Source organism: Saccharopolyspora terrae, from assembly GCF_004348435.1.
GTDB lineage: Bacteria > Actinomycetota > Actinomycetes > Mycobacteriales > Pseudonocardiaceae > Saccharopolyspora > Saccharopolyspora endophytica.
The window spans coordinates 1-57,671 of sequence record NZ_SMKS01000012.1 but is presented as its reverse complement, the minus strand read 5'-3'; the positions used below and the strand labels follow the sequence as shown (position 1 = coordinate 57,671).

Genomic DNA, 57,671 nt, shown 5'->3' with positions numbered 1-57,671 from the left:
GATGCCGTTCTACACCTCCCCCGAGCAGTTGATGCGGGAGCGTTCCGAGCTGGCCCGCAAGGGCATCGCCCGGGGCCGCAGCGTGGTGGTGCTCAAGTACGCCGGTGGGGTGCTGTTCGTCGCCGAGAACCCGTCTCCGACCTTGCACAAGGTCTCCGAGATCTACGACCGCATCGGATTCGCCGCGGTGGGCCGCTACAGCGAGTTCGAGGCGCTGCGGGTCGCCGGCGTGCGCATCGCCGACGTGCGCGGTTACTCCTACGACCGGCGTGACGTGACCGGGCGGTCGCTGGCCAACACCTACGCCCAGCACCTGGGCGCGATCTTCACCGAGCAGATCAAGCCGTTCGAGGTCGAGATCTGCGTGGCGGAGGTCGGCGCGACCGCCGAATCCGACCAGCTGTACCGGCTCACCTACGACGGGTCCATCGTGGACGAGCCGCAGTACGTGGTGATGGGCGGTCAGGCGGACACCATCACCAGCTCGCTGAAGGATTCCTTCAGCGATGGAATGGAATTGGGCGACGCCATCCGGGTCGCCGTCAAGGGACTTTCGTCCAGTGGGGACTCCGCGCGGGAACTGGGCACCAAGGCCCTGGAGGTCGCGGTCCTCGACCGCGCCCGTCCCAACCGGACGTTCCGCCGCATCCAGGGCGCCGCGCTGACGGCCCTGCTGCCGGCGTCGACTGAGGACTCCGACAAGTCCGAGGACGGCGAGGAAACCCCGCCCGGCAAGTGACCCGCCGAGAGCTCATCGCTCCCGCACCCGCCTCGGGTGCGGGAGCGATGTCGTTCGCGGTGGGACGAGCGGCCCACATCCCGGGAAATCGTACGGCTGTACGGCGATTCCGGCTGCTCCGTGCGGGTGCGTGCGCACCGGGGTGAGTGACGGCCTGCTACCAAAATCAGCCGAACTCATTTCGACAGTTGCCCGAACGGCGGACCGCCGCGAGGGCGGTTTTGCGCCTAGTGTGGAGACATGCAGAGGCGGATCTTCGGCATCGAAACCGAGTTCGGGGTCACCTGCACGTTCCACGGGCAGCGCAGACTGTCCCCGGACGAGGTGGCCAGGTACCTGTTCCGGCGGGTCGTGTCGTGGGGAAGGTCGTCGAACGTCTTCCTGCGCAACGGTGCCCGCCTCTACCTCGACGTGGGTTCCCACCCCGAGTACGCCACGGCCGAGTGCGACGACCTCACGCAGCTGGTCACGCACGACAAGGCCGGCGAGCGCATCCTCGAAGACCTGCTCATCGATGCCGAACGCCGGCTCTCCGACGAGGGCATCGGCGGGGACATCTTCCTGTTCAAGAACAACACCGACTCAGCGGGCAACTCCTACGGCTGCCACGAGAACTACCTGGTCGGACGTTCCGGCGAGTTCTCCCGCATCGCCGACGTGCTGTTGCCGTTCCTGGTGACGCGCCAGCTCATCTGCGGTGCCGGGAAGGTCCTGCAGACCCCGCGCGGAGCCGTGTACTGCCTGTCCCAGCGCGCCGAGCACATCTGGGAGGGCGTCTCCAGCGCCACCACCCGGTCCCGGCCGATCATCAACACCCGCGACGAGCCGCACGCCGACGCCGAGCGCTACCGGCGGCTGCACGTCATCGTCGGCGATTCCAACATGTCCGAGGTGACCACCCTGCTCAAGGTCGGGGCGGCCAACCTGGTGCTGGAGATGGTCGAGCAGGGCGTGCAGTTCCGGGACTTCAGCCTGGACAACCCGATCCGGGCGATCCGCGAGATCAGCCACGACCTCACCGGGCGCCGCACGGTGCGGCTGGCGGGCGGCCGGGAGGCCTCGGCGCTGGACATCCAGCGCGAGTACCACAGCCGGGCCGTCGACCACGTCGCGCGGCGCGGCTCGGACCCGATGTCCGAGCGCATCCTGGAGCTGTGGGGCCGCACCCTCGACGCCGTCGAGCAGGAGGACTACTCGCTGATCGACCGCGAGGTCGACTGGGCGATCAAGCTCCGCCTGCTGGAGCGCTACCGCAACAAGCACGGTCTGGAGCTGTCCAGCCCGCGCATCGCGCAGCTCGACCTCGCCTACCACGACATCCGGCGCGGGCGCGGGCTGTTCGACATGCTGCAGCGCAAGGACCTGGTGGATCGGGCGACCGAGGACGGCGAGATCGAGGCCGCCAAGGACACCCCGCCGCAGAGCACCCGCGCCAAGCTGCGCGGTGACTTCATCGCCGCTGCTCAGGCCGCGGGGCGGGACTTCACCGTCGACTGGGTGCACCTCAAGCTCAACGATCAGGCCCAGCGGACCGTGCTGTGCAAGGACCCGTTCCGGGCGGTCGACGAGCGGGTCGAGCGGCTGATCAACTCGCTGTAGGGCCGTTCGACCCCCGGACGAGCCGGGCGGCGCTGTGGCCGGGGCTGTGCCCGCCGCAGCGCCGCTCCCGGCTTCAGCTGTGGGGCGCTTGGCCGGTCGGGCGGATCGTCAGCTCGTTGACGTCAACCGTTGCCGGCTGCGCCAGGGCGTAGAGGATGCCCCGGGCGATGTCCTCCGGGACCAGCTTCGGGATGTCCGTCCGGTCCGCGGTCATGTCCGTTTCGACCATGCCCGGTTGCACGAGGGTGACCCTGACCCCGGTGCCCACGCACTCCGCCCGGATGTTCTGCGCCATGCCGGTGACCGCCCACTTGGTGGCCGAGTAGAGGTTGCCCGGGCGGATCCCGCGACCGGCGTTGGAGCCGGTGAGCACGAGGTGGCCCCTGCTGCGCACCAGCGCGGGCAGGGCGGCGCGGGCGGTGATCGCCGCGCCATAGACGTTGGTGAGCACCATGTCGCGCCACTGCTCGGGTTCGGCGCCGTCGTTGCCGAGGAACGAGGTCGGCACGCTCATCCCGGCGTTGGCCAGCACGGCGTCCACACCGCCGTAGCGCTGCTCGGTCGTGGCGACGGCGTCGGTCAGGCTGGTGTGGTCGGTGACGTCGCAGGGCAGCGCCACGGCGGTGTCCGAACCCAGTTCCTCGACCAGGTCGGACAGGGCGTCGGTGTCGCGTGCCAGCAGGGCCAGCCGGTAGCCCTGGGCGGCGGCGAGGCGGGCGGTGGCGGCGCCGATGCCGCGCGAGGCACCGGTGATCATCAGAGCAGGCATGGCCTCAGGGTAGGAACGCGAACGCATCGTGAACGGCTTTCGCATCAACGATGAGTTCAGTGCCGGTCGAAACCGATCGTCGATCGAATGGGTGTTCTGCGAAGACACGCCGATACCCGAACTCATGATCGAATACTTTGGCGCTAGAGTTTCGGAGTGGCCACTGTGCGTGCTGAACGCTTGGTGAACTTGGTGCTCTGCCTGCTGTCGACCCGTCAGTACCTCACCGCAGAGCGGATCCGTCATATCGTCGCGGGGTATGCCGACGCACCCTCCGACGAGGCGTTCTTCCGGACCTTCGAGCGGGACAAGGCCGAGCTGCGAGACCTGGGGATCCCGCTGGAAACCGGCCGCAACTCGGCCTTCGACAGCGCCGACGGGTACCGCATCGCCCGGCGCGACTACGAGCTCGGCGACATCGACCTCGAACCCGACGAAGCCGCCGCCGTCGCGCTGGCCGTCCGGCTGTGGGACTCCCCGGAGTTCACCTCCGCCGCTCAGGGCGCGCTGCTCAAGCTCCGCGCCGCCGGCGTCGACGTCGACGAACGCGCCTCGGCCGCGGTCGAACCGAAGGTGCGCACCAGCGAACCCGCATTCGGCACGCTGCACTCGGCGGTGCAGTCCGGCCGCGTCGTGGAGTTCGACTACCGGCGCCCCAGCAGCGCCGAGGTCCGGCACCGCACCGTCGAGCCGTGGGGCGTGGTGTCCTGGCGCGGACGCTGGTACGTCGTCGGCCACGACCGCGACCGGCAGGCGCCGCGCTGCTTCCGGCTCTCCCGCATCCAGGGACCGGTCAGCGCCGTCGGCAAGAGCGGGGTCGTGCAGCGGCCGCAGGAGGTCGACCTGCTGCGGATGGTCGCGGGCGAGCAGCGGGAGCCACCGCCGCCGACGCCGTCCCGCGTGTGGGTCGCCGACGGCCGCGCGCACGGCGTGCGGCGCATCGGCAAGGTCGTCGAGCGCAGGGAGCTCGACGGCGACCCCGGCGAGGTGCTGGAGCTGGACGTGAAGTACCCGGAGTCCGCGGCGAGCTGGCTCGCCGGGTACGGGCCCGACGTCGCCGTCCTGCAGCCGGACACCCTGCGCAAAGCGGTCAACGAGATCCACCTGGACGCGGCGGGGGAGGGACGGCGATGACCAGCGCGACGCAACGCCTGCCCAGGCTGCTGGCCCTGGTTCCCTACCTGCTCAGCCGCCCCGGCATCCCCATCGCCGACGCCGCCACCGACTTCGGCGTCACCCCGCAGCAGCTGCGCAAGGACCTGGAGCTGCTGTGGATGTGCGGGCTGCCCGGCTACGGGCCCGGCGATCTGATCGACCTGTCCTTCGACAGCGACTCGATCACCGTCACCTACGACGCCGGCATGCGGCGACCGCTGCGGCTGACCGCCTCCGAGGCGACGTCGCTGCTGGTGGCGCTGCGGGCGCTCGCCGACACCCCGGGCGTTCCCGACTCCGACGCGGTGCAGCGCACGTTGGCGAAGGTGGAGAACGCGGTCGGTCAAGCCCGCCCCTCCGGGGTGGTGATCGGCCTCGGCGCGGAGGAGTCGGTCGACTCGGAGGTGCGCCGAACGGTCCAATCCGCCGTCACCGGCGGCAAAGCGTTGCGCATCCGTTACTACACGGCATCGCGCGACGAGATCAGCGAGCGAACGGTCGACCCGATGCGGTTGCTGCTGGTCGACGGCCGCAGCTACCTGGAGGCCTGGTGCCGCAGCGCGCACGGCGTCCGGATGTTCCGGCTGGACCGCATCGATGCGGCTCAGCGGCTCGACGAGCCCGCCGAGCCGCCGTCCGAAGCCGAGCCGACGGATGTTTCCGCAGGTCTGTTCCAGCCCGCGCCCGACCAGCGGGTGGCCGAGATCGAACTGGAGCCGGACGCCCGGTGGGTCGCCGAGTACTACCAGGTCGACGAGGTCGAAGAGCTCCCCGGCGGCCGGGCCCGGGTGCGGATGCGCTACGCCGACAGCGCGTGGATGACCAGGCTGCTGCTCGGCCTCGGCGGCCAGGTGACGGTGCTCAGCCCCGAGGAGCTGGGGGGTGACGTGCGTCAACGAGCCCATGCCGCGTTGAGGCGGACCCGTCACCTTCCGTCCACCTGAGCCCGATACGGTGAACAGCGTGCCGTTCGTGTGGACTCTCGTGCTGCTGGCCGTAGGCCTCGTCCTGCTGGTGTTCCTGCTGGTCAGGACCTTGATGGAGGTGCGTCGCTTTCGGCGCGTGCAGCGGGGGGCGGCCCACGATCTCGCCGACCGCAGCGGAATGGTCAAAGCGCGTGCGGCGGGCCTCAAGGTGGCGCTCTCGCAGCGCCGCCGCGGTTGACGAGAAGCAGAAACGGCCCTATTTGCCGACCCCTGCCCCGCGTACCATTGGCGCCTAGCAGGGACATCACGAAAGGTTGTGTACGGATGGGTTTGCCAGGTGGCTGGGAGCTGGTCCTCATCGTCTTGGTTCTGGTGCTGCTCTTCGGCGCCACCAAGCTCCCGCAGATGGCCCGTTCTCTGGGGCAGTCCGCTCGGGTGTTCAAGGCTGAGGCGCGAGGCATGAAGGCCGACGAAGAGGCTGCGAAGAAGGCTCAGTCGGAGAAGGAGCAGAAGCCGGAGCTGACGGCCGGTGAGCCGAGCACTCCGCCGGCGACCTCGCCGGTCGAGGACAAGCAGCAGAACGAACAGAAGAACTGACTGAGGACGGGGCTAGCGAAGTGGGTGACAGTCCACTGCGTCGCCTGAACCCGTTCCGCAATGATCGCCGTCGGTGGGGACGCAGGCACAACCCCGACGGCACCATGACGATCATCGATCACCTCTTCGAGCTGCGTTACCGGCTCGGGGTGGCGATGACGGCAGTGGTCATCGGAGCCATCCTCGGGTTCATCTGGTTTTCCACCGCGCCGTTCGGCTGGCCGACGCTCGGTGACATCTTGCTCGGGCCGTACTGCGCGCTCCCCATGGAGCAGCGGCTCAGCCCGAACGGGACCTGCCAGCTGTTGCAGACCGAGCCCTTCGAGATCTTCATGCTGCGCATGAAGGTGGGTCTGTCGGTCGGCGCGATCCTGTTCAGCCCGGTGTGGCTGTACCAGCTGTGGGCGTTCATCACGCCTGGTCTCTACACCAAGGAGCGCAAGTTCGCCCGGACCTTCGTGTTCTTCGCGACGATCCTGTTCGTCGCGGGCGCGGTCCTGGCGTACTTCATCGTTCCCGAGGCGCTGAGCTTCATGGCGGGCTTCGGCGGCGAGGCGTTCTTCACCGCGCTCACCGGTGGCAAGTACATCAACTTCATGCTGCTGCTGCTGGTGATCTTCGGCGTGAGCTTCGAGCTCCCGCTGATCCTGGTGATGCTCAACCGCGCCGGTGTCGTCACCTACGAGAAGCTGCGCAGGTGGTGGCGGGGGCTGGTGTTCGCGCTGTTCGTGTTCGCCGCGATCGCCACGCCCGGGCAGGACCCCTTCTCGATGCTGGCGCTGTCGGCGGCGCTGTCGCTGCTGTTCTTGTTCGCTGCGCTGATCTGCCGTTCGCACGACCGGCGCAAGGCCAAGAAGATGGAGGCCGAGGGCCTGACCGGTGTTGGCCTCGACGAGGCGTCCGAGGTCGATCCGTTCGCGTCCAAGCTGGACACGACACCGTCGGCACCGCAGAAGCACGACGACATCACCTGACGGTCACAACCCGTCGAACCCTGGCCAACGGGGACGCAAGTGGGATTAGATGCATCCTCATGCGTTGCGTCCTGGTGATCAACCCCGCGGCCGGTGGTGGTCTTTCCGCGAAGGTGGTCGGTGAACTCACCGACCACCTTCGTGCTGTGTGCGAGGTGCGGACGGTCATCGCCACCGGCACGTCCGGCACCGAATCCGCCGTGCGGCGCGCGGTGGAGGACCAGGCCGACGTGCTGACCGTGGTCGGCGGTGACGGCATCGCGCACCTGGCCGTGCAGGCGTGCGCCGAGTCGTCGACCTCGCTGGCGATCATCCCCGCGGGCACCGGCAACGACCTCGCCCGGAGCCTGGGCATCCCGCGCGAGCCGGTGGCGGCCGCGCGCGCCGCGGCCAAGGCCATCTCCGCTGGTGCGCGGCGGCGCATCGACCTCGGCAAGATCGCGGGAACCGGGTGGTTCGCGACGGTGCTGTGCGCCGGGTTCGACGCGAAGGTCAACGCCAGGGCGAACCGGATGCGCTGGCCGCGCGGTCAACGCCGCTACGACTTCGCGCTGCTGCGGGAGCTGCTGGGGCTGCGGGCCAGGCCGGTGCGGTTGGAGACCGAGCGCGGAGTCCTCGACGTCGAGGCCACGCTTATCGCGGTGGGCAACACCGGGTGGTACGGCGGCGGCATCCCGATCTGCCCCGACGCGCTGGACGACGACGGTCTGTTCGACGTGACCGTGGTCGGCCGGGTACCGCGCCGGGAGCTGGTGCGGATCCTGCCGAGGCTGCGCACCGGACGCCACGTCGACCACCCGGCGGTGACGACGCTGCGGGCGAAGTCGGTCCGCCTGGGCGGGGAGAACGGCTGGCTGGCCTACGCCGACGGCGAACCCCAGGCCCGGTTGCCCCTGACGATCCGCTGCACGCCAGGTGCGCTCAGCGTGGCGTGTGGCGCAAAGCACCTGTGAACATCCGGCTCACCGCGCCTTGCCCGGCGGTGCTGGTGAGAGGCCTCCTGGAGGCCGCGCGCCGCGCTTCGAGCACGTCGATGGCGACGTCGCGGTGCTCTCGCCAGGCGGGATGGCGGCGCGGTGCGGGCGGCGGTGGTGTCCGGCGGCTAGCGGCATCGCGGCTCGCAGGGGACTCCGGAGCGAGCGTTGTGAGACACCGGTCGGGGTGATGTGAAAACCTTGGTACGTGGCTGCCAGCCGTTCCAACCCGACCAAGCTCCCGCCGGCCGACGCGTACGCGGCGCATTCCCGCCGCAGTGCCCATCCGAAACTGGCCGAGTTCATCGCGGAGCTGTCCTTCGAACTAGACCCCTTCCAGCTCACCGGATGTCAGGCGCTGGAGGCCGGGAGGAGCGTGCTGGTGTGCGCGCCGACCGGTGCGGGCAAGACCGTGGTGGGCGAGTTCGCCGTGCACCTGGCGCTGTCGGAGGGGCGCCGCTGCTTCTACACCACGCCGATCAAGGCGTTGTCCAACCAGAAGTTCGCCGACCTGTGCGAGCGGTACGGCAACGACGCGGTGGGTCTGCTGACCGGCGACACCTCGATCAACGGCGACGCGCAGGTGGTCGTGATGACCACCGAGGTGCTGCGCAACATGCTCTACGCCGGTTCGCGCGGGCTGGACCAGCTCGGCTACGTGGTGATGGACGAGGTCCACTACCTGGCCGACCGGTTCCGGGGTGCGGTGTGGGAGGAAGTGATCCTGCACCTGCCGGACTACGTGCAGCTCGCGAGCCTGTCCGCGACGGTCAGCAACGCCGAGGAGTTCGGCGAGTGGCTGCAGGAGGTGCGCGGGGAGACCACGGTCGTGGTGGACGAGCACCGGCCGGTGCCGCTGTGGCAGCACATGCAGGTCGGGCCGCGGATGTTCGACCTGTTCGGCGGTGAGACCGATGATCACGAGCTGACGATGAACCCGCAGCTGCTGCGGCACACCCAGCAGCTGGCGCGCACCCACATGCCCTACGGGGGCCGCCGCGGTGGTCCGCCGAACAAGCGCAAGGGGCCGCGTCCGCCCCGGTTCTCGCCGCCGTCCCGGCTGGAGATGCTGACCAGCCTCGACGCCGCGGGGCTGCTGCCGGCGATCGTGTTCATCTTCAGCCGCAACGGCTGCGATCAGGCGGTGGCGCAGTGCGTGCGGGCCGGGTTGCGCCTGACCGCCGAGTCCGAGGTCGAGGAGATCCGCGAGGTCATCGACGAGCGGACCAGGAACCTGCCCGACGCCGACCTGGGCGTCCTCGGCTTCTGGGAGTGGCGGGAGGCGTTGGAGCGGGGCGTGGCCGCGCACCACGCCGGGCTGCTGCCGGCGTTCAAGGAGACCGTCGAGGAGCTGTTCGTGCGCGGCCTGGTCAAGGCCGTGTTCGCGACCGAGACGCTGGCGCTGGGCATCAACATGCCCGCCCGCACGGTCGTGCTGGAACGCCTGGTGAAGTTCAACGGCGAGTCGCACGTGGACCTCAGCCCCGGCGAGTACACGCAGCTCACCGGCCGTGCCGGGCGGCGCGGCATCGACATCGAGGGCCACGCGGTGGTGGTCTGGCAGCCGGGCGTTGACCCCAAGCAGGTGGCGGGTCTGGCCTCGACGCGCACCTACCCGCTGCGCTCGTCGTTCCGGCCCGGCTACAACATGGCGGTCAACCTGGTGCAGCGCGTCGGCCAGGACTCGGCCCGGGACCTGCTGGAGCAGTCGTTCGCGCAGTTCCAGGCCGACCGATCGGTGGTGGGCCTCTCGCGCCGGGTCGATCGCAACGCCGAGGCCCTGACGGGCTACACCGAGGCGATGGAGTGCCACCTGGGCGACTTCGCCGAGTACTTCGACCTCCGGCGCCGGATCTCCGAACGGGAGAAGGCGCTGGCCAGGCAGAACCGGCAGTCGCGGCGCGCCGAGGCGGCCAAGTCGCTGGAGAAGCTGCGCAAGGGCGATGTGATCTCGGTGCCCGCCGGGCGCCGGTCCGGGCTGGCGGTGGTGATCGACCCCGGTCTGGAGCCGATGGGCGAGCCGCGTCCGCTGGTGGTGACCGAGGATCGCTGGTCGGGCCGCCTGTCGGTCGCCGACTTCACCTCGCCGGTGGAGGCGCTGGGCAAGCTCAAGCTGCCCAAGCACGTCGACACCCGCTCGCCGAAGTCGCGCCGGGACCTGGCGTCGTCGCTGCGCAGCACGGGGTTGAGCTCCTCGGGCGGGCGCGGCCGGAAGCGCTCGGACGCCACCGACGATGCCGAGCTGGCGAGCCTGCGGCGGGCGTTGAAGGCGCACCCGTGCCACGGCTGCGACGAGCGGGAGGCGCACGCCCGCTGGGCGGAGCGCTACGAGCGGTTGCGCGGCGAGAACGAGAACCTGCGTCGCAAGGTCAACAGCACCACGCACTCGCTGGCCCGCTCGTTCGACCGGATCGTGGCGCTGCTGACCGAGCGCGACTACCTGCCCGCCCCGGACGGCAAGCCCGGTGACGACGAGGACGAGGTGGAGACGCAGGCGGGGCAGGTCACCGAGCACGGTCGGCGGCTGTCCAGGCTCTACAGCGAGTCCGATCTGCTGGCCGCCGAGTGCCTGCGGGTGGGGACCTGGAAGGGGCTCGGCCCGGCCGAGCTGGCGGCAGTGGTGTCCTCGCTGGTCTACGAGTCGCGGCGGGAGGGGCCTGCGCCGCAGGTCCCGGCCGGGCCGATCACCGACGCGCTGACCTCGACCTGGCAGTTGTGGGCGGAACTGGAGGACGACGAGCGTCGTCACAAGCTCGACCGCACCCGCGAGCCCGACGCGGGGTTCGCCTGGCCGGTGTTCCGGTGGGCGCGCGGCGAGTCGTTGGAGAAGGTGCTCACCGCCGCCGAGTCCGCCGGTAACGAGCTTTCGGCAGGCGACTTCGTGCGCTGGTGCCGCCAGGTGATCGACCTGCTGGACCAGATCCGCGACGTGGTGGGCACCAAGGAGCAGGTCGGTGCCTCGGCGGCGAAGGCCGTGACCGCGATCCGCCGGGGCGTGGTGGCCGCCGGTGGTGTGTGACCCGGCTGTGGTTGGATCACTGGCAGTCGGCCGCGCCAGCTGAAGTCATCCGGAGGTGTAGATGTCGTCCCCCTACGGCCCGCCAGGGGGTTACCCCCAGTGGGGGCAACCGCAGGGGCCTGGGATGCAGCCGGGCCATCCGCAGCCGGGTGGCTACGCGGGTCAGCCCTACCCCGCGCAACCGGTGCAGCAGCAGCCGATCCAGCAGCCCCAGTACGCGCAGCAGCCCTACGGCTACGGGTACGGCCAGCCGCAGCCGTACTACCCGTCGCCGAGCGGATTCGGCTTCCCGCAGGTGCCGCAGAAGCAGAAGCGGTCGATGCTGCCGTGGATCCTCGGCGGCTCGGGCGTGCTCGTGGTGCTCGCCGCGGTGCTGGTGCTGGGTTTCGTCGCTCCCGGGTTCTTCGTGCGCTCGGTGTTCGACGCGGCCAGCGTGGAGAAGGGCGTCACGCAGACGCTCAAGGGCTCCTACAACATCGCCGGCGTCGGTGCGGTGACCTGCCCGGACGGTGAGCCGGTGGAGGTCCGGCACCAGTTCGACTGCCAGGTGCGGATCAACAGCGCCGACAAGGTCGTCACGGTCACGGTCAAGAACGACGAGGGCGTCTACGAGGTCGGGCACCCGAAGTAAATCGGTGGACTGCGCGGTCGGGGTCGGAGACGATCGCCGACGTGGGTGAAACCGAAGTCCGGGTGCTGTCCGAGTCCGAGTACCGCGATGCCAACGAGCTGTTCCGGCGGGCGCTGCTGTTCCCGCTGGCCGATGACGAGCAGTGGGCGTCGAGCTCGCAGCGCATGGAACCGGGCCGGGTGCTCGGCGCGTTCCTCGACGGCGAGCTGGCGGGCACGGCCCTGTCGATGGCCAGTTCCCTGACGGTTCCCGGTGGTGCCGAGCTGCCCGCGGCGGCGGTGACCGGGGTGGCGGTGCGAGCCGATTCGACCCGGCGCGGACTGCTGACCGGGATGATGCGGTTCCAGCTCGACGACGCCGCCCGGCGCGGTGAGGTCGTGGCGATGCTGCACGCCAGCGAGGCCGGGATCTACGAGCGCTTCGGCTACGGCGTCGCCAGCAGGGTCCGGAACGTGGAGGTCGACCGCTCGCGGGCGCGGATGCGCCGCTCGGTCCCGCGCGGCGGCCGGGTCCGCCTGGTCTCGCAGGAGCAGGCTGCGCAGCTGATGCCCGCCCTGTACCCGAAGTGCGCGCGGGACCGCGCGGGCTGGATTTACCGCCCCGACGGGTGGTGGCCGGGCCGGAGCGCCGTGATGAACAAGAGCCAGGCGGTCGCGGTGCACGCCGACGATTCCGGGACGGACGACGGCTTCGTCGTGTACCAGCCGCGCGGGGAGTCCTCCACTGTGGACGTGTGGGACCTGGTGGCGGCCAACGACGTCGCGGCGATCGAGTTGTGGCGCTTCCTGCTCGACATCGACCTCGTGACGACCGTCGCGGGCTTCGAACGCCCGGTGGACGAGCCGGTCGAGTGGTGGCTGACCGACCGCCGCGCCTGCCGCACCACGGGGGTGAGCGACGACCTGTGGGTCCGTCTCGTCGACGTCCGCGCCGCCCTGCGGGCCCGCACCTACGGTCGCGGGGAGCCGGTGGTCCTGGAGGTCGTCGACGAGTTCCGGCCTGCCAACACCGGCTGCTACCGCATCAGCCCGGACGGGGTCACGACCTGCGACGGCGCTCCGCAGCTGACGCTGGACGCGGCGGCCATGCCGGCGCTCTACCTGGGCGATCAGACGGCCTCGGCCCTCGCCACGGCCGGACTCGTCCAGGTCCACGATCCGCAGGCGTTGACCAACGCCGACCTGCTGTTCCCGCTGCAGCGGCCACCGTGGTGCGGCACCGGCTTCTAGTGGGTGCAACCGGGTTCGATCGGTGAGGATTCCCCACCGCGCTGGTCAAACCCCCTGTGGTGCCTACTGTTCGAGGGCGGCGATGAGGCGGTCGATGCTGGCTCCGAGGCCCCAGGTGGATTGGAGCGCGCGCAGCCGGTCGAGGTCCGGCTCGGCGGGCATGGTGTCGGACTCGCGGTCCATGACGACCGGCGCGTTCCTGACCACGTTGACCACGGCCGGGGCCGCCGCCAGGTACTCGGCGGACTCGCTGAGCTTGGTGCGGATCCGCGAGGTCAGCCGGGCGTCGCCTTCGGCGGCCGCCCGCAGCAGGTCGTCGAGGGACCCGAACTGGGTGATCAGCTTCGCCGCGGTCTTCTCGCCGATGCCCGCCACGCCGGGCAGCCCGTCGGAGGGGTCTCCGCGCAGCACCGCCATCTCCGCGTAGTCCGCACCCGCCCGCTCCTCGGACAGCGCGTACTTCTCGGCGAGTTCACGGGTGCCGAAGTCCTGGGCCTTGGCCAGGCCCGCGCCGATGTAGATCACCCGCACCTGCGGCTCGGCGCGGACCAGCTGGAACAGGTCCCGGTCGCCGGTGACGACCTCCACCGGGTCGGTGCGCTCGCGGTCGGCCAGCGCGCCGATGACGTCGTCGGCCTCGAAACCCTCCGCCTCGGCGGTGGTGATGCCCGCGGCGTCGAGGACCTCCAGGATCACCGGGATCTGCGGCGAGAGCGTGTCGGGCACCTCTTCCGCCTCCGGGTCTTCCACGGCCACCCGGTGCGTCTTGTACGACGGCAGCGCGTCGACCCGGAACTGCGGGCGCCAATCGTTGTCCAAACAGGCCACCAGCCGGGACGGCCGGCGATCGGTGATCAGCTTCGCCAGCATGTCGCAGAAGCCGCGCACCGAGTTCACCGGCGTGCCATCAGGGGCGGTCAGCGAGTCGGGCAGCGCGTAGAACGAGCGAAACCACAACCCGGCCGAATCGACGAGCATGAGAGGTCCGGTCACGCGACCAGCTTGTCATGTCCGGCCCGCACCACGCGCCCGACCTGCCGATCCGCTCAGCGGTCCAGGGCGGCCCGGGTTCGTTCGCGCGCTTCGACGCGGTCGGTCGCGGACACCGCGCGCTCGGCGACCGCGCGCCACTCCGACAGGGAACGCCGGGCCAGCTCGTCGCCCACCGCGGGCAGGGCCGCCGAGGTCATCGACAGGCTGCTGACACCCAGGCCGACCAGGACACCCGCCAGCAGCGGGTCGGCAGCCGCCTCGCCGCACACGCCCACCGGTTTGCCCTGCGACGCGGACGCGCCGCCCAGCAGGGCGATCAGCCGGAGCAGCGCGGGCTGCCACGGGTCGTTGAGGGCGGCAAGCGCGCCGGTCATGCGGTCCGCGGCGCAGGTGTACTGGGCCAGATCGTTGGTGCCGATGCTGGCGAAGTCCACTTCGGCCAGCAGCTCCTCGGCGCACAGCGCGGCGGCCGGGGTTTCCACCATGACGCCGACGCGACCGACCCCGGCGGCACGGGCGCGCTCGGCGAACCACGCCGCCTCGGCCGGGGTCGCCACCATGGGCGCCATCACCGACACCTCGGCACCGGTGTCCTCGGTGGCGGCGACGATCGCGGCGAGCTGCCGGTCCAGCACGCCCGGGCGGTCGAAGGCGACGCGGAGCCCCCGCACGCCCAGCGCGGGATTGGGTTCGGCGGCGATGTCGAGGAACGGCAGCGGTTTGTCCGCTCCCGCGTCGAGAGTGCGCACCACGACGGGCTTTCCTGCGAACGGGCGAAGAACGTCCGCGTAGGACTCGCGTTGGGCGTCCGGGGACGGTTCGCTGGTGGCGTCCAGGAAGCAGAACTCCGTGCGGAACAGCCCCGAGCCCTCCGCGCCCGCATCGATCGCATTAATGGCGTCGGCGGGGGAACCGACGTTGGCCAGCAGCTTCACCGGATGGCCGTCGGCCGTCTTTCCCGTTCCGCGCCACCGGGTTTCGGATCGGGTGGCCGCTTCGGCGGTGACGGGCTCGGTGACGAGCTCGACCGTGCCCGCCGCGCCGTCCACGCGCGCACCGGCGGCGCCCGACGCCAGCGCACCGCGGGCGGCGACCACGGCCGGGATTCCCAGCGCCCTGGCCAGGATCGCGGTGTGGCTGGTCGGGCCGCCCTCCTCGGTCACCAGGGCCAAGACCATCGAGGGATCGAGATCGGCGGTGTCGGCCGGGGCCAGGTCCCGCGAGATCAGCACGCTCGGTGCGGCGGGCTCGGGCACACCTGGCGCGGCGGTCCCGGACAGCTCGGCGACGATCCGGTCCCGCACGTCCTGGACGTCGCGGACGCGTTCGGCCAGGTAGCCGCCCGCCGCCGCCAGCGCGTCCGAGAACTGCTCGGAGGCCTCGAAGACCGCGCGCGGGGCGGGCAGCCGCCGACCGGTGACCGCCTGCTCGGCGGCCGAGAGCAGACCTGGGTCGGTGGCCATCGCGGCCGTCACCTCCAGGACGGACCGGGCTTCGCCGTCGGTGGCCGCCGCCCGCTTCTGCAGACGCCGGGCGACCGCCTGCGCGGCTGGACGGATCCGCGCGGCCTCGGCCGTCGGGTCGGCGGGTTCGGGCCCGCGATCGGGCTCGGGCAACCGGTCATGAACCAACAAGACCGGGCCGGCCGCTCTGCCCGGGCTGACGCCGACTCCCCGCAGCGTGGACATGCACCACTCCCTACCGTGCCGAGGTTTTTCCTCGTGTTCTCGAAGCCTTGACAATATGACAACAAGAGGCACAATCAGGCAACACCAAACAACAACCGGAGGACAACGGGCATGTACGGGGCGGAGCGCCAGCAGATGCTGGCGCAGCGGGCACGGCGCGACGGACGCATCGACGTCACCGCCGCAGCGGCCGAGTTCGAGGTGGCACCCGAAACGATCCGCCGCGACCTCGCCGCTCTGGAACGGCAAGGACTGCTGCGACGCGTCTACGGCGGAGCCATCGCCATCGACCGGCTCGACTTCGAACCCGAGGTCTCGCTGCGGGACCAGACCAACGCCGAGAAGAAGGAGCGCATCGCCAAGGCGGCCCTGGATCAGGTGCCCGCACGCGGAACCGTGCTGCTCGACGGCGGAACCACCACCGCCAGGCTCGCCGGGCTGCTGCCCGCCGACCGCGAGCTGACCGTGGTCACCAACTCGCTGCCCGCGGCGAACCAGCTGGCCACCAGGAACGGCTTCAACGTGCACCTGCTCGGTGGACGGGTGCGCGGCACGACCCTGGCCACCGTCGAATCCTGGGCCCTGGACGTGCTGCGGCTGCTGACCGTGGACGTCGGTTTCTTCGGCACCAACGGCTTCTCCGCGGCGCGGGGCTGCACCACGCCGGACCCCGCCGAGTCGGCGGTGAAGTCGGCGATGGTGGCCGCGAGCCGCAAGCGGGTGCTGCTGGCCGACCACAGCAAGTACGGCGACGACCAGTTCAGCCGCTTCGCCGAGCTCTCCGAGATCGACCTGATCATCACCGACGACGGGCTGGACGCCGCCGCCGTTGATGAGCTCGAGGCCACCGAGGCGGAGGTGGTGCTGGCGTGATCGTGACCGTGACCCCCAACCCCAGCCTCGACCGCACCGTTCAGGTCGATCAGGTCACGCCCGGCGCCGTGCACCGCGCCAAGCAGGTGCGCCTCGACCCCGGCGGCAAGGGCGTGAACGTCGCCCGCGCGCTGGCCGCGGCAGGAGTGCCCACCCTGGCGGTGCTGCCCTCCGGTGGTGCCGAAGGGGCTCGGCTCGCCGAACTCCTCGCGCCCGAAGCGGTCCCGGTGGTCGAGGTCCCGGTGCACGCACCCACCCGCAGCAACATCGCGGTCGTGGAAGCCGACGGGACCACCAGCAAGTTCAACGAGCCCGGCCCGCGGCTCAGCGAGTCCGAGGTGGCGGCGCTGGAGAACTCGGTGATCGAGCTCGCCGGGCGGGCCGAGTGGTTGGTGACCTGCGGCAGCCTGCCCGACGGATGCCCGCAGGACCTGCACGCCCGCATCGTCGGATCGGCCCGGGCCGCGGGCACCCGGGTCGCGGTGGACGCCTCCGGGCTCCCCCTGGAACTGGCCTGCCGGGCGGCACCCGACCTGATCAAACCCAACCTCGCCGAACTCGCCGAACTGGCGGGCGACCCGCTGCGCGACCTCGGGGACGTGCTCGACGTCGCCCACCGGTTGCGGGCCGGTGGGGTGGGCACCGTGCTGGTCAGCCTCGGCGGGCTCGGCGCGGTGCTGGTGAGCGGAACCGGTGCTTGGCACGCGACGAGCGAGGCCGCCGAGGTGCGCAGCACCGTCGGAGCCGGAGACGCGATGCTCGCCGGTTTCCTGCGCGCGAGCGCATCCGGGGCCACGGCGCTGCGCAGCGCCGTCGCCTACGGCACGGCCGCGGTCGGGCTCGCGGGAAGCCGCATGCCCGGCCTGGACGACGTCCACCCGCAGCGGGTGCGAGTGGACTCAGTGGACGCAACAGTGAGCCTCAGCGGAGTGGCTGCATGACTACCGAACTGATCACCCAGAACCTCGTCGAGCTGGAAGTGCCCGGCACCGACCGGAAAGCCGTGGTCCGCGAGCTGGCGCAGCGCCTGGTCGAGGACGGGCGGGTCACCGACCTGGACACCTTCCTGGCCGACATCGACGCCCGCGAGGCGCAGATGCCCACCGGGCTGGAAGGCGGCATCGGCATCCCGCACTGCCGCTCGGCCGCGGTGACCACGCCGTCGCTGGCCTTCGGCCGCAGCAGCGCCGGCGTCGACTTCGGGGCCGAGGACGGCCCCGCCAAGCTGATCTTCCTGATCGCCGCACCGGAGGGAGGCGGCGAGGAGCACATGACCGTGCTCGCCGCACTCGCCCGGCGACTGGTGCGCGCGGAGTTCAAGAAGACGCTGACCGAAGCCACCGATCCGGCGGAGCTGGCCGCCTACATCCGCGAGGAGGTCTCGCCGTGAAGTACGTGGCCATCACCGCCTGCCCGACCGGGATCGCGCACACCTACATGGCGGCCGAAGCGCTCGAGCAGGCCGCCAAGGACGCGGGCGACGAGCTGAAGGTCGAGACCCAGGGCTCTGCCGGGTCGACCCCGCTGTCCGCAGAGGACATCCAGGCCGCCGACGCGGTGATCTTCGCCGTGGACGTCGGCGTGCGCGACCGGGAGCGTTTCGCCGGCAAACCCGTCGTCGAGGTCCCCGTCAAGCAGGCCATCAACGACGCCTCCGCGCTGCTGGAACGAGCCGCGGACGCCGCCCGACGGCAGGTCGCCGAGCCCGGACGACCGGCCGACTCCGAACCCGCGCTGGACAGCAAGGTCACTGCGGGCGCCGGGTTCGGCAGCCGGTTGCGGCAGTGGTTGATGACCGGCGTCAGCTACATGATCCCGTTCGTCGCCGCGGGCGGTCTGCTGATCGCGCTGAGCTTCGCGCTCGGCGGGTACCAGATCACCGACGCGCCACCGGTCACCGAGCAGTTCGACGCGACCAGCCTGGTCTCCTGGGCGGCGCTGGCCAACCAGATCGGGTCCGCGGCCTTCGAGTTCCTGGTTCCGGTGCTGGCCGGGTTCATCGCCTTCGCCATCGCCGACCGGCCCGCCATCGCACCCGGATTCGTCGGCGGAGCGATCGCAGTGACCGTCGGTGCCGGATTCCTCGGCGGACTGGTCGCCGGACTGCTCGCCGGTGCCGTGATCGCCGGGCTCAAGGCGATCAAGGTCCCGCGCGGCCTCGCCGGGATCATGCCCGTCGTGGTGCTGCCGCTGGTGGGCACGCTGGTGGTCGGCGCGCTGATGTTCGTGGTCGTCGGCAAGCCGATCGCGCTGGCCATGACGGGGCTCACCGGCTGGCTCACCGGGCTCTCCGGGGCCAACGCCGCGCTGCTGGGCGCGCTGCTTGGCGCGATGATCGCCTTCGACATGGGCGGGCCCATCAACAAGGTCGCCTACACCTTCGCCGTCGGCGGTCTGAGCATCGGCGGCACGACGTCGCTGGAGATCATGGCCGCGGTGATGGCGGCCGGCATGGTTCCGCCGCTGGCGCTCGCGCTGGCCTCGGCCGTGCGCGGCAGCCTGTTCACCCCGGCGGAGCGGGCGAACGGGCGCACCGCGTGGCTGCTCGGCGCCTCGTTCATCACCGAAGGCGCGATCCCCTTCGCCGCGGCGGACCCGCTGCGGATCATCCCGTCCACCCTGATCGGCGCCGCCACCACTGGTGCGCTGTCGATGAGCTTCGGTGCCACGCTGCGCGCCCCGCACGGTGGCATCTTCGTGACGCCGCTGGTGGGCAACCCGCTGCTGTACCTCGCGGCCATCGTGGTCGGCGTCGTGGTCTCCGCCGCCGCGGTGCTGGTGGCCAAGCAGATCGACCGGCCGTCCGGCGAACCCGCCGCCGAGCCCACCACCGAGCAGGCAGCGGCAGTCGCCGCCTGAACCCGCGAAGAACACCTCACCGCACCCACTTCCGAGAGGAAATCCGCATGCAACGCCGCGTCCGCATCGCCGCCTCCGTCGGCCTGCACGCCCGCCCCGCCGCCCTGTTCGCCCAAGCCGCTGCCGCCCAGACCGAATCCGTGCGGATCGCGAAGGTCGTCGACGGCGTGGCCGGTGAACCCGTTGACGCCGCCAGCGTCCTGGGCGTGATGGGCCTCGGCGCGCACCACGGCGAAGAGGTCGAGCTGACCTGCGCCGACCAGACCTCGCTCGACGAACTCGCCGCCCTGCTGGAGCAGGACCTGGACAAGACCCCGGCCTGACCGGCCCCTCGGCCCACGGCTTTCGAAGGTCAACGGAAACTGGAGCAAAGGAGCACCAGTGCAGCCACGCCAGCACATCCGAACCGCATTGCCACGTCGCCGATTCCTCGCCGGTACCGGAGCCCTGCTGGGCTTGGGTGCGCTCGGAGGCCTGACCACGCCCGGTCGGGCCTTCGCGGAGGAGACTCCGCACTGGCGCCCGGCGGTGCGCTTCGCACCGGCCCGCAACTGGGTCAACGACCCCAACGGCCTGGTGTTCTTCGAGGGCGAGTACCACCTGTTCTGCCAGCACAACCCGCACGGCGACCAGTGGGGCAACATGTCCTGGGCGCACGCGGTGAGCCCGGACCTGGTGCGCTGGGAGGAGTTACCCGTCGCGCTCGAACCCGATGAGCTCGGCCAGATCTTCTCCGGCAGCGCCGTGGTCGACCACCACGACACCAGCGGTTTCTTCGGCGGGCAGCCAGGTCTGGTGGCGATCTACACCAGCGCGGGCGAGAGCCAGCAGCAGAGCATCGCCTACAGCACCGACCGCGGCCGCACCTGGACCAAGCACGCTGACAATCCGGTGATCCCGAACCCCGGCATCGCGGACTTCCGCGATCCCAAGGTCTTCTGGCACGAAGGGACCGGCCGCTGGGTGCTGCTGGTCGCCGCCGGCGACCGCATCCAGATCCACGGGTCGGCGAACCTCCGGGACTGGGAGCTGCTCAGCGAGTTCGGCACCGATCACGGTTCGCACGGCGGTGTGTGGGAGTGCCCCGACCTGTTCGAACTGCCCGTGGATGGCGATCCCGCCCGCACCAGGTGGGTCCTCGTCGTCAGCATCAACCCGGGCGGGCCCGCCGGTGGATCGGCGACCCAGTACTTCACCGGCGATTTCGACGGCACCCGGTTCACCGCGGACGGCTCGCCCGAGGAGGTTCGCTGGGCCGACCGGGGCGCGGACTTCTACGCCCCGCAGTCGTTCTCCGACGTGCCCGACGGCCGCCGGTTGTGGTTGGGCTGGACCAGCAACTGGAACTACGCCGACAAGATCCCCACCGACCCGTGGCGGGGGATGATGAGCACGCCGCGCCAGCTGAGCCTCGCCACCGGTGCCGACGGCGTGGTGATGCTCGTGCAGCAGCCCGTCGCGGAACTCGCGGGCGCGCGCGCCAACCCGCGGGCGTGGAGCGGCCCGCTCACCGAGAGCGGAGGCGCGGAGTTCCGGGGGAGCGCGGTCGACGTCGTCGCCCGGTTCCAGCTCGGTGCGGCCTCTGCCGTGGGCTTGGACGTCTTCGCCGGGCCCCGCGGGCGGACCCGGGTCGGCTACGACATCGCGGCCGGGGAACTCTTCGTCGACCGGACCGGTTCCGGGTCCGCGCAGGTCAGCGCCGATTTCCCGGCCCGCCACGGCACACCGCTGGCCGTCGACGGTGACGCCGTCGAGCTGCGGGTCATCGCCGACCGCAGCTGCGTCGAGGTGTTCGCCAACGGCGGTCGCGCGGTGCTGACCGACCTCGTGTTCCCCGACGCGGGTAGCGACCGGATCTCCGCCTTCGCCGAGGGCGCCGGAGCCCACGTCGAGCTGGAGGTCTTCGATCTCGCCCCGTGACGGCCGCTGGGGGAACCGCCGGGCACGGCTCGGCGGTTCCCCGCGGGCGCGGCACGCCTGGACCGTGCGGTCGGCGTCGTCTTGCTGCGGGATTAGGCTTGGACCATGGCCACTGTCTCGCTGAAGCAGGATCCCGCCGTGCTCGCGGCTCGCCTGACCCGTGCCGCGCAGACCGCAGCAGCGTCCGACCTCGACGCGCTGCTGATCACGCCCGGATCCGACCTGCAGTACCTGCTGGGCGCAGGGGGAGAGTCGCACGAGCGGCTGACCTGCCTGGTGCTGCCGGCCCAGGGCTCACCCGCGTTGGTGGTGCCCAAGCTCGAAGCGCCCGGATACGCCGACGTCCCGCTGGACGCCCTCGGCATCGAGGTCGTGACCTGGGTCGACGGGCAGGACTCGCACGGCATGGTGGCCGACCTGCTGGGCACGCCCTCGCGGGTCGCGCTGGCCGACGCGATGCCCGCGCTGCACACCCTTCCGCTGCGCGCCAAGCTGCCCGGCGCCGAGCAGGTGCTGGCCTCCCCGGTGCTGCGCGAGCTGCGGATGCGCAAGGACGCCGCCGAACTGCAGGCGCTGCGCGACGCCGGCGCGGCGATCGACCGCGTGCACGCGCGAATGGCCGAGTTCCTCAAGCCCGGCCGAACCGAAGCCGAGGTCGGCGCCGACATCGGCGAGGCCATCCTCGCCGAGGGTCACACCGAGGCCGCCTTCATCATCGTCGGTTCCGCCGCCAACGGCGCCAGCCCGCACCACTCGGTGTCGGACCGGGTCATCGAGCGCGGCGACGTGGTCGTCATCGACATCGGCGGGCCGATCGCCAGCGGCTACAACTCCGACTGCACCCGCACCTACTCCATCGGCGAGCCGGCGCAGGCGGGCGTGCGCGAGACCTACGCGGTGCTGCAGGCCGCGCAGCGCGCCGCCGTCGAAGCCGTCCGTCCCGGCGTCACCGCTGAGTCCATCGACGCCGCGGCCCGCGAGCCCATCGCTGCGGCCGGGTTCGGTGAGAACTTCGTGCACCGCACCGGTCATGGCATCGGTCTCGACGTGCACGAGGAGCCCTACATCGTCGGCGGCAACCAGCTGGTCCTGGAACCGGGAATGGCCTTCAGCGTCGAACCGGGCATCTACCAGCAGGGCCACTGGGGCGCGCGGATCGAGGACATCGTGATCGTCACCGACGACGGTGCGGAGAGCGTGAACAACCAGCCGCACGAGCTGGTGGTGCTGCCGGCGTGAGCGAGAGGACAACCGGCCCGGGCGCTCTGGAGAACACCGACCGGGCGATTCTGCGAGAGCTCGCGCGCGACGGCAGGTGCAGCTTCACCGAACTGGCCGAACGCGTCGGGCTGAGCGTCTCGGCCGTGCACCAGCGCGTTCGGCGCTTGGAGCAGCGCGGGGCGCTGCAGGGTTACACGGCCAAAGTGGACGGTGAGCAGATCGGTCTGCCGCTGACCGCGTTCATCTCGCTGACGCCCATCGATCCGGCCGCGCCGGACGACTACCCGCAGCGGTTGCAGCACCTGCCGGAGATCGAGTCCTGCTACTCGGTCGCCGGCGACGAGTCCTACATCCTCCAGGTCCGGGTGGCCTCGCCGCTGGGGCTGGAGGAGCTGCTGCGCCAGATCCGCGAAGCGGCCAAGGTCTCCACGCGCACGACGGTCGTGCTGTCGACCCCGTTCGAGAACCGGCCGCCCGCGATCTGAGCCGTCAGCGGTGGGCGTCGGACAGCGGGACGGCGGTGAGGTTTCCGCGTTCGTCCGGCAGGCAGGCGGCGCCGGGTTCGGTGGTGGCCATGAACTGGCCGAGGCAGCGGGCCAGCTGGGCGTGACCGGTCGCGTTGGCGTGGAAGGACTCCTGCATCGCGTGCGGTGCGCGCTGCTCGTCCTTCAGCGCCTCCCAGTCGACGGTGAGCCGGGTGAACCACTCGCCGTTCGCGGTCTTGGGGTCACCGGTGCACGCCTCGTGGCCCGCGCCCGCGCGGGAGAGGTCGAGGAACCGGGCGTCCGCCTCGCGAGCCACCTCGGCGAGCCCTGCGGAGAGCTGCGGCACACCGTAGTCCCGGATCCACGCGAGATCGGCGGGCTGGAACGGGCAGCCCGACAGGCCCTGCAGCTCCGGCCGCACCTCCGGTGCGACCGGCGAGGCGTAGGACTGCATGATCAGCTGGTAGCTGCTGGGCGTGTAGCCGGCGCTGTCCATCGCCGCGCGGATGTCGCGCACCGCCGCCAGCGCCTTCGGCTGCATCCGGTCGATGCGCTCCTCCCACAGGCCGTCGTCCAGCCGGGTCGAGCAACCCTCAGGGGCGCGGCGCGCCCACGCCTCCACGCACTGGTTGACGACCTCGGAGAAGCCCGGATCGTCGTTCGCGCCGATCTGCACCACCACGTCGGTGATGCGGTAGCGCTGCGCCAACTCCGCCAGCTGCGCCGACTGCGACTTCTCGACGCCCACGAACTCCGGCTCCGCCCGCAGCGACTCGGTGCGGGCGCCCGAGCAGGCCAGGTTGATCCGCGTCACGTCCGGTGGCAGCTGCAGCTGGTTCACCGGAGCGGCGGTGGAGCGGTGGCACCAGTTGTCGCCCTCGCCGTTGGTGCCCGCGACGTAGTTGCCGCCGCCCTCTCCGGACAGCGTTGAGTCACCGACCGTCACCACGGCGGCCGGTAGCTGCTTGGGCTGCATCGGCAGACCCGGGAGGTACTGATCGCTGATCAACACCACGAGTGCCACCAGGCAGCCCGCGAGCAGGAGGATGAGCGATTTCGACTTGTGCGCCCGCATCACCAGGCAGTCTACGAAGTTGTCGGCGACGGCTGATCAGCACCGCCGTGTTGAGCGCCGGTTCCCACGCTCGTGTTGCACGCCGTGCGCGCGGCGGTGGCCTTCGGACGGGGGCGGCGACGGGGTTCGCGAACCACCGGAGCCGCTGCCCGTGGCCCATTACACGGTGTTGCGGCGGTCGCCGCCGGAGCGGCCGGGCGGGATCTGAGGTTCGCCCGAAATGTTCCGATGCGGGATGGGAGAATTTTCAGCCTCCCGTTCGTTGGGCGGGGGAGAAGGCTTTACCAATGGAGGTCCTGGGTGCCGATCCTCGTGCTGCTCCTCGTCGCCGGAGTCGCCGAACTCGCCGTGCTGGTCGCGTTGGGTCAGGTGGTCGGGCTGCTGCCCACCATCGGCCTGCTGGTGCTGGCCGCGGTCCTGGGCAGCTGGTTGCTGCGCCGGGAGGGGCGTCGCACCCTGGGCGAGGTCCGCGAGGCGGCCCGGATGCGCAGGCCTGCCGACCGCGAGATCTCCGACGGCATGCTCATCGCCGCCGGGGGGATCCTGATCGTGCTGCCCGGATTCCTCAGCGACATCGCGGGTCTCCTGCTGCTCCTGCCGCCGACCAGGGCGGTGGTGCGCAAGCGCATGATGCGCGCGGCCGAGAAGCGGGCCAAGCAGATGCAGGACCAGGTGTGGCTGCACCAGCAGCGGTTCAACCGCTCCGGTGGCCGTCCGGGCGACTTCATCGACGGCGAGGTCATCGACGAGGACGACGGTTCCGCGTCCTCCGGGTCCGCCGCGGGCACGCCGATCATCCTTCCTCCGCAGTCGGTGCGCGCGGAACGCCTCGACGAGCCCCCGCAGCGCTGACGCGCTGTGAACGCGCCGATCGGCTGCGGTGAGCCTGAGCTTCGCGTTCGCGCTAAGCGCGACAGGTTCAAGGCCGGGTGTTTAGTGCGGGTAAGCTCGTCAGAACGATCGTTGCCGGGGCGGATCGGGGGCTGAGTTCGATCACGGGATCGGGCGCCTTTGAGCCGCCCGGACGAGAGCGAACTGCGCAGTTGAGCCCCCGGAACGCGGAAAGCACGAAGGACATGCCCGAGACCACGTTGTTGCTCGGCGGCCGAATCCACTCGCCCGCCGACGCCGCCGCCACCGCGATGGCCGTCACCGATGGCGTCATCTCGTGGCTCGGCGCCGACGAGGTCGGCCGTGCGCTGCACCCCGATGCCGAGGTCATCGACCTCGAAGGCGCGTTCGTCGCGCCCGCCTTCGTCGACGCCCACGTGCACGCCACCTCCACCGGACTGCTGCTGCGCGGCTTGGACCTGACCGGGTGCGCCTCGCTGACCGAGTTCCTGCACGCGCTGCGCGACCACGTGGCCGAATACCCGGGCGCGCTGGTGTGGGGTCACGGGTGGGACGAGACCTGGTGGCCCGAGCGCCGGCCTCCGACACGCGAGGAGATCGACACCGCCTCCGGTGGCGCCCCGGTCTACCTCTCGCGCATCGACGTGCACTCCGCTTTGGTGTCCAACGCGCTGGTCAACCTGGCACCGCTGGCGCGCAGCGCCGAGGGGTGGAGCGACGAAGGCCCGCTGACCCGCGTCGCCCACCACCACGTGCGACGCGCCGCCCGCGACGCGCTCGGTTCGGGGCAGCGCAAGGAAGCGCAGCTGGCCTTCCTGCAGCAGGCCGCCGCCCGAGGCGTGGCCTGCGTCCACGAATGCGCCGGCCCGGACATCTCCGGGGCGGACGATCTGGTCGAACTGCTGGCGCTGTCCGAGCAGGGCGGTGTGCCGGAGGTCGTCGGGTACTGGGGCGAGCTCGGCGCCGTCGAACGCGCCCGAGACCTCGGTGCCCGGGGTTTGGCCGGCGACCTGTTTGTCGACGGCGCGGTCGGGTCTCGCACCGCCGCGCTGCGCGAGGCCTACACCGACGATCCGAGCACCGCCGGTGTTCTCTACCTCGACGCCGATGCGGTCGCCGAGCACCTGGTGACCTGCACGCGGGCCGGCCTGCAGGCCGGGTTCCACGTCATCGGTGACGCCGGGGTCGCCGAGGTCTGCGCCGGGTTCCGCAAGGCCGCCGAGATCGTCGGCGTGCCAGCGCTGGCGAGCATGCGGCACCGGCTGGAGCACCTGGAGATGATCGACGAGGGCCAGGCCGCCGAGCTCGGTTCCTTCGGCGTGGTCGCGTCGGTGCAGCCCGGTTTCGACGCCTCCTGGGGCGGCACCGGCGACATGTACGCCCGCCGGCTCGGGCTTCCCCGGGGCACCCAGCTGAACCCGTTCTCCCAGCTGGCCGCCAACGGCGTGCTGCTGGCGCTGGGCTCGGACGCACCGGTGACCCCGGTGGACCCGTGGCGTTCGGTGCAGGCCGCGGTCAACCACCGCACCGACGGTTTCGGCATCTCGCCGCGCGCCGCGTTCACCGCGCACACCCGGGGCGGCTGGCGAGCCGCCGGTGTCGACGACGGCGTGACCGGCACGCTGGTGCCCGGTGCGCCCGCCACCTACGCGGTGTGGGACGCCGGTGAGCTCGTGGTGGCCGGGACCGATTCGCGCGTCCAGCGCTGGTCGACCGATCCGCGCTCCGGTGTCCCGCCGCTGCCGGACCTCTCGCCGCAGGCGCCGATGCCGCGCTGCCTGCGCACGGTCCTGCGCGGCAAGACGATCTTCAAGCACAACCCCGAAGACGACGAACTCGTCTGAGTCCGGGGCGTTGATGGAGTTCCCCGATCTCCCCGTCCGCCCGGTCCTGGGTGAGGTCACCTCCGCGCTGACCGAGCACGGCACCGCCGTTCTCGTCGCACCGCCAGGAACCGGCAAGACCACGCTCGTGCCGTTGGCGCTGGCCGAGGCCGGGCTGCGGGTCGTCGTCGCCGAACCGCGCAGGCTCGCCACTCGAGCCGCGGCCGGGAGGATGGCCGAACTGCTGGGCGAGCAGGTCGGTCGGCGGGTCGGCTACTCGGTGCGCGGCGACAGGCGGCGCGGCAAGGACACGGTCGTCGAGGTGGTGACCTCGGGCCTGCTGGTGCGTCGCCTGCAGGCCGACCCGGAGCTGTCCGGGGTGGACGTGGTCGTGCTCGACGAGTGCCACGAACGCCACCTGGACGCCGATCTGCTGCTCGCGCTGCTGCTGGACGCCCGTGAGGGGCTGCGCCCGGATCTGAAGGTGCTGGCCACCTCGGCGACCGTGGCCGCCGAACGCGTGGCCGATCTGCTCGACGGTGCACCCGTGCTGCACGCGCACGCCCGCACGCACCCGGTCGAGGTGACGCACCTGGCCCCGCGGCGCGGTGAGCGGACCGAGTCGGTGGCGTCCCGCGCGACCCGCGCGGCTCTGTCCGAACAGGACGGTGACGTGCTGGTCTTCCTGCCGGGCGCCGGGGAGATCCGCCGCGTAGCCGGGCAACTCGCCGATCTGTCCGATGTGGACGTGCTGCCGCTGCACGGCCGGTTGGCGCACGCCCAGCAGGACAGCGCGCTGCGGCAGGGCAGTCGGCGACGAGTCGTGCTGGCCACCGCGGTGGCCGAATCCAGCCTGACCGTGCCGGGGGTGCGCGCCGTGGTCGATTCCGGGCTCGCCCGGGTCTCCCGGATGGACACCCGGCGCGGCTTGTCCGGCCTGGCGACGGTGCGCGTGTCCGCCGCCGTCGCCGAGCAGCGCGCCGGTCGGGCCGGCAGGCAGGGCCCCGGTCTGGTGTACCGCTGCTGGCCTGAGCACGAGCACTCGACGCTTCCCGCCTACCCCGAACCGGAGATCCGCACCGCCGAGCTCACCCGACTCGCGCTGGAACTGGCCTGCTGGGGCACTCCCGACGGCTCGGCGCTGTCGTGGTGGGACACGCCCCCGAGTGGGGCTCTGGCCGCCGGTCGTGAGGTGCTGCGGGGGCTCGGGGCGCTCGACGAGGCCGGAGCCGTCACCGAACGGGGCTGGAGGATGGCCGGGTTCGGCCTGCACCCGCGGCTCGCCCGAGCTCTGCTCGACGGTGCCGACAGCGCGGGCGGCGAACTCGCGGCCGAGGTCGTCGCGCTGCTCGACAACGACGGCCTGACCGGCGAGACCGACGTGGCCAGCGCGCTGTCGAAGTTGCGCGGCGATGGGCCCGGCGCGAAGCGGTGGCGCGAGGAGGCCCGCAGGCTCGCGTCCCAGGTGCCCGGTACACCGCGTCGCGGCGGGGACGAGGCGCTGGTGGTGGCGCTGGCCCAGCCGGAGCGGCTGGCGAGGCGTCGTGGTGAGGACTCGGCCACCTACCTGATGGCCTCGGGCACGGCCGTCGAGCTTCCGGCGGGCTCCGGGCTGCGCGGTTCGGAATGGCTCGCGGTGGCCGTCGCCGAGCGCTCACCCGGGCGTTCCGCCGGAGTCATCCGGCTCGCTGCGAGCGTGGACGAGGAACTCGCCCGCCGCGCCGCACCGGCACTGCTCAGCAGCGATGACGAGATCGCCTGGGCGGACGGGGACGTGCGCGCGGTTCGCGTGGACCGGCTCGGCGCGATCGCGTTGGCCACCCGGCCGCTGCGCGACCCCGATCCGGCGCGCGTCCGCGAGGCGCTGCTCGACGGGCTGCGGGCGGAATCCCTCGGACTCCTCCGCTGGAGCGACGACGCCCACCGGTTGCGGCAGCGCCTGGCATTCCTGCACGGGGCTCTCGGCGAGCCCTGGCCGGCCACCGACGACGAGTCCCTGCTCGCCGTAGCCGAGCAGTGGCTGGAGCCGGAGCTGTCCCAGGCTCGCCGACGAGCGGACCTGCGGCTGTCCGCTGCGGAGGCGCTGCGGCGGCTGATCCCGTGGTCGCAGGCCGGCCGCTTGGACCAGCTGGCTCCTGACCGCATCGAAGTGCCCACCGGATCGCACATCCGGGTCGACTACAGCGCCGAACAGCCCGCCCTGCCCGTCAAGCTGCAGGAGGTCTTCGGCTGGCGGCAGGCGCCGCGCATCGCCGACGGCGCGGTTCCGGTGGTGCTGCACCTGCTGTCGCCCGCGGGGCGCCCGGCCGCGGTCACCGGCGACCTCGAATCGTTCTGGCAGAACGGTTATCCGCAGGTCCGGGCCGAGCTTCGCGGCCGCTACCCGAAGCACCCGTGGCCCGAAGACCCCACCGACGCGACACCGACTCGCGGCACGAACCGCCGCCGATGAGCTCGTCCCGGAGCTTCCGAGGGGCGAAAACCGTGCTTTGACCGGGCTCGAACGCCGACCTATGTTTGCTCCGCCAGGCCGTTCTTCCCGGGTGACGCCCGGGCCGAGGCCCGGAACCGCTGCGGAGGGGACGACGTGAGCGAGCACGAAGGCATCGGCAGCTGGATCACCCGTCGCGCCCTGATGACACCGGGCCGCACCGCCGTGGTGTTCGGCGAGCGTTCCCTGACCTACGCGGAGCTGGCGGACCGGGTCGCGCGGTTGGCGGACCGGTTGCGCGCTGCCGGTGTGCGTGCCGGGAGCCGGGTCGCCCACCTCGGCACCAACCACCCCTCGTTCGTCGAGACGATGTTCGCCACCCACCAGCTCGGCGCGATCTTCGTGCCCCTGAACTTCCGGCTGGCGCCACCCGAGATCGCCTACATGCTCGACGATTCCGGAGCCGAGGTGCTGGTCTACGGCCCCGGATCGCGCGAGGTCGTGCGCTCGATCGCCGATCCGCCTGGCGTGGTCGTCGCGCTGGAGGGTCCCGAACGCGGGGAGCTCGATTACGAGACGTGGCTGAACGAGGGCGACACCGCTCCTGCGGACGTGCCGGTCAGCGGCGAGGAGATCGCGCTGATCCTCTACACCTCCGGCACCACCGGGCACCCCAAGGGCGCCATGCTCAGCCACGCCAACCTGGTGTGGAACGCCTACAACCTGCTGGTGTGCGTGGACATCACCAGCGAGGAGCGAACCCTGGTCAGCGCTCCGCTGTTCCACGTGGCCGCGCTGGACCAGTGCCTGCTGCCGACGCTGCTCAAGGGCGGGTGCGCGGTGATCACGCCGAGCTGGGACGTGGACCGGGCCTTCGACCTGATCGAGCGGAGGGGGATCACGCTGCTGTTCGGCGTGACCACCATGTTCGCCGGAATGGCCGCCTCTCCCCGGTGGGCGGAGGCGGACCTGTCGTCGGTGCGGACGGTGATGACCGGTGGTGCAGCGGTGCCGGACACGCTCATCCGCACCTTCCAGGAGCGCGGACTGGTGTTCTGCCAGGGCTACGGGATGACCGAAACAGCGCCGGGCGCAACCTTCCTGGAGGCGAGCGAGAGCACGCGGAAGGTCGGATCGGCGGGCGTGCCGACCATGTTCACCAGCGTCCGCGTGGTGCGCGACGACGGCTGTGACGCGGAGCCCGGTGAGCCGGGCGAGGTGCTGATCAAGGGACCCAACGTGAGCCCGGGTTACTGGCGCAAGCCCGAGGCCACCGCGGCATCGCGCACCGATGACGGGTGGTTCCGCTCCGGGGACGTGGCGAAGCTGGACGAAGAGGGTCACCTCTACGTCGTGGACAGGGTCAAGGACATGTTCATCTCCGGTGGCGAGAACGTGTATCCCGCCGAGGTGGAGAACGCGATCTTCGCCCATCCTTCGGTGATCGAGGTGGCGGTGATCGGAGTCCCCGACCCCACGTGGGGAGAGGTCGGGTGCGCGTACGTGGTGTGCGAGTCGGGTGGTGGTCTGACGTTGGACGAACTGCGGGAGTTCTTGACCTCGCGTCTGGCGAAGTACAAGATCCCGCGGGAACTTCGCGTCGTGGACGGATTGCCGAAGACGGGTTCCGGGAAGGTGCAGAAAACACGGCTGCGTTCCTCTCGTGGTGCGTGAACGGGTGCGATGAGCGGTGACGGTCGTCGTCGCTCGTCCCCGGAGCGGTCCGGGCGTTGGTTTCCCACTGTGGAGTTATCAAGGAACAGGTTCGCTTCGAACTGGTGTACCCATTGTGCCGTGCGGTCGAACGACAATGCGACCGAAAATCGACGCACGATCAGGTGAGTTCGATCGTCACTCCGCGAAACCGCTTGATAGACAGCACCATTGAGTGACCACGATGGACGAATCCACAGGTCGCCAGGGTGTTTCGGGTCCGGTTCGCCAGACGTGGACAGTCACCCGATATTCCGAACCGGAGCGGGCCGTAGATCGTTAGCATGAGATTCGAAGGACCGGCTCAGCGATCCGCGCGCTGCGGCAGGCCGTCGGTACATCGACCACGGAGGTTCGATGGACAGCGCCCCGACACCGGCACGTCCCTGGCGCACCGCGCTCCTCGCCGGAATGGCCTCGTTCCTCGACTCCAGCGCCCTGGTGACCGCCGGGATCGTCGTCGGCACGCTCTACGCCGAGGACATGGGCCTGTCGGACGGGCAGATCGGACTGGTCCTGGGCCTGCAGACCATGGCGTTCGCGGTCGGAGCGCTGTTCGGCGGACGGCTGGGGGACCGCTTCGGCCGTCGCCGGGTGTTCACCTGGTCGATGGTGGTCTACGCGGTCGGTGCCGCGCTGTTCGCCGTGGCGGGCGGACCGACACCGCTGATCATCGGCGCCGTGGTCATCGGACTGGCGATCGGAGCCGACCTCCCGGTGTCGCTGGCGATGATCAACGAGCAGGCGCCGGAGGGGAAGAAGGCCACCCTGGTCGTGTTCTCCTCGGTGCTGTGGAACATCGGCATCGCGGTGACCATGCTGCTCAGCGCCGCGCTCTCCGGCCTCGGCGCCACGGGAGGGCGGGTGCTGTTCGGCTACCTCGTCGTGGTCGCGCTCATCGTGCTGGGGCTGCGGTTGACGATGCGCGAATCGGCCGAGTGGCAGGCCGCGCGGCGAGCGGTCGAGGTCGGTGAAGCGGTGCGGTTCCGCGACCTCGCGCAGCTGGTGCGGCCACCGCTGCTCATGGGACTGCTGGCCACCGGCCTGTACTACGCGATGTGGAACGTCGGGGCGAACACGATGGGCCAGTTCGGCTCGTTCCTCTACGTCAACGTCGGCGGCGGGGACGTGGCGACGTACTCGCTGGTGAGCACGATCGGCCTCGGCGTCGGGCTGGCCGCCGGGTTCGTGTTCATGCGCTTCGTCGACACCGCCGCGCGTCCGCACATGTTCGCCGCAGGTTCGGCGATCATCGTGCTCGCCTGGATCTTCCCGCTGGTGGCCGGGTTCAACGAGTTCTCGCTGCTGGCAACGCTTCTGCTGTCCGGGCTGGGCAGCTCCTTCGCGGGGGAGACCCTCTACAAGGTGTGGTCGCAGGAGCTGTTCCCGACCCTGCTGCGCGGAACGGCGCAAGGGTCCACCATCGCCTTCGGCCGCGTCGCGGCTTCGCTGGTCGGCTTCGGCACACCGGCGCTGGCGTCGGCCAGCCCCGCGTTGACCTTCACCGGTCTCGCACTCCTGGCGGCCTTCGCCGGTGCCATCGGCCTGCTCTGGATACCCCGGCTTCCGGGTGCGCGCCAGCTCGCGGCCGCCGGACGCTGAACACTCGTGGAGAGGAACTCGTGGAACCGCACACCCCTGACGGAACCAGCCGCTCCGCGTCCTGGATCGGCAGGTGGACCGACCCGGCCCACCGCATCCGGCGTTCGATCGACTCCGACGCGATCGCCTGGATCGGGCCGGGGGAGTGGCTGGGGCAGACCTTCACCACGCCGGGGAGCTTCACCGCGGTCTGCGCGGACCTGGTCTGCGACGGCGAACCGCGCGGCCGGTGGGAGCTGCGCGACTCCAGCGGCGAGGTCCTGGCGAGCGCGGTGATCGAGGTGGGCGGGTTCCGCTGGGACCGCTTCGCGCACCACCTCGAACTCGCCGAGCCCGCCGCACCGGGGGACTACCAGGTCACGCTGAGCCTGGAGGCCGGGCGGGTCGGCTGGCGGACGCGCACCGCGCCCGCGCCGGCGTTCGTGGACGACGGCGTGTCGCCGCTGCCGGTCCAGGGGGTCGCGCTGCGCGACGGAGTCCCCGAACCCGGGACCCGCGCGATCGGTGTGGAGACGGTTCCCGCCCCGAACCCGGTGTTCCGCGCGGTCTTCGACGTTCCCGACGACGCGCGCGACGCACGGCTGACGGCGGTGGGTCTGGGCTACGGCGTGTTCCGGATCAACGGCGGCGCGGTGACCGAGGACGTCCTCGAACCCGCCCAGACCGCCTACGATCGCACCGTCCTGCACCGCACCTACGACGTCACGTCCCTGCTGGTGCCCGGTCGGAACACGATCACCGCCGAGCTCGGCCGCGGCTTCTACGCGGCTCGGGGGGCCAACACCTGGGGCTGGAACCTGGCTCCGTGGCACCGGGAACCCGTGCTGCTCGCGCAGCTGGAACACCTCGATTCCGCGGGGGCCGTCCACGTGATCTCCTCGGGCCCGGACTGGGAGGTGGCGGCGGGGCCGACCACCGAAGACCTGCTCTACACGGGTGAGACGGTCGACGCGACCACCGAGATGCGCTGGGAGCGGGCGATCGTCGTACCGCCACCCGGCGGGCGGCTGCGCGCGGCCACCGCACCACCCGTCCGCCGCACCGAAATCCGCAGCTCGCAACGGGAAACGACCGTCGGCGACACCACCGTCCACGACTTCGGCACGATCCTCACCGGACGCGTGCGCTGCGAGATCAGCGGTGAGCCGGGTGCGGAGGTCGTCGTGCGCTACGCCGAGCAGGCGGCCGAGGACGGTTCGGTGCGCTGCGACAACGTCCTGGCCGCGGGTGAGGCCCAGGTGGACCGGTACGTGCTCGGGTCGGGGCCGGTGACCTGGGAACCGCAGTTCAGCTACAAGGGGTTCCGCTACCTGAGCGTGCAGGTCCGCGGCGACGCCTCGGTCAGCGAGGTGCGGGCGGTGCGGCTGGCCACCACCGTCGAGCGAACCGGGTCCTTCGTCTGCGAGGACGAGACGCTGAGCTGGATCGACGCGGCCACCGCGCGCACGTTCCTGAACAACCTGCACGGGGTGCCCACCGACACCCCGGTGTACGAGAAGAACGGCTGGACCGCCGACGCCCACCTGGGCACCGAAGCCGTGCTGCACCACTTCGACCTGCGGGATTCACTGGTCAAGTGGCTCGACGACCACGTCGACGCGCGCGACGAGGCGGGGATGGTGCCGATGATCGTGCCCACCCCGGGGTGGGGGCGCGAACCCGATCCGGCGTGGAGCGCCTCGATGGTGCTCATCCCGTGGAACCTCTACTGGGAGCACGGGGACCTGGCCCTGCTCCAGCGCTACGGCGATCCGATCCGCGCCTACGCCGACCGGCTGCTGGAGCTCGCCGAAGGCGGGCTGTGGCGCGGTGACAGCTGGGGCGACTGGCTCTCACCCGGGCACTGGCACGCGCCCGAGGGACCCGAGCCGACGGCGACGATGATGCTCCACCGCGTCACCACTCGCACCGCCGAGATCTGCCACGCGCTGGGCCTGGACGGTGAGGCCGAGCGCTACCGCGACGCCGCGCGCAGCATCGCCGCCGCCTACCACGCGAAGTTCTTCGACGAGCTCAGCGGGACCTACCGCTCACCCGAGGCCGGGTTCCGGCAGTCGATGAACGTGCTGCCGCTCGCCTTCGGCGCCGTTCCGGGCTACGTCGCCGGAGCTGTGGGCGCCGGTCTGGTCGACGACATCGAGGAGCGCACCCACGGGCACCTCGACTGCGGGGCCGTGGCCGCCAAGCACCTCCTCGGGGTGCTCGCCGACGTCGGTCGCGCCGACCTCGCGGTGACCGTGGCGACCCGGCCCGACCGGCCTGGCTGGGGGATCTGGCACCGGCTGGGGATGGAAACCCTGATGGAGGCGTGGGACGACACCGCTCGTTCGCACAACCACTACTTCCTCGGCGCGGCCTCGGCGTGGATCCAGCAGCGCGTCGGCGGGTTGCGCTCCACCAGCCCCGGCTGGCGGACCTTCGACATCGCCCCCGTGCAGGACGACCGCGTCACCTGGGCCGACGTCCGGCACGTCACCCCGCACGGGCACGCCGGGGTGTCCTGGCGGCGGCGTGAGGACAACTGGGAGTTCGAGGTGGAGGTCCCCGAGGGCAGCGTCGCCACGCTGCGGCTGCCCGGGCAGCCGCCGGCCCGGTTGCCGGCCGGGCGTCACGGGCTCAACCGGCCGGCCACGCCCGGGGCGGGTCGCTAGGCGGGCAGATGTGGGCGGGCACCGCGACGTCGGTGCGCGGGGACCTGCGGAAGATCGCCCGCAGCAGCGAGGCCAGGGAGTACCGCGTCAGGTCGCGGGTCCTGCTGGCCACCCACGGCACCCCCTTGATCAGCAGCCACCGGATGTGGTCCAGGCGCGTCACCGGCACACCGCCCGAGCAGGTCAGCGACACCTCCGAGGGCACGGGCACGCCCTGCTCGGCCAGGCCCGTCGCGAAGGCCGCCGCCAGCATCCGGTGCCCCAGCTCGGAGGGGTGCAGCCGGTCCACGCTCCACGCGGCGGGGTGGTAGGCGCCGGGCAGCCGGTCCAGGTCCACGATCGCCGCGCCGTGGGCCTCGGCGACCGAGGTGAGGATGCGGTTGAGGGCGTCGATGCGCCGGTTCAGCAACCGCCGCAGCGGCCCCGGCAGCCGGAACACCCTGGCGTGATCGTGGTACCGGATCGTCACCACCGCCGCGCCCGCCGCGACCAGCGAGCACATCACGTGGTTGAGCTGCTGCCACAGCAGCTCGGCGTTGAAGTCCGAGCGCATCGTGTCGTTCATGCCGATCATCACGATCGCCGCGTCCGGTTCCACGCGCAGCGCGTCGGGCAGCTGCGTGTGCCAAACCTCGGCGACGCGGGCACCGCTGGTGGCCAGGTTGGTGAAGCGGGCGGCCTCGACCGCGTCGGCGAGCAGCGGTGCGAAGCCCCGCCACCGGCCGCCCGGAACCGGGTCGCCCATGCCAGCGGCGACGGAGTCGCCGAGGACCGCGAGGCTGCGTACTCGTCGCGAGCCGGGGAGCCCGGTGGTCATCGCGTTGTGCACCTGATCATCGTGAGCCCGGCGGTTCCTCGCGGGGTAAGGCGAGGGTGAAGCCGGAACGACCCTTCGGCGAAAACTCCGGTGGTGCGATCCGGGCGGTGCGGTTCTGGTCCGGGCCGAGGTCCGATTCGTCCGGTCGGTTCAGACCAGAACCGCCCGCTGGCGGCGTGATCAGCGGTTCCGCACGGCTTCGGCGAGGTTCAGGACGATGCGTTCGAGGATCGGGCGCGGAGTGGCGAAGTTGAGGCGCGCGTGACCGCGTCCCTCCTCACCGCACGCGGGGCCGTCGGTGAGCACGACGCCCGCGTGCTCGCGGAAGAACTCGCCGGGGTGGTCGCCGAGTTCGAGCGCGCGGAAGTCCAGCCACGCCAGGTAGGTGCCCTCGGGGTGCCGGTAGCCGACCTCCGGCAGGTGCTCGGCCAGCAGCGAGGTGACCGCCCGGCGATTGCCGTCGAGGTAGTCCAGCACCTCGTCGAGCCACGGCTGCCCCGAGTCGTAGGCGGCGGTGTTGGCGATGAGCCCGAGGTTGGAGGCGCCGTCGGTGGCGTGCGGGCCCAACGCGTCCAGCGCCGCCGCGTCGGCGTCGTTGGAGATGATCAGCTGCGCGCACTTCAGCCCCGGCAGGTTCCACGCCTTGGAGGCCGAGGTCGCGGTGATCGTGTGGCCGGCGGCGGTGTCCGACAGCGACGCGTACGGGACGTGCCGGTGACCCCGGTAGACCAGCGGAGCGTGGATCTCGTCGGAGAACACCCGGCCGCCGTTGCGGTCGACGACCTCGCAGATCGCGGTCAGCTCGTCCGGGGTGAACACCCGGCCCAGCGGGTTGTACGGGTTGCACAGGATCAGCAGGTTCCCGCCTGACTTGAACGCCGCGTCCAGCGCGTCGAGGTCGAACACGAACCCGTCCCCGTCCAGGGCCATCGGAACGGTGATCAGTTCCCGGTCCATCCCGCCGGGGACCTTCAGGAACGGCATGTACGCCGGCGTGGGCAGGATGACCTTGCTACCGGGGGCGCTGAAGTGCTCGATGGTGAGCTTCAGCGCGCGGATCACGTCGGGGATCGCGTGCACGCGATCGGGCGACGGCCGCCAGTCGTGGTGCGCGGCCTGGTACTCGGCGCAGGCCCGGGACATCTCGGTGGCGAGCCGAGGCGGCTGGTAGCCGAAGTTCAGCGAATCGACGCCGGAGTGCAGGGCGTCCAGCACGGCCGGTGCCGTGCCGAAGTCCATCTCCGCGACGAACGCCCCGATCGCGTCGCCGTGCAGCGTCCATTTGAGACTGCCCCGCGCGCGCAGGTCGTCGATGGTCACGGCGTCGAAAGCGTTGCCCAACACTGGTCCTCTCCACAGGTGCTTCTCGAACCAGTGTGAGGCGTAGGGGGCGTCGTTGTAAGCCGGGATTTCGACGTAACCGCGCTTGGCGTACAGCCCACGGGCTTCGACCAGATCGGAGCGGGTGTCCAGCCGGATCGCGTGGTAACCGAGAGCGGTGGCGTGCTCCTCGACCGCGTCGAGCAGCACGCCACCCAGTCCTCGTGCCCGGAGCCCAGGCCGGACGTACATCCGCTTGAGCTCGGCGACGCCGGGCGTGAGCTCGCGGATCCCCGCGCACCCGAGGACGTCCGGTCCGTCGCGTGCGACCAGGAAGACCCCCGTCGGCGGGTGCAACCCGTCGTCGGGGTCCTCGGCGATCGCCTCGTCCACTTCGGCCTCGGTGGCCGGGCGGTCGTAGTAGCGGCTGGCCATCTCGTCGGTGTACTCGCGCAGCAGGGCTCGGACGAGCGGCTCGTCCACCGCCGCCGGAACGACCTTCACATCCGTGGGCACCCGATGATTGTCACCGCCGCGTCCAGCGAATTCGTCAGCCGAACTCGACGCCGAAGACGTTGAGCAGGCTGTAGATGCCCAGCAGTGTGATGGCGATGCTGCTGACCAGCAGGACGAGGTTGAACCAGCGCCCGCCGTGCAGCTCCGGGTCGACCTGGGTCTTGCGCAAGTACCAGGTCGCGATCACCACCGCGGGCAGGAAGATGCCGGTGGCCACGCCGCCGATCTGCACCATCACCACCGGGGAGGAGATCGACAGGTACGTCGCGCCCCACAGGATCGGCAGCACCACGATGAACCCGCGGACCCACTTCTCGCGGGCCACCGGGTTGTTCCAGTCGAGCACGCCGAGCGTGGCCAGCACGTTGGTGTACATCCGCGACCAGCTGGGGATCGAGGCCCACAGGGTGGAACCGAGCACCGCGATCGCGCCGATCAGGAAGCCGATGGCCGCCCACTCGCCGATGACGTCGGTGTACATCTGCGAGAGCGTGGTGATCATCTCGTTGCCCTCGAGCACCAGGCCCTGCGGGTTGAGCACCGCCGCGCCCATGATGAAGAACGCCAGCGTGCCGACCGTGTAGATGATCCAGGAGACGAAGACGTCCTTGTACATCACGCGGATCCAGCCCTGCGCGCGCGCCTTCCACTCCGGGCTGCCGTCGTTGGGGCCGACCCAGCGGGCGTAGCCCTTCTCCACGCACCAGTAGGTGTAGAAGGTGATCTCGTCGGCGCCGACGCCGGTGATGCCGAACATCGCCACCGCGGCCCCGATGGCGCCTGCCGGGATGGTGAAGGTCAGGCCGCTGAGCACGTCGTCGCCGCCGTAGCTGAACGGCGTGAACGGCAGTCCCAGCGCGATGACCACGGTGGCGATCGAGAACACCACGACCAGCGCGAACGCGCCGCGTTCGATGAGGTTGTAGCTGTTGGAGTACAGCAGCGCGATGCTGCCGGCCACGACGATGACCGTCCACACGCCCAGCGAGGTGGCGCTCAGGGGTTCACCGCCGACCGGGATGAGCATGCTCAGGGCCGAGGCGGTGCCGCCGACGATGCCGCCGATCTGCAGGAACTTCGACAGCGCCATGAGGATCCACAGCACGTTGATCCAGCCGAGCTTGCCGATCTTGGGCGGTACCTCGTTGAAACCGGTCAGCGCCGGTTTGCCGGTGAGGATGGTCCAGCGGGCGAGTTCGGCCTGCACGGCGACCTTCACGGCGGTGGACAGGATCACCATCCACAGCAGGACGAATCCGACCTTCGCACCGAGAGCGGTGGTGGCGATGAGTTCGCCGGATCCGACGATCGAGGCGCTGACGATCAGTCCGGGGCCGAGATAGCGCAGGCTCCCGGCCCATCCGGTGGGCGGCTCCTTGATGCCGTCTGCGGTGAGGAGGTAGGGATCGGCGTTGGCGCTCGCGACCTTGGTTCCCATCGGGCACTCCCTTGTGCCTAGAGGTGTTGCAAGAGGCGTCAATTTTCACGTGTGTGAAAGTTTTTGTGAGGTTGTGAAAAGCTACCCACGCGAACACAGCCGGTCAATCGATGTTGCGAGACGGGGAATTTTCCTTCCGCTTGCTCGGTTGATCACCTGTCGGCGCCGCGGTTTTCGACCGCTGCCGGTGTTCGTCCGGAGGGATAGGGTTTTTCGCATGGTGGGTTCATTGCTGGGGACCGAGGTTCAGCGCGTCGAAGATCCGGATCTGCTGCGCGGCCGGGGCACCTACATCGGCAACCTCGAGGTGGAAGGGCTGCTGCACATCGGCTTCGTGCGCTCCCACCTCGCGCACGCTGAGATCGCCGGGATCGACGTCTCCGCGGCCGCCGAGGCGTCGGGTGTCGTCGGCGCCTACACCGCCGCCGACCTGGACCTCCCGGTGCCCGCACCGTTCGTGGAGGTCAACCCGAAGGTCGTCCGGCCGCCGCTGGCCACCGATCGGGTGCGGTTCGTCGGAGAGCCGGTCGCGGTCATCGTGGGCGAGTCGGCCGCGGCCGTCGCCGACGCGGTCGAGCTCGTCGACGTCGACTACCGCGAACTGCCGGTGGTCGCCGACATGGAACGCGCGCTGGACGACGACGCCGAGCGGCAGTTCCCCGACCTCGGATCGAACATCGCCGCCGGATACCGCGACGGAGCGGGGGACTCGGTGCTCGAGGGCGCGGACGTGGTGGTGCGGGCCCGCATCGAGAACCAGCGCGTCGCCGTCGTCCCGCTGGAGGGCAACGCCGTCGCGGTGCAACCGGGTGGGCCCGATGCGGAGCACGACATCACCGTGCACGTCTCGACCCAGATGCCGCACGGCGTGCGCAGCGGTCTGGCCAAGGCGTTCGGGTTCGACGACGACCGCGTGCGGGTGATCTCGCCGCACGTCGGCGGCGGTTTCGGCGGCAAGGCCGGGGCGATCTCCGAGCACGTGGTGGCGGTCGGGCTCGCCCTGAAGCTGGGACGTCCCGTCCGCTGGGTCGAGGGCCGCTCGGAGAACATGCAGGGCATGCCGCACGGACGTGGCCAGGTGCAGTACGTGGAGCTGGGACTGCGCCGCGACGGCTCGATCGTCGGGATGCGCTGCCGGGTCGTCGGGGACTGCGGCGCCTACGCCGGTTTCGGCGGATCGCTGGCGCTGGGCCCGACGCGGACCATGGCGCAGGCCGTCTACGACATCCCCAAGATCAGCTACGACGGCATCGCCTCGCTGACCAACACCACGCCCGTCGGTGCCTTCCGCGGGGCCGGGCGCCCCGAGTCCGCGGCGATGGTGGAGCGGATCATGGACCTGGCCGCCGCCGAGCTGGGCATGGACCCGGTCGCGTTGCGGCGCAAGAACTTCCTGGTTCCGGAGAGCTTCCCGTACAGGACGCTGACCGGGGCCACCTACGACAGCGGCGAGTACGCGGTGCCGTTCGACGAGGCGCTGCGGCTGGCGGGCTACGACGAGCTGCGCGCCGAGCAGGCCCGCCGCATCGAGGCCGGGGAGCACAAGCTGCTGGGCATCGGGGTCAGCGCCTACGTCGAGATCACCGGTGGTGGTGCCGGCGAGTACGCCGAGGTCGAGGTGCACGCCGAGGGCGCCCGCATCCGGGTCGGCACCTCCGCGCACGGCCAGGGGCACGCGACGGCCTTCGCGATGATCGTCAACGACACGCTCGGCATCCCGATGGACGCGATCGAGTTCGTGCAGTCCGACACCGCCGAGGTGCCGCGCGGCGGTGGCACCGGCGGTTCCCGCTCGTTGCAGATCGGCGGGAGCGCGGTGCGCGAGGCGGGCACGGAGGTGCTGCGGCGGGCCAAGGAGATCGCGGCCTCGAAGCTGGAGGCCGACGTGGACGACATCGAGGTCACCGACGGCGGTGCGCTGGGCGTGGCCGGTGTGCCGAGCGCGACCGTCGCCTGGGCCGAGCTGGTCGAGGCCGCGGCGCAGGAGGGCGAGCGGCTGGCGGCCAACGTCGACTTCGCCCCGGGCGGCGCGACGTTCCCGTTCGGCGGGCACGTCTCGGTCGTCGAGGTCGACGTCGAGACCGGGCAGGTCACGCCGCTGCGGCACATCGCCGTCGACGACTGCGGACGGATCCTCAACCCGATGCTGGTGCGCGGCCAGCAGCACGGCGGCGCCGCGCAGGGCATCGCCCAGGCGCTGTGGGAGGAGGTCACCTTCGACGCCGACGGCAACCCGGAGACCGCGACCCTGGCCGACTACGCGATCCCCTCGGCGGCGGACCTGCCGTCCTTCGAGGTGTCCAACACCGAGACGCTGACGCCGCTGAACCCACTGGGTGCCAAGGGGATCGGTGAATCGGCGACGGTCGGCTCCACCCCGGCGGTGCAGAACGCCGTCGTGGACGCCGTCAAGCACCTGGGCGTGCGCCACATCGACATGCCGACCACGCCCGAACGCGTCTGGCAGGCCATCCGCGAAGGTGCTGCGGCGACGTGCTGGCAGGAGCCGCCGGCGGCCTTCGGGACCCTGCCGGTCCGCGGCGACGACACACCGGACGAGGAGGAAGCGGTCGTCTGAGGCGCGGGTTCGGGCTCCGATTCGAATTTCGCGCGAAATTCGAATCGCCCTGGTCAGGGAGTGATGAGTGCGGAGGTCTTGATGAGCTGGGAACTCTCCGAGGTGTACGAGTCGCCGCACGGGAAGGTGCGGTGGGACAGCTTCGGGGAGGGGGAGACCGTCGTGCTCATGCACGGAACGCCCTTCTCCTCCTTCGTGTGGCGGGACGTCGCCAACGCGCTGAGCGCCCGGTACCGCGTGCACCTGTGGGACATGCCCGGCTACGGCAGCTCGGCGAAGTTCGAGGGGCAGGACGTGTCGCTGGCCGCTCAGCAGGAGGTGTTCACCGGGTGGCTGCGGCACTGCGGGCTCAACGAGCCCTCGGTGATCGCCCACGACTTCGGCGGCGCGGTGTCGCTGCGCAGCGCCCTGCTGGACGGGGTGCGTTACCGGCGCCTGGCGCTGCTGGACGCGGTGAGCGTCCGGCCCTGGGGTTCGGAGTTCTTCCGCTTGGTCAACGCCAACGCCGAGGTCTTCGCCGCGCTGCCGCCGCACCTGCACGAGTCGCTGGTGCGCGGCTACCTGACCACCGCCGCGCACCGCGAGCTGAGGCCCGACGTGCTGGACCGGATGGTGGCGCCGTGGCTCGGCGAGGACGGCCAGCCCGCCTTCTACCGGCAGATCGCCCAGGCCGATGAGCGCTACACCCGGGAGGTCGAGGACCGCTACGGCGACCTGGACTTCCCGGTGCTCGTCGGTTGGGGCGAGAACGACACCTGGCTCCCGGCCGATCGGGCCCGCGAGCTGGCGCGGCGCATCCCGCACGCTCGGCTGGAGTGGATCCCACAGGCCGGACACCTCGTCCAGGAGGACAACCCGGCGCGGGTGACCGCGCTGATCATGGAGTTCCTCGCTTCCTGAACGTCCAGCATGCGGGAACCCCGTCTCGGGACGTGGTCGCCGAAGGTTTAGAGTGTCGTTCGTCCGTTCGTGTTAATCAGGAGGTTCGGCGCAATGGCTGTCGGCCACACCTCGCAGGTGCGAGGTTCCGGGGATCCGGGGTCGAAGACCCCACGCAACTCGACCCGACAGGTCGTGCTCGCCAGCCTCGTGGGCACCTCGATCGAGTTCTACGACTTCTACGTCTACGCCACGGCCGCGGTGCTGATCTTCCCGAAGCTGTTCTTCCCCGCGGGTGACGAGACGGCGGCCACGCTGAACTCGCTGGCGACCTTCGGCATCGCCTTCGTCGCCCGGCCGGTGGGCTCGGCGCTGTTCGGCCACTTCGGCGACCGCATCGGCCGCAAGGCGACGCTGGTGGCGTCGCTGCTGACCATGGGCATCTCGACGGTGCTGATCGGTCTGCTGCCCGGTTACGCGCAGATCGGCATCGTGGCGCCGCTGCTGCTGGCGCTGTGCCGGTTCGGGCAGGGCCTGGGCCTGGGCGGCGAGTGGGGTGGTGCGGCGCTGCTGGCCACCGAGAACGCGCCGCCGCGCAAGCGGGCGCTGTTCGGGACGTTCCCGCAGCTCGGCGCGCCGATCGGGTTCTTCTTCGCCAACGGCCTGTTCCTGGTCCTCTCCGGCGTCATGTCCGACGCCGCGTTCGCCTCGTGGGGCTGGCGGATCCCGTTCCTGGTCTCGGCGGTGCTGGTGATCGTCGGCCTGTGGGTGCGGCTGAGCCTGAACGAGACCCCGGCGTTCGCGAAGGTGCTGGAGAACAACGAGCGCGCCAAGGTGCCGTTCGTGCAGGTCTTCCGCACCGACTTCAAGGCGCTGGTGCTGGGCACGTTCATCATGCTGGCGACCTACGTGCTGTTCTACCTGATGACGGTGTTCTCGCTGTCCTACGGCACCTCCGACTCCGGCCTGGGCTACGAGCGCTCGACGTTCCTGGTGATGCTGCTGGTCGGCGTGGTGTTCTTCGGCCTGACGGTGCCGGTGGCCGGTCTGCTGGCCGACCGCTACGGCCGGCGTCCCACGCTGGTGGTCACCACCATCGCGATCATCGTGTTCGGCCTGCTCATGGGCCCGTGGTTCGGCACCCACTCGACCACGGCCACGGTCCTGTTTCTGGTGGTCGGCCTCGGTCTGATGGGCATGACCTTCGGCCCGATGGGTGCGCTGCTGCCCGAGCTGTTCCCGACCGCGGTGCGCTACACCGGCGCCTCGGTGTCCTACAACCTGGCCAGCCTGCTGGGCGCCTCGGTCGCGCCCTACATCGCCACCTGGCTGGCCGGCTCCCACGGACTGGGCTGGGTCGGTGTCTACCTCGCGGTGGCCGGCGCGGTCACCCTGCTCGCGCTGCTGGCCAGCCGCGAGACGCGGGAGAAGTCCCTCGACGCCTGAGAAACCGGTTGATGAGGCCCCGTCCGGCACCGTCCGGGCGGGGCCTCATCGCTAGTCGCCGGTCTTGCCGTCGACGGCTTCGCGGACCAGGTCCGCGTGGCCGTTGTGCCGGGCGTACTCCTCGATCATGTGGAGGAAGATCCAGCGCAACGACAGGTGCTCACGCCACCTCGGCAGCCAGAACGCGGTGTCCAGCGAGTCGACGGACCGCTCGATCTCGCGGGCGCGCTCGACCTCCGCCTCCCACGCGCCGAACGCCTCCGCGGTGTCGGCATCCGAGACGTCGAAGGCGACCTGGAAGTCCTCCTGCGCCCACACCCGCGTCAGGTCGTGCTCGCCGTTGACGCACAGCCGGAACCAGATGCGCTCGACCTCGGCCATGTGCCGGACCAGGCCGAGCAACGTCAGCGTCGACGGGGACGAGGCGGGCCGGCGCAGCTGTTCGTCGGACAGCCCCTCGCACTTGCTCGCGAGGATGCCGCGGTGGTGGTCGAGGAAGCCGCGCAGCGTCTCGCGCTCGCCGCCGGTCATCGGTGGATCGATCTGCTCCATGCGAGCAGTGTCCTGGACGCGGGCGCCCGAGATCAGCGCAACAGCTCGACGAGCCGGTCGATGAACGGAGCCTGGGCGGCGTTGAGCTTCTCGCGCGCGGTGTCGAGATCGCACCACAGCGCGCGGTCGACCTCGGGGAAGGACTGGCGGCGGCCGGAGCGAGGCGGCCACTCGATCTCGAAGGTGTTGCTGCGCAACGAGTCCACGTCGAACTCGCCTTCGGCGGCCCAGGCGGTGATGGTCTTGCCGCTGCGCATCCGGACCTCGCCGAGCGGCAGCAGTTCGCGGTCGTGCAGCGTCATGCCGGTCTCCTCGGTGAACTCGCGCAGGGCCGCTGCCCGGGGGTCCTCGTCGGGCTCGTGCTCGCCCTTGGGCAGGCTCCAGGCCCCGGCGTCCTTGTTCTTGAAGAACGGCCCGCCCGGGTGCACGACCAGCACGCTCGGGCCGTCGAGGCGGTACAGCAGGATTCCGGCGCTTCGCTTGCTCACCGGAACAGTCTCGCGCATCGGCGCGGGACCTGGCGCGAGCGGGCGTTTCCGACGATGCTGACCGGCGTGGAACGGGTGGTGCTGCACATCGATCTCGACCAGTTCATCGTCGCCGTGGAACTGCTGCGGCATCCCGAGCTGGTCGGCAAGCCGGTGCTGGTCGGCGGTTCGGGCGATCCGACCGAGCGAGGCGTGGTCGCGGGTGCCTCCTACGAGGCCCGAGCCCAGGGCGTGAAATCGGGGACACCGCTGCGCACGGCGGCGGCGCGTTGCCCGGAGGCGGTGTTCCTGCCCGCCGACCGCGAGACCTACCTGGCCGCCTCCGCCGACGTGATGACCGCGCTCGGCGAGCTGGGCGGGGTCCTGGAAGTCATCGGCTGGGACGAGGCGTTCATGCTCGTCGACGCCGAGGACGCCGTGGACACCGCCCGCTACATCCAGCGCTTCGTGCGCGAGCGCACCGCGCTGAACTGCTCGATCGGCATCGGTGACAACAAGCTGCGCGCGAAACTGGCCTCCGCCATGGGAAAACCCGCCGGGGTGTTCCGGCTGGACGTGACCAACTGGGTCGAGGTGATGGCCGACAAGCCCACCGACGCGCTGCAAGGGGTGGGGGCCAAGACCGCCAAGAAGCTCGCCGCCCGGGGCATCGCCACCGTGGCCGAGCTGGCCCGCACGCCGATGGCGGACCTGGCGGGCGAGTTCGGCCCCAACATCGGACCGTGGCTGGTGGCGCTCGCGCACGGCTACGACTCCACGCCGGTCAGCGACGAGCCGTTCCGCGCCCGCTCGCACGGTCGCGAGGTCACCTTCCAGCGCGACCTGCGCGAGGTCGAGCCGATGCGCGCCGAGATCACCCGCCTGTCCCGCCAGGTCTCCGAGGACCTGGCCGCCGACGACACGCTGGCCCGTCGGGTGGTGGTCAAGGTTCGCGACTCCCGCTTCGCCACCCACACCCACGGCGTCACGCTCGCCGAACCCACCAGGGCCTTCGAACCCATCGACGTCGCGGCGCAGCAGGCGCTGGGCCGGTTCCCGCTGGATCGCCCGGTCCGGCTACTGGGCGTCCGGGCGGAGCTTGTCCGCGAGTAGCGGGGTCAGGCGGAAGTCGACGAGGGTGCGCATGGCCAGCGAGAAGCTCGTGCGCTCCACGCCCGGGGTGTCGAGGATGCGCCCCGCGATGCGGTAGAGCTGGTCGGCGTCGGTGGCGACCACGCGCACCAGCAGGTCCGAGTCGCCGGTGAGTCCGAAAACCTCCACCACCTCCGGGATCTCGGCCAGCGCGCCGGCCAGCCGATCGAGGTGCTGCTGGGTGACCTGGACGGTGATGAACGCGGTCAGCGGGTAGCCGAGCGTCGCCGGGTCGATGCGGCGTTCGAACGAACCGAGTTTCGGTTCCAGCTTGGCCAGCCTCGCCTGAACCGTGTTGCGGGACAGCCCGACTCGATCCGCCAGCGCGACCACGGTCGCCCGCGGTTCCTCGCGCAGGGCCAGCAGCAGCCGGATGTCGATGTCGTCGAGCGGCTCGGCGGTGGGCAATCTGTTCACCTCGTCGGTCGTTCCGTCCCGGCCCGGTGAGCAGATTGCTCGATTCGCCGGCCGGGTCTTGTGCAGTGATTCTTGTCTTGGTGTTCTTCTGAGCGCAATGTGGCAACGCGAGGAGGCGTGATGACGAGCCTGGTACCGGTGCGCACCGAGACGGCGGATCTGCGTGAGGTCGAGCAGCGGGTGCTGTGGCTGGCGACCGCGATGATCGACCACGCCAACAGGGTGCGGCCGAACAACTCCGGGCTCAAGGTCGGCGGGCACCAGGCGTCCTGCGCCTCGATGGTCTCGATCATGACCGCGCTGTACTTCGAACACCTCACCGCCTCCGACCGCGTGTCGGTCAAGCCGCACGCCTCTCCGGTGCTGCACGCGATCAACTACCTGCTCGGCTCGCTGGATGAGAAGCACCTGACCACGCTGCGGGAGTACGGCGGTGTGCAGAGCTACCCGAGCCGCACCAAGGACCCCGACCCGGCCGACTACTCCACCGGTTCGGTCGGCATCGGCGCCACCGCGCCGATCTGGGGCGCGGTGGCCCGTCGCTACGTCGACACGCACGGCGGAGGGGCGGGCACCGGACGCCAGTACTCGCTGCTCGGCGACGCCGAGCTCGACGAAGGCGCCTGCTGGGAGGCGATCCTCGACCCGACCGTCGCCGACCTGGGCGAGGTCGTCTGGATCGTCGACCTCAACCGGCAGTCGCTGGACCGCGTCGTGCCCAACATCGCCGCGAACCGGCTGCAGGGCATGTTCACCGCCGCGGGTTGGCAGGTCATCACCCTCAAGTACGGGCAGGTGCTGGAGGAGCTGTTCACCCGTCCCGGCGGCGCGGCGCTGCGCGAGCGCATCGATGGCATGAGCAACCCCGAGTACCAGCGCCTGCTGCGCTGCACACCGCAGCAGTTGCGGGAGCGGATCCCCGCCGGGGACAAGGCGATCGAGCGACTGCTGTCCGATGTGGACGACGAGACGCTGGCGGTGGCCATCCGCAACCTGGGCGGGCACGACCTGGACGCGCTGGACTCGGCGTTCAAGGCCATCGACGACACCCGGCCCACGGTCATCTTCGCCTACACCATCAAGGGCTACGGCCTGGCGACCGAGGGGCACCCGCAGAACCACGGTTCGCTGCTCGCCGAGGAGCAGATGCGGCAGCTGGCCGGCCAGGTCGGCGCCGACCTCGACGACCCGTGGCACCGCTTCGCCGACGACAGCCCGGCCGGGAAGCGCTGCGCGGAAACGGCTTCCCGGTTGCGCCGCCGCGAACGCGCCCGCGTCAAGCCGCCGAAGCTGCCCACCGACATCGGGCGCACGCCGAGCGGGACGACCACGACGCAGGCGGCGCTGGGGCGCACGCTGCTGGACCTGACCCGCGAGTCTCCGGAGGCGGCCGAGCGGATCGTGACGCTGGCGCCCGACGTCAGCTCGACCACCAACCTCGGTGGCTGGCTCAACAAGGTCGGCGTGTGGTCCCCCTCGGAGCGCGTCGACTGGTTCGCCGACGACGCCGAGACCATCCTGCACTGGCGGGAACGACCCGCCGGTCAGCACATCGAACTGGGCATCGCCGAGACCAACCTCGTCAGCCTGCTCGGCGAGCTCGGCTCGACCTGGAGCCGGTGGGGCCAGCCGCTGCTGCCGATCGGCGTGGTCTACGACTGCTTCCTGGGGCGCGCGCTGGAACCGTGGTCGTTCGGCGTGTACGGCGGCGGGCAGTCGATCCTGGTCGGCACGCCGTCCGGGGTGAGCCTGGCTCCCGAGGGCGGCGCGCACCAGTCGGTCGGCACGCCCTCGATCGGGCTGGAGCAGCCCGGCGTGACGAGCTACGAGCCCGCTTTCGCCGTCGACACCGAGTGGTGCCTGCTGGAGGCCATGTCGCAGCTCGGCAAGCCCGGCGGATCCTCGTCCTACCTGCGGCTGTCGACGCGTCCGGTGGACCAGTCGCTGGCGTCGGTGCCCGCCGATCCGGCGGCCCGCGAACGCCGCCGCAGGCAGGTCGTCGGAGGCGCCTACGCGCTGCGGCGCGACGCCGACCCGCAGGTGACGCTGGTGGGCATGGGCGCGCTGATGACCGAGACGCGGGCCGCGGCCGACCGGCTGGCCGAGCAGGGGATCGGCGCCGACGTCGTGTGCGTGACCAGCGCTGACCTGCTGTTCCGGGCTCACCGGGGCGATGCGGACCGGGGCGTGCTGGACCAGGTCTTCCCGGCGGATCGGGCGCGCCCGATGGTCACCGTCCTGGATGGACACCCGCACGCGCTGGCGTTCCTGGCGGGCGTCAACCGGATTCCCGCTGTCCACCTGGGCGTGACGGGATTCGGCCAGTCCGGCTCGCTCGAAGACGTCTACCGCCACCACGGTCTCGACACCGGCACCATCATCCGGGCCGCCCTCGACGTGACGCATCGCTGACGTGGGCTCCCTCACTTGGCCAGGAGCGTCGGTCCTGGTTGGGTGATGGGAGTTCCAGGGGCGGAGGTCGTGGTGGGTTCTTTCGAGGTTCGGGCCGAGGCGGGCAGCGTCGTCGACGTGTTCAGCCGGGACACCGCACCGGTGCTCACCGTGGAGGCCGGGGACGTCGTGACGGTGGAGTCGCTGGACTCCAGCGGGTTCCTGCGGCGCCAGGAGGTGCCGGGGGAGCAGCAGCCCACCATGTTCGCCGAGCGGCGGGGGCACTGCCTGACCGGCCCGATCGCCGTGCGCGGCGCCAAGCCCGGGATGGTGCTGGCGGTGCACTTCGAGGAGCTCACCCCCGCCGGGTGGGGGTGGACGGCGACCGCGGGCAAGGACGACTGGCTGATGCGCCGGCTGCGCGTGGCCGACGCCGAGCGGACCTGGTTGCTGTGGGAGCTCGACGGCGAGACCGGCACCGACCAGCACGGGCACACCGTGCGGCTCGAGCCGTTCCTCGGCGTGGTCGGCATGCCGCCGGAGGAGCCCGGTGAGCACTCGACGATCCCGCCGCGCCCCGAAGGCGGCGGCAACATCGACTGCCGCGAGCTCGTCGCCGGATCGACCCTGTACCTGCCGGTCACGGTTCCGGACGCGATGCTGCTGCTCGGCGACGGCCACGCCCGGCAGGGCGACGGCGAGGTCGGGGGCACCGCCATCGAGTGCGGCATGACGACCCGGGTGCGGCTGGATCTGGTCGTGGACCGCCCGGTTCCCGGCATCCACGCTGAAACTCCGTCCGGCCTGGTCACGTTCGGTTTCGACACCGACCTCAACGAGGCCACCGCCACCGCGTTGAGCGCGATGGTCGACTGGCTGCAGATCGAGCAGGCCCTCGACCGCGGTGCGGCGCTGGCGCTGGCCGGCGCGACGGTCGACATGCGCATCACCCAGATCGCGAACCAGACCTGGGGAGTCCACGCCGTGCTGCCGACGGGCGTCCTGGGGTGATGGCCGGGCTGTCGTTCGCCCGGCGGTGCGAGCTGCGCGGGCGGTGTTGACGGCGCGCGTCCAAGCGGCCTCGGCTGAGCCGTTCGAGTGTTGTTTCCCGGGCTTTCACCTGAACTGAGGTGTTCCGCATCCGCCAAACATGAAAGATTTTCTGATCAGTTCCGGCGCGATCAGAGGACTGGGTATGGCGGACTTGAGCAGGCGCGGCTTCATGCTGGCCGCGGGCATCACGGGCATGGCACTGGGCGTCGGCTCCGCTTCCGCGAGCCCCCGACCAGCCCGAACGACCTTGGAGATGGCCGCGCAACCCGCCTCCGGCGGTGAGGGCTACCGGCGGCTGATCGCCGGACCGGGCTGGCCGCAGGTCGTGCGCACCGAGCTCGCCGCGGCCGACCCGGGCCGGATCGACCGGCGGGTTCCGATCACCGCGTTCACCCAGTTCACCGACCTGCACGTGACCGACGCGCAGAGCCCGGCCCGCTTCGAGTACCTGCACCCGCTGGCCGGTGGGGCGTTCCGGCCGCAGGAGACGCTGGGCGCGCTGGCCGCCGCGCACCTGGTGCAGCGGGTCAACGAGATGCGCACCGGCCCGGTCACCGGGGCGCCGATGGACTTCATGATCACCACTGGTGACAGCACCGACAACCACGAGTTCGCCGAGCTCGACTGGTACTTCGCCGTCCTCAACGGCGGGCGGATCGCGCAGAACACCGGCGCCGCCCACTACGAAGGGGTCCAGGACTCGGGCGACCCGCTGTACTGGCACCCCGAAGGCGGTGTGGAGGACCGTTTCCGAGAAGCCGGGTTCCCCGTGCTCCCCGGGCTGCTCACCGACGCGCTCCGGCCCTTCGCCAGCCCCGGTCTGGACATCCCGTGGTACGCGGTGTTCGGCAACCACGACAACAGCGTCATGGGAACCCTGGCCGACCAGGTCATCCCGCGCGTCAACGACTGGTACACCGGCGACCGCAAGATCATCGGCCGCGATGAGCGGGAGGCCGCCGCCGTCGCCGAGATGCTGCGCGGCACGCGGGAGGCGTCGGGCCAGATGGTGCTCGACGGCAACACCATCGTGCGCACCGTGACGCCCGACGAACGGCGGCACCCCTTCACCACCGAGCAGTTCATCGCCGCCCACCTCGACGAGGCCAACACCGGACCGGGACCGATCGGCCACGGGTTCGACCCCGCGGACCCCAAGCCGTACTACACCTTCCGCATCGCTCCCGGCGTCATCGGGATCGCGATGGACAGCACGAACACCGCCGGTCTGGCGGAGGGCTCGATCGGGTTGACCCAGTACCGGTGGTTGCAGGACGTGCTGACCCGGGGCAGCTCCACCTACTACGACGAGCTCGGCCGCGAGCAGAGCCAGGACGCCACCGACGAGCTGTTCGTACTGTTCAGCCACCACACCTCGGACACGATGACCGCCCTGTGGCCGGATTTCCGCTCGCCCGGCGAGGCCCGCGTGGGCGGGGACGGCGTGGTCCGGCTGCTCCAGCGGTTTCCCAACGTGCTGGCCTGGGTCAACGGCCACACCCACCGCAACACCATCACCCCGCACGCCGCCGACGAGCCCGAACGCGGCTTCTGGGAGATCAACACCGCGTCGCACGTCGACTTCCCGCAGCTGGCCAGGACCATCGAGATCGCCGACAACCGCGACGGCACGTTGTCGCTGTTCACGACCTTGATCGAGGCCGACAGCCCGTACCAGGCCGACTACGACGACCGCTCGCCCGCCGGGCTGGCCGCGCTGTACCGGGAGCTGTCGTTCAACGACCCGCACACCGACCTGAGCCAGCTCGGCTCCTACACCGACCGCAACACCGAACTGCTCGTCCCGGGTCGCCTGCCGGTCTGATCCGGCAGGCGCGTCGCGCCCCGGTCGACGACCCTGGAACGGGACGACCGGGGAGGCCGTGATGAACGTCGTGGTGGGAGTCGACGGCTCGGCGGTGGCGCGCAACGCCGCGGCCTGGGCGGCGCGCGAGGCGGCGCGGCGCGGCTGCGGCCTGCGGATCGTCTACGCCGACCCGACCGCACATCCGGGCGAGGAGCACGTGCGCGCGCAGGTGGCCCACTGGCTCTCCGACGCCGCCGAGCGCGTCCGGTCCGAGCAGCCCGACGTCGACGTGACCTCCGCGGCGATCCCGGGTCCGCCAGAGCGGGTGCTCGTCGCCGAGTCCGCTGCCGCCGAGCTGCTGGTGGTCGGCGACCGGGGTTTCGGCGGGTTCACCGGCCTGCTGGCGGGCGCGGTCGCGGTCAAGGTCGCCGCGCACGCGCTCGGCTCGGTCGCGGTCGTGCCGGACGTCGGCGATCCGCCCACGTTCCCGGCGGCCGGCCCGATCGTGGCCGGTGTGGACGACGCCGAATCCGCCGCGCCGGTGCTCGCGCAGGCGTTCCGGCTGGCCGACACGCTCGACGAACCGCTGCACGTGGTGCACACCTGGGAGATCGTCGGCATCGACCTGAAGTGGCTGCGCGGCAGGCTGCCGAGCGAGGAGGTCGCGGAGCAGGAGCAGCGCTTCCTCGCCGAGGTCATGGCCGGGTGGCGGGAGCGGTTCCCCGGCGTCGAGGTCGAGCGGATCGTGGGGCGCGGTTCCCCGGTGGCGGCGCTGATCAACCACTCGACCGAGGCACAACTGGTGGTCGTGGGCGCCCACGGTCGTGGTGGTGTCGCGGGCGCCCACCTGGGCTCGACCAGCCACAAGCTGATCCACCACACACCGGCACCGCTGCTGATCGTTCGATCGCGGCATTGACTTCCGCGTGACCGGGTTCTCATTCTCGGATGCGCATGTTCTTCCGCACTCGACGAGGAGTGGTTATGAAGACGAAGGCCGCGATCCTGCACGAGCCGGGCAAAGACTGGGAAATCGAAGAGATCGAACTGGGCGATCCGATCGAGGGCGAAGTGCAGGTGAGGCTCGCGGCCTCGGGCCTGTGCCACTCGGACGAGCACCTGCGGACCGGCGCCACTCCGATGGCGATCTACCCCGCCGTCGGTGGGCACGAAGGTGCCGGTGTGGTCACCAAGGTGGGCGCCGGGGTCACCGGGATCGAGGAAGGCGACCACGTGGTGCTGACCTTCATCCCCGGCTGCGGCAGGTGTCGCGCGTGCGCGAAGGGGATGCAGAACCTCTGCGACGCAGGCGCGGGGCTGTTGTCCGGAGAGGCGATCTCCGGCGGTCACCGCATCTCCTACCAGGGCAAACCCGCTGCGCCGATGTGCCTGCTGGGGACCTTCGCGCCGTACGTGACGGTCAACCAGGCGTCGGTGCTCACCATCGAGAAGGACATCCCGCTGGAGAAGGCCGCGCTGCTGGGCTGCGGCGTGTCGACCGGCTGGGGGACCGCCACCGAGATCGGTGGGACGCGCACCGGTGACACCGTGGTCGTCGTGGGCTGCGGCGGCGTCGGCATCAACGCCGTGCAGGGAGCCGCTGCGGCGGGTGCGCGCTACGTCGTGGCCGTGGACCCGGTGGAGTTCAAGCGGACCAAGGCCGAGGAGCTCGGCGCCACGCACTCCTTCGCCTCGATGGCCGAGGCGCACGAAGCGGTCGGGGAGCTGACCTGGGGTCAGCTGGCCGACAGCGTGCTGATCTGCATCGGCGAGACCACCGGTGAGCACCTGCAGCCGGCGTTGTCGATGACGAAGAAGGGCGGTCAGGTCGTGGTCACCGGCATGGGCCGGGCCGATCAGATCGAGGCCCAGGTGAGCCTGTTCGAGCTCACCCTGCTGCAGAAGCGGTTGCAGGGCGCGATCTTCGGCGGGGTCAGCCCGCGCACTCAGATCCCCCGACTGCTGGAGCACTACCGCAACGGCACCCTCAAGCTCGACGAGCTGATCACCACCGAGTACAAGCTGGAGGACATCAACACCGGATACGCCGACATGATGGCCGGCAAGAACCTGCGCGGGCTGATCCGCTACACCGACGCCGACTACTGAGAAACCTGGTGGTGGTTGCGCTGCTCGGCGGTCCGGGTAGCGGAACCTGAGCGCCTTCGTGGGCTCCGTGCGCCGCTCCTTGTGTATGTCCAATACACGCCGTCCCGGCGTACTCGCCACGAAGGCGCTCAGAACCCGCCGCGGTGCCAGCGCCTCAGGTGGCGAAAGAGAATGCGGCTTCGCCGCATGGAGTGACGACTACTGAGCGGTGTGCGCGAGCGCGAGTTCGCGCATCGCCGCGTCGAGCAGGCCCGAGAGGTCCTGCTCGGGATGATCCAGCCAGTGCTGGTACGCCGACAGCGCCACGCCCAGCGTCGCGTGCGCGATGGTCTGCGGGGTCAGCGCGGTTGACGGCTGGCCGAGGCGGTGGCCGACGTATTCGGCCACCACCTCGCGCCAGGCCTCGAAGCGCAGCGTCGAATGCGCTTGCAGCGCGGGCACTCCCAGGATCAGCCGCATCCGCCTGCGGTGGTCGGGGGCCTTCTCGTCCGGGACTCGGTTGAACTCCACCAGGCAGTGCCGCACCGCGTCCATCAGCGGGAGATCGCCCGGCAGCGCGCGGAACTCGGCGCGCATCCGCTCCAGGCCCGCGTCGAAGTCGCCCCACGGGATGTCGTTCTTCGACGGGAAGTAGTGGAAGAACGTGCGCCGCGCGATGCCCGCGGCGGCCGCGATGTCGGTGACCGTGGTGCGTTCGAAGCCCTGCTCGTCGAAGAGGTCGAAGGCGACCTGCTCCAGTTCCGCAGCGGTGGTGACCTTTCGGCGTCCACCCGTTCGCTGTACTCCAGATGTGTCATGCCGCAACGGATACCGCTCCACGTCTTGTGAAAATGCACTCGGTGCAAATACCGTGTCGATGGTAGCTCGACACTGTGAGGAGCATCGCATGGCTGACCAGCAGATCGAACAGAGCACCGGAAACGAGCCCGTCGTCGAGGAGGAACTCCTGGTCGAGGAGGTCTCCATCGACGGGATGTGCGGGGTCTACTGATCGTGGCCGCCGCGGAATTCGACATCAGCCGCGGCTACCGGTTGAATCCGCAGGTCGCGTTGCGCCCCGAACCCTTCGGGGCGCTCGCGTACCACTTCGGAAACCGGAAGCTGTCGTTCCTGAAAGTTCCCGAACTGGTGGAACTGGTCCGCGAGCTCGACGAGCACGCCAGCGTCGAAGAGGCGCTGGCGCGCATTCCCGAGCAGCGCCGCCCGCAGTTCCGCACAGCACTCGCCTCCCTGGCCGCCTCCGACATGATCCGCCCGCAAGAGTGAAGTTCGTCGAGGCGGTGCCGGACGAGTTTTGCCCCTGAGGCGGCGCTTCGCCGCGTTGAAAAACACCTCCACCCAATGTCGACGACGAAGTCCCGTTGGAAGTGAGCCTGGAATGACCACCACAGCACCGGTTCCCGCGCTCGTGGAGCAGTTCAAGGGCGGACTCGACGCCCCGATCTGCCTGACGTGGGAATGGACCTACGCCTGCAACCTGGCCTGCGAGCACTGCCTGTCCTCCTCTGGGCGGCGAGACCCGAACGAGCTCTCCACCGCCGAGATGAAGGCGGTCATCGACGAGCTGCAACGCATGCAGGTCTTCTACGTCAACGTCGGCGGCGGTGAACCCACCGTGCGCCCGGACTTCTGGGAACTCCTCGACTACGCCATCGACCACCAGGTCGGGGTCAAGTTCTCCACCAACGGGCTGCGCATCGACGCCGAACGCGCGCGCCGCCTGGCCGCCACCGACTACGTCGACGTGCAGATCTCCCTCGACGGCGCGACCCGCGAGGTCAACGACGCGGTGCGCGGACCCGGCTCGTTCGACATGGCGATGACCGCGCTGCAGAACCTCTCCGACGCGGGCATGCGCGACTTCAAGATCTCGGTGGTCATGACCAGCCAGAACGTCGACCAGCTCGACGACTTCAAGGTCATCGCCGACCGGTTCGGCGCGCAGCTGCGCATCACCCGGCTGCGGCCGTCCGGACGCGGCGCCGACGTGTGGGACGAGCTGCACCCCACCGACGCGCAGCAGCGGCAGATCTACGACTGGCTGGTCGCCCGCGGCGACCAGGTGCTCACCGGTGACTCGTTCTTCCACCTCAACGCGCTGGGATCGACCCCGCTGCCGGGTCTGAACCTGTGCGGCGCGGGCCGCGTGGTGTGCCTGATCGACCCGGTCGGCGACGTCTACGCGTGCCCGTTCGCCATCCACGACGTGTTCAAGGGCGGAAACGTCCGCGAGGAAGGCGGTTTCGCCCGCGTGTGGCGGGAGTCGGAGCTGTTCAACGACCTCCGGCAACCGCAGTCGGCGGGGGCGTGCGCGTCGTGCTCGCACTACGACGCCTGCCAGGGCGGCTGCATGGCGGCGAAGTTCTTCACCGGGCTCCCGCTGGACGGACCCGACCCCGAGTGCGTGCAGGGGCACGGGCAGTCCGCTCTGTCCATCGTGGACAAGAACGAGCTGCCCAAGGCGACGCAGGACCACTCGCGCTCCTCGCGGCGCAAGGTCGGGCTCGGCATGCCCGCCGTCCCCGCGAAGCCATGCGACTCGTCTCCGCTGGTGAGCGGGTTGTGAGACTCGTCGACCCGGTCCGGCTCGGCCGGAGCACCGCGCCGTCTCGGGTCCTGTTCGGACCGCACGAGACCAACCTCGGTCGTGATCGGGACATCTCGGACCGGCACGTCGGCTACTACGCGGCGCGCGCCGCCGGGGGAGCCGGTGTGCTGGTCACCGAGATCGCGAGCGCGCACGACTCGGACTGGCCCTACGAACGCGCTCCGCTGGCCTCGCGCTGCGGGCCGGGCTGGGCCGCCGTGGCCGAGGCGTGCCTCCCGCACGGGACCGTGGTGCTCGCCGGGCTCGGGCACTCCGGGTCGCAGGGTTCCTCGGCGTTCTCGCAGCGCGTGCTGTGGGCGCCCTCGCGGGTGCCCGACGTCGCCAGCCGCGAGATGCCCATGGAGCTGGAGCAGCCCGAGATCGACGCGCTCGTGGCGGGTTTCGCCTCGGCGGCGCGCGAGGCGGTGCGCAGCGGACTGCACGGGGTCGAGCTCAACGCCGGGCAGTTCTCGCTGCTGCGGCAGTTCCTGTCCGGGCTGACCAACCAGCGCTCCGACGACTACGGCACCGACCGCACCCGCCTGCTGCGCGAGGTCCTCGCCGCCGTGCGCGAGTCGGTCGGGGAGGGCGTGGTCGGACTGCGGCTGTCCTGCGACGAGCTCGCGCCGTGGGCCGGCATCACGCCGGAGGCCGCGGTCGGCGTCGTCGAATCCGTCCGCGACGCGGTCGACTACCTGGCGGTCGTCCGGGGATCGGCGATGGGCACCTCGGCCACCCGCCCCGACCTGCACACCGAGCCCGGCTTCAACATCGACCTCTGCAAGGGGATCCGCGAAGCCGCCGGGGGAACCCCGGTCGTGCTGCAGGGCAGCGTCGTCGACCCCGAACAGGCCCAGCGAGCCCTCGACGACGGCGTGGCGGACCTGGTCGAGATGACCCGGGCGCAGATCGCCGATCCCGACCTCGTCACCGCGGTCCGCGACGACGCACCGGTCCGCCCCTGCGTGCTGTGCAACCAGAAGTGCAACGTCCGCGACAACCGCAACCCCATCGTCACCTGCATCGTCAACCCCTCGGCCGGCCACGAAACCGACGATCCCCCAGTCCCCACCAAAACCCACCCCCGGATTTCCGCTGAAATCGGAGGCAGGACTTCCACTGAAGTCGAGTCCCCGATTTCCACTGAAATCCGTCGTCTGATTTCCACTGAAGTCGGGGACCGGAGTTCCACTGAAATCCGCCCCCGGGCTTCCGCTGAAACCGGTCACCCGAGTTCCACCGAGGTCGGGTCCCCGATTTCCACTGACGTCGGGAGTCTGATTTCCACTGAAATCCGTCGTGGGGGTTCTGCTGGAGTGGGGGATCGGGGTTCTGGTGCAGTTC

General features: G+C 70.8%; 49 protein-coding genes (1 of these 49 running past the window's edge). 38 read left to right on the top strand and 11 right to left on the bottom strand.

Features of this window, described 5'->3' with window-relative positions:
• A protein-coding gene (gene prcA, locus E1181_RS10295) for a proteasome subunit alpha (RefSeq protein ID WP_132673759.1) crosses the window boundary here: on the top strand, positions 1-739 show its 3' portion. The gene continues 5 nt to the left of window position 1, outside the view; 739 of the gene's 744 nt are visible here — the last part of the coding sequence; its start codon lies off the left edge, out of view; it ends in the stop codon at positions 737-739.
• 240 nt (positions 740-979) lie between these two features.
• Positions 980-2,338, top strand: a complete 1,359-nt coding sequence (gene pafA, locus E1181_RS10290; RefSeq protein ID WP_132673758.1) for a Pup--protein ligase — start codon at positions 980-982, stop codon at positions 2,336-2,338.
• 73 nt (positions 2,339-2,411) lie between these two features.
• Here the strand turns inward: pafA and E1181_RS10285 are convergent, their stop codons facing one another.
• Positions 2,412-3,107, bottom strand: a complete 696-nt coding sequence (locus E1181_RS10285) for an SDR family oxidoreductase (RefSeq protein ID WP_132673757.1) — start codon at positions 3,105-3,107, stop codon at positions 2,412-2,414.
• Positions 3,108-3,263: 156 nt separating this feature from the next.
• On the opposite strand from E1181_RS10285, the gene E1181_RS10280 reads away from it, so the two are divergent.
• From E1181_RS10280 to E1181_RS10240, 9 genes are all read left to right on the top strand, one after another.
• Complete coding sequence (locus E1181_RS10280; RefSeq protein ID WP_132673756.1) at positions 3,264-4,241, top strand: helix-turn-helix transcriptional regulator; 978 nt, start codon at positions 3,264-3,266, stop codon at positions 4,239-4,241.
• Positions 4,238-5,206 carry a helix-turn-helix transcriptional regulator gene (locus E1181_RS10275; protein WP_132673755.1) on the top strand — a complete coding sequence of 323 codons (969 nt, stop codon included), beginning with the start codon at positions 4,238-4,240 and terminating at the stop codon, positions 5,204-5,206. Before E1181_RS10280 ends, E1181_RS10275 begins: the two co-directional genes overlap by 4 nt.
• 19 nt (positions 5,207-5,225) lie before the next feature.
• A complete protein-coding gene (locus E1181_RS10270; RefSeq protein ID WP_132673754.1) occupies positions 5,226-5,426 on the top strand; it encodes a bacteriophage holin in 201 nt (66 codons plus the stop codon).
• Between the two features lie 86 nt (positions 5,427-5,512).
• A complete protein-coding gene (gene tatA / locus E1181_RS10265; protein WP_093417273.1) occupies positions 5,513-5,785 on the top strand; it encodes a Sec-independent protein translocase subunit TatA in 273 nt (90 codons plus the stop codon).
• Positions 5,786-5,889: 104 nt separating this feature from the next.
• Complete coding sequence (tatC, locus tag E1181_RS10260) at positions 5,890-6,759, top strand: twin-arginine translocase subunit TatC (protein WP_132673753.1); 870 nt, start codon at positions 5,890-5,892, stop codon at positions 6,757-6,759.
• 59 nt (positions 6,760-6,818) lie between these two features.
• A complete protein-coding gene (locus E1181_RS10255; protein ID WP_132673752.1) occupies positions 6,819-7,712 on the top strand; it encodes a diacylglycerol/lipid kinase family protein in 894 nt (297 codons plus the stop codon).
• Between the two features lie 229 nt (positions 7,713-7,941).
• Positions 7,942-10,752, top strand: coding sequence for a DEAD/DEAH box helicase (locus tag E1181_RS10250; protein WP_132673751.1), 2,811 nt, complete (start codon positions 7,942-7,944; stop codon positions 10,750-10,752).
• 124 nt (positions 10,753-10,876) lie between these two features.
• Positions 10,877-11,383 carry a DUF4333 domain-containing protein gene (locus tag E1181_RS10245; RefSeq protein ID WP_235876664.1) on the top strand — a complete coding sequence of 169 codons (507 nt, stop codon included), beginning with the start codon at positions 10,877-10,879 and terminating at the stop codon, positions 11,381-11,383.
• Positions 11,384-11,424: 41 nt separating this feature from the next.
• Positions 11,425-12,612 (top strand): GNAT family N-acetyltransferase, encoded by a 1,188-nt coding sequence (locus E1181_RS10240; RefSeq protein ID WP_132673749.1) that lies wholly within the window; start codon positions 11,425-11,427, stop codon positions 12,610-12,612.
• A gap of 63 nt (positions 12,613-12,675) precedes the next feature.
• On the opposite strand, the gene E1181_RS10235 is transcribed toward E1181_RS10240, so the two are convergent.
• Positions 12,676-13,590 carry a 5'-3' exonuclease gene (locus E1181_RS10235; protein ID WP_132673799.1) on the bottom strand — a complete coding sequence of 305 codons (915 nt, stop codon included), beginning with the start codon at positions 13,588-13,590 and terminating at the stop codon, positions 12,676-12,678.
• Positions 13,591-13,658: 68 nt separating this feature from the next.
• Positions 13,659-15,293, bottom strand: coding sequence for a phosphoenolpyruvate--protein phosphotransferase (locus tag E1181_RS10230; RefSeq protein WP_132673748.1), 1,635 nt, complete (start codon positions 15,291-15,293; stop codon positions 13,659-13,661).
• A 111-nt stretch (positions 15,294-15,404) separates the two neighbouring features.
• Between E1181_RS10230 and E1181_RS10225 the strand changes: the two genes are divergently transcribed.
• From E1181_RS10225 to E1181_RS10190, 8 genes are all read left to right on the top strand, one after another.
• Positions 15,405-16,166 carry a DeoR/GlpR family DNA-binding transcription regulator gene (locus E1181_RS10225; protein ID WP_132673747.1) on the top strand — a complete coding sequence of 254 codons (762 nt, stop codon included), beginning with the start codon at positions 15,405-15,407 and terminating at the stop codon, positions 16,164-16,166.
• Positions 16,163-17,107: a 1-phosphofructokinase gene (gene pfkB, locus E1181_RS10220; protein WP_132673746.1), complete on the top strand. Its 945-nt coding sequence runs from the start codon at positions 16,163-16,165 to the stop codon at positions 17,105-17,107. Before E1181_RS10225 ends, pfkB begins: the two co-directional genes overlap by 4 nt.
• Positions 17,104-17,556: a PTS sugar transporter subunit IIA gene (locus E1181_RS10215; RefSeq protein WP_132673745.1), complete on the top strand. Its 453-nt coding sequence runs from the start codon at positions 17,104-17,106 to the stop codon at positions 17,554-17,556. The genes pfkB and E1181_RS10215 overlap by 4 nt, the downstream gene beginning before the upstream one ends.
• Positions 17,553-19,025, top strand: a complete 1,473-nt coding sequence (locus E1181_RS10210; RefSeq protein ID WP_132673744.1) for a PTS fructose transporter subunit IIC — start codon at positions 17,553-17,555, stop codon at positions 19,023-19,025. Before E1181_RS10215 ends, E1181_RS10210 begins: the two co-directional genes overlap by 4 nt.
• A gap of 47 nt (positions 19,026-19,072) precedes the next feature.
• On the top strand, positions 19,073-19,348 hold the full coding sequence (locus tag E1181_RS10205; protein WP_132673743.1) for an HPr family phosphocarrier protein: 276 nt from the start codon (positions 19,073-19,075) through the stop codon (positions 19,346-19,348).
• 58 nt (positions 19,349-19,406) lie between these two features.
• On the top strand, positions 19,407-20,945 hold the full coding sequence (locus tag E1181_RS10200; protein ID WP_132673742.1) for a glycoside hydrolase family 32 protein: 1,539 nt from the start codon (positions 19,407-19,409) through the stop codon (positions 20,943-20,945).
• 105 nt (positions 20,946-21,050) lie between these two features.
• The gene (locus tag E1181_RS10195; RefSeq protein ID WP_132673741.1) at positions 21,051-22,184 is read left to right on the top strand and encodes a M24 family metallopeptidase; all 1,134 of its coding nucleotides are present in this window, start codon (positions 21,051-21,053) and stop codon (positions 22,182-22,184) included.
• Positions 22,181-22,651 carry an Lrp/AsnC family transcriptional regulator gene (locus tag E1181_RS10190; protein ID WP_235876663.1) on the top strand — a complete coding sequence of 157 codons (471 nt, stop codon included), beginning with the start codon at positions 22,181-22,183 and terminating at the stop codon, positions 22,649-22,651. Before E1181_RS10195 ends, E1181_RS10190 begins: the two co-directional genes overlap by 4 nt.
• A gap of 4 nt (positions 22,652-22,655) precedes the next feature.
• Here the strand turns inward: E1181_RS10190 and E1181_RS10185 are convergent, their stop codons facing one another.
• Positions 22,656-23,726: a GDSL-type esterase/lipase family protein gene (locus tag E1181_RS10185; protein ID WP_132673740.1), complete on the bottom strand. Its 1,071-nt coding sequence runs from the start codon at positions 23,724-23,726 to the stop codon at positions 22,656-22,658.
• Between the two features lie 300 nt (positions 23,727-24,026).
• Here E1181_RS10185 and E1181_RS10180 point away from each other — a divergent pair, with 300 nt between their 5' ends.
• The 6 genes from E1181_RS10180 to E1181_RS10155 all read left to right on the top strand — a co-directional run bounded on the left by E1181_RS10180 (position 24,027) and on the right by E1181_RS10155 (position 34,798).
• Positions 24,027-24,578, top strand: coding sequence for an FxsA family protein (locus tag E1181_RS10180; protein ID WP_132673739.1), 552 nt, complete (start codon positions 24,027-24,029; stop codon positions 24,576-24,578).
• A gap of 224 nt (positions 24,579-24,802) precedes the next feature.
• Entirely contained in the window at positions 24,803-26,422 is a 1,620-nt protein-coding gene (locus E1181_RS10175) for an amidohydrolase (protein ID WP_132673738.1), read from the top strand.
• 13 nt (positions 26,423-26,435) lie between these two features.
• The gene (gene hrpB, locus E1181_RS10170; protein WP_207922096.1) at positions 26,436-28,853 is read left to right on the top strand and encodes an ATP-dependent helicase HrpB; all 2,418 of its coding nucleotides are present in this window, start codon (positions 26,436-26,438) and stop codon (positions 28,851-28,853) included.
• A gap of 135 nt (positions 28,854-28,988) precedes the next feature.
• Positions 28,989-30,506, top strand: a complete 1,518-nt coding sequence (locus E1181_RS10165) for an acyl-CoA synthetase (protein WP_132673736.1) — start codon at positions 28,989-28,991, stop codon at positions 30,504-30,506.
• A gap of 396 nt (positions 30,507-30,902) precedes the next feature.
• Positions 30,903-32,147 (top strand): MFS transporter, encoded by a 1,245-nt coding sequence (locus tag E1181_RS10160; RefSeq protein ID WP_132673735.1) that lies wholly within the window; start codon positions 30,903-30,905, stop codon positions 32,145-32,147.
• A gap of 20 nt (positions 32,148-32,167) precedes the next feature.
• Positions 32,168-34,798: a family 78 glycoside hydrolase catalytic domain gene (locus tag E1181_RS10155; RefSeq protein ID WP_165944582.1), complete on the top strand. Its 2,631-nt coding sequence runs from the start codon at positions 32,168-32,170 to the stop codon at positions 34,796-34,798.
• On the opposite strand, the gene E1181_RS10150 is transcribed toward E1181_RS10155, so the two are convergent.
• From E1181_RS10150 to E1181_RS10140, 3 genes are all read right to left on the bottom strand, one after another.
• Positions 34,764-35,627 (bottom strand): SGNH/GDSL hydrolase family protein, encoded by an 864-nt coding sequence (locus tag E1181_RS10150; RefSeq protein ID WP_235876662.1) that lies wholly within the window; start codon positions 35,625-35,627, stop codon positions 34,764-34,766. The genes E1181_RS10155 and E1181_RS10150 overlap by 35 nt on opposite strands.
• 168 nt (positions 35,628-35,795) lie before the next feature.
• A complete protein-coding gene (locus tag E1181_RS32755; RefSeq protein ID WP_132673733.1) occupies positions 35,796-37,451 on the bottom strand; it encodes an aminotransferase class I/II-fold pyridoxal phosphate-dependent enzyme in 1,656 nt (551 codons plus the stop codon).
• A 34-nt stretch (positions 37,452-37,485) separates the two neighbouring features.
• Complete coding sequence (locus E1181_RS10140; RefSeq protein ID WP_132673732.1) at positions 37,486-38,889, bottom strand: Nramp family divalent metal transporter; 1,404 nt, start codon at positions 38,887-38,889, stop codon at positions 37,486-37,488.
• Between the two features lie 217 nt (positions 38,890-39,106).
• Between E1181_RS10140 and E1181_RS10135 the strand changes: the two genes are divergently transcribed.
• From E1181_RS10135 to E1181_RS10125, 3 genes are all read left to right on the top strand, one after another.
• A complete protein-coding gene (locus tag E1181_RS10135; RefSeq protein WP_132673731.1) occupies positions 39,107-41,467 on the top strand; it encodes a xanthine dehydrogenase family protein molybdopterin-binding subunit in 2,361 nt (786 codons plus the stop codon).
• 81 nt (positions 41,468-41,548) lie between these two features.
• A complete protein-coding gene (locus E1181_RS10130; RefSeq protein ID WP_207922095.1) occupies positions 41,549-42,367 on the top strand; it encodes an alpha/beta fold hydrolase in 819 nt (272 codons plus the stop codon).
• A gap of 93 nt (positions 42,368-42,460) precedes the next feature.
• Positions 42,461-43,792 carry an MFS transporter gene (locus E1181_RS10125; RefSeq protein WP_207922094.1) on the top strand — a complete coding sequence of 444 codons (1,332 nt, stop codon included), beginning with the start codon at positions 42,461-42,463 and terminating at the stop codon, positions 43,790-43,792.
• Positions 43,793-43,843: 51 nt separating this feature from the next.
• Here E1181_RS10125 and E1181_RS10120 read toward each other — a convergent pair whose 3' ends face one another.
• Both E1181_RS10120 and E1181_RS10115 read right to left on the bottom strand, forming a co-directional pair.
• A complete protein-coding gene (locus E1181_RS10120; RefSeq protein WP_132673729.1) occupies positions 43,844-44,344 on the bottom strand; it encodes a DinB family protein in 501 nt (166 codons plus the stop codon).
• Between the two features lie 32 nt (positions 44,345-44,376).
• Positions 44,377-44,832: an NUDIX domain-containing protein gene (locus E1181_RS10115; protein WP_132673728.1), complete on the bottom strand. Its 456-nt coding sequence runs from the start codon at positions 44,830-44,832 to the stop codon at positions 44,377-44,379.
• A 66-nt stretch (positions 44,833-44,898) separates the two neighbouring features.
• Here E1181_RS10115 and E1181_RS10110 point away from each other — a divergent pair, with 66 nt between their 5' ends.
• Positions 44,899-45,924, top strand: coding sequence for a DNA polymerase IV (locus E1181_RS10110; protein ID WP_165944581.1), 1,026 nt, complete (start codon positions 44,899-44,901; stop codon positions 45,922-45,924).
• Here the strand turns inward: E1181_RS10110 and E1181_RS10105 are convergent.
• Entirely contained in the window at positions 45,889-46,371 is a 483-nt protein-coding gene (locus E1181_RS10105) for an Lrp/AsnC family transcriptional regulator (RefSeq protein WP_132673726.1), read from the bottom strand. The genes E1181_RS10110 and E1181_RS10105 overlap by 36 nt on opposite strands.
• A 129-nt stretch (positions 46,372-46,500) precedes the next feature.
• On the opposite strand from E1181_RS10105, the gene E1181_RS10100 reads away from it, so the two are divergent.
• The 5 genes from E1181_RS10100 to E1181_RS10080 all read left to right on the top strand — a co-directional run bounded on the left by E1181_RS10100 (position 46,501) and on the right by E1181_RS10080 (position 53,740).
• Entirely contained in the window at positions 46,501-48,792 is a 2,292-nt protein-coding gene (locus tag E1181_RS10100) for a transketolase-like TK C-terminal-containing protein (RefSeq protein ID WP_132673725.1), read from the top strand.
• Positions 48,793-48,864: 72 nt separating this feature from the next.
• Positions 48,865-49,782: an acetamidase/formamidase family protein gene (locus E1181_RS10095; RefSeq protein WP_235876661.1), complete on the top strand. Its 918-nt coding sequence runs from the start codon at positions 48,865-48,867 to the stop codon at positions 49,780-49,782.
• A gap of 184 nt (positions 49,783-49,966) precedes the next feature.
• Positions 49,967-51,649 (top strand): TIGR03767 family metallophosphoesterase, encoded by a 1,683-nt coding sequence (locus E1181_RS10090; protein ID WP_207922092.1) that lies wholly within the window; start codon positions 49,967-49,969, stop codon positions 51,647-51,649.
• A 61-nt stretch (positions 51,650-51,710) separates the two neighbouring features.
• Complete coding sequence (locus tag E1181_RS10085) at positions 51,711-52,550, top strand: universal stress protein (RefSeq protein WP_132673723.1); 840 nt, start codon at positions 51,711-51,713, stop codon at positions 52,548-52,550.
• 65 nt (positions 52,551-52,615) lie between these two features.
• Entirely contained in the window at positions 52,616-53,740 is a 1,125-nt protein-coding gene (locus tag E1181_RS10080) for an NDMA-dependent alcohol dehydrogenase (protein ID WP_132673722.1), read from the top strand.
• A gap of 198 nt (positions 53,741-53,938) precedes the next feature.
• Here the strand turns inward: E1181_RS10080 and mftR are convergent, their stop codons facing one another.
• Positions 53,939-54,544 (bottom strand): mycofactocin system transcriptional regulator, encoded by a 606-nt coding sequence (gene mftR, locus E1181_RS10075; protein ID WP_235876660.1) that lies wholly within the window; start codon positions 54,542-54,544, stop codon positions 53,939-53,941.
• Between the two features lie 82 nt (positions 54,545-54,626).
• Here mftR and mftA point away from each other — a divergent pair, with 82 nt between their 5' ends.
• From mftA to E1181_RS10055, 4 genes are all read left to right on the top strand, one after another.
• Entirely contained in the window at positions 54,627-54,731 is a 105-nt protein-coding gene (gene mftA / locus E1181_RS10070; RefSeq protein ID WP_132673720.1) for a mycofactocin precursor MftA, read from the top strand.
• A gap of 2 nt (positions 54,732-54,733) precedes the next feature.
• The gene (mftB, locus tag E1181_RS10065) at positions 54,734-55,006 is read left to right on the top strand and encodes a mycofactocin biosynthesis chaperone MftB (protein WP_132673719.1); all 273 of its coding nucleotides are present in this window, start codon (positions 54,734-54,736) and stop codon (positions 55,004-55,006) included.
• A gap of 112 nt (positions 55,007-55,118) precedes the next feature.
• Positions 55,119-56,306 carry a mycofactocin radical SAM maturase gene (mftC, locus tag E1181_RS10060; RefSeq protein WP_132673718.1) on the top strand — a complete coding sequence of 396 codons (1,188 nt, stop codon included), beginning with the start codon at positions 55,119-55,121 and terminating at the stop codon, positions 56,304-56,306.
• Positions 56,303-57,671: oxidoreductase (locus tag E1181_RS10055; protein WP_456238797.1), on the top strand; the 1,369-nt coding region annotated here is incomplete at its 3' end. The genes mftC and E1181_RS10055, both read left to right, overlap by 4 nt.

Excerpts from the sequence above, each read along its gene's own strand:
- E1181_RS10080 (WP_132673722.1), top strand. The coding sequence starts at position 52,616 with ATGAAGACGAAGGCCGCGATCCTGCACGAGCCGGGCAAAGACTGGGAA.
- mftA (WP_132673720.1), top strand. The coding sequence starts at position 54,627 with ATGGCTGACCAGCAGATCGAACAGAGCACCGGAAACGAGCCCGTCGTC.
- E1181_RS10120 (WP_132673729.1), bottom strand. The coding sequence starts at position 44,344 with ATGGAGCAGATCGATCCACCGATGACCGGCGGCGAGCGCGAGACGCTG.
- E1181_RS10140 (WP_132673732.1), bottom strand. The coding sequence starts at position 38,889 with ATGGGAACCAAGGTCGCGAGCGCCAACGCCGATCCCTACCTCCTCACC.
- mftC (WP_132673718.1), top strand. The coding sequence starts at position 55,119 with ATGACCACCACAGCACCGGTTCCCGCGCTCGTGGAGCAGTTCAAGGGC.
- E1181_RS10100 (WP_132673725.1), top strand. The coding sequence starts at position 46,501 with ATGACGAGCCTGGTACCGGTGCGCACCGAGACGGCGGATCTGCGTGAG.
- E1181_RS10090 (WP_207922092.1), top strand. The coding sequence starts at position 49,967 with ATGGCGGACTTGAGCAGGCGCGGCTTCATGCTGGCCGCGGGCATCACG.
- E1181_RS10230 (WP_132673748.1), bottom strand. The coding sequence starts at position 15,293 with ATGTCCACGCTGCGGGGAGTCGGCGTCAGCCCGGGCAGAGCGGCCGGC.
- E1181_RS10235 (WP_132673799.1), bottom strand. The coding sequence starts at position 13,590 with ATGCTCGTCGATTCGGCCGGGTTGTGGTTTCGCTCGTTCTACGCGCTG.
- E1181_RS10215 (WP_132673745.1), top strand. The coding sequence starts at position 17,104 with ATGACTACCGAACTGATCACCCAGAACCTCGTCGAGCTGGAAGTGCCC.
- E1181_RS10125 (WP_207922094.1), top strand. The coding sequence starts at position 42,461 with ATGGCTGTCGGCCACACCTCGCAGGTGCGAGGTTCCGGGGATCCGGGG.
- E1181_RS10130 (WP_207922095.1), top strand. The coding sequence starts at position 41,549 with ATGAGCTGGGAACTCTCCGAGGTGTACGAGTCGCCGCACGGGAAGGTG.
- E1181_RS10135 (WP_132673731.1), top strand. The coding sequence starts at position 39,107 with ATGGTGGGTTCATTGCTGGGGACCGAGGTTCAGCGCGTCGAAGATCCG.
- E1181_RS10275 (WP_132673755.1), top strand. The coding sequence starts at position 4,238 with ATGACCAGCGCGACGCAACGCCTGCCCAGGCTGCTGGCCCTGGTTCCC.
- tatC (WP_132673753.1), top strand. The coding sequence starts at position 5,890 with ATGACGATCATCGATCACCTCTTCGAGCTGCGTTACCGGCTCGGGGTG.
- E1181_RS10255 (WP_132673752.1), top strand. The coding sequence starts at position 6,819 with ATGCGTTGCGTCCTGGTGATCAACCCCGCGGCCGGTGGTGGTCTTTCC.
- hrpB (WP_207922096.1), top strand. The coding sequence starts at position 26,436 with ATGGAGTTCCCCGATCTCCCCGTCCGCCCGGTCCTGGGTGAGGTCACC.
- tatA (WP_093417273.1), top strand. The coding sequence starts at position 5,513 with ATGGGTTTGCCAGGTGGCTGGGAGCTGGTCCTCATCGTCTTGGTTCTG.
- E1181_RS10225 (WP_132673747.1), top strand. The coding sequence starts at position 15,405 with ATGTACGGGGCGGAGCGCCAGCAGATGCTGGCGCAGCGGGCACGGCGC.
- E1181_RS10205 (WP_132673743.1), top strand. The coding sequence starts at position 19,073 with ATGCAACGCCGCGTCCGCATCGCCGCCTCCGTCGGCCTGCACGCCCGC.
- E1181_RS10285 (WP_132673757.1), bottom strand. The coding sequence starts at position 3,107 with ATGCCTGCTCTGATGATCACCGGTGCCTCGCGCGGCATCGGCGCCGCC.
- pafA (WP_132673758.1), top strand. The coding sequence starts at position 980 with ATGCAGAGGCGGATCTTCGGCATCGAAACCGAGTTCGGGGTCACCTGC.
- E1181_RS10245 (WP_235876664.1), top strand. The coding sequence starts at position 10,877 with ATGCAGCCGGGCCATCCGCAGCCGGGTGGCTACGCGGGTCAGCCCTAC.
- E1181_RS10185 (WP_132673740.1), bottom strand. The coding sequence starts at position 23,726 with ATGCGGGCGCACAAGTCGAAATCGCTCATCCTCCTGCTCGCGGGCTGC.
- E1181_RS10085 (WP_132673723.1), top strand. The coding sequence starts at position 51,711 with ATGAACGTCGTGGTGGGAGTCGACGGCTCGGCGGTGGCGCGCAACGCC.
- E1181_RS10160 (WP_132673735.1), top strand. The coding sequence starts at position 30,903 with ATGGACAGCGCCCCGACACCGGCACGTCCCTGGCGCACCGCGCTCCTC.
- E1181_RS10195 (WP_132673741.1), top strand. The coding sequence starts at position 21,051 with ATGGCCACTGTCTCGCTGAAGCAGGATCCCGCCGTGCTCGCGGCTCGC.
- E1181_RS10175 (WP_132673738.1), top strand. The coding sequence starts at position 24,803 with ATGCCCGAGACCACGTTGTTGCTCGGCGGCCGAATCCACTCGCCCGCC.